At 66.6% G+C, this 56341-nt stretch carries 55 protein-coding genes (1 of these 55 cut by a window edge); 26 read left to right on the forward strand and 29 right to left on the reverse strand.

All coding sequences use genetic code 11. The features are described from left to right. Positions 1 to 1051, reverse strand: partial view of an MFS transporter gene (locus SLQ30_RS05035; protein WP_319447656.1) — the 5' portion only. Its footprint begins 206 nt before the window's first position; only the first 1051 of its 1257 coding nucleotides appear in the window; the start codon lies at positions 1049 to 1051; the stop codon falls past the left edge of the window. 279 nt (positions 1052 to 1330) lie between these two features. After that, the gene (locus tag SLQ30_RS05040; RefSeq protein WP_319447655.1) at positions 1331 to 3901 is read right to left on the reverse strand and encodes a DEAD/DEAH box helicase; all 2571 of its coding nucleotides are present in this window, start codon (positions 3899 to 3901) and stop codon (positions 1331 to 1333) included. Between the two features lie 81 nt (positions 3902 to 3982). Here SLQ30_RS05040 and SLQ30_RS05045 point away from each other — a divergent pair, with 81 nt between their 5' ends. Beyond that, complete coding sequence (locus SLQ30_RS05045) at positions 3983 to 4840, forward strand: cutinase family protein (protein ID WP_319447654.1); 858 nt, start codon at positions 3983 to 3985, stop codon at positions 4838 to 4840. Positions 4841 to 4843: 3 nt separating this feature from the next. On the opposite strand, the gene SLQ30_RS05050 is transcribed toward SLQ30_RS05045, so the two are convergent. Genes SLQ30_RS05050 through SLQ30_RS05065 form a run of 4 tightly spaced genes read right to left on the reverse strand, consistent with a single transcriptional unit; the run spans position 4844 to position 7415 of the window. Further along, complete coding sequence (locus tag SLQ30_RS05050) at positions 4844 to 5470, reverse strand: TetR family transcriptional regulator (RefSeq protein ID WP_319447653.1); 627 nt, start codon at positions 5468 to 5470, stop codon at positions 4844 to 4846. A gap of 33 nt (positions 5471 to 5503) precedes the next feature. Next, positions 5504 to 5839: a thiocyanate hydrolase gene (locus tag SLQ30_RS05055; RefSeq protein ID WP_319447652.1), complete on the reverse strand. Its 336-nt coding sequence runs from the start codon at positions 5837 to 5839 to the stop codon at positions 5504 to 5506. A gap of 1 nt (position 5840) precedes the next feature. Continuing rightward, positions 5841 to 6557 carry a thiocyanate hydrolase subunit gamma gene (gene scnC, locus SLQ30_RS05060; RefSeq protein ID WP_319447651.1) on the reverse strand — a complete coding sequence of 239 codons (717 nt, stop codon included), beginning with the start codon at positions 6555 to 6557 and terminating at the stop codon, positions 5841 to 5843. An 18-nt stretch (positions 6558 to 6575) separates the two neighbouring features. Further along, on the reverse strand, positions 6576 to 7415 hold the full coding sequence (locus SLQ30_RS05065; RefSeq protein WP_319447650.1) for an SH3-like domain-containing protein: 840 nt from the start codon (positions 7413 to 7415) through the stop codon (positions 6576 to 6578). A 240-nt stretch (positions 7416 to 7655) separates the two neighbouring features. Here SLQ30_RS05065 and SLQ30_RS05070 point away from each other — a divergent pair, with 240 nt between their 5' ends. Together SLQ30_RS05070 and SLQ30_RS05075 are read left to right on the forward strand one after the other, a co-directional pair. Further along, positions 7656 to 8066, forward strand: coding sequence for a hypothetical protein (locus tag SLQ30_RS05070; RefSeq protein WP_319447649.1), 411 nt, complete (start codon positions 7656 to 7658; stop codon positions 8064 to 8066). A gap of 61 nt (positions 8067 to 8127) precedes the next feature. Continuing rightward, on the forward strand, positions 8128 to 8844 hold the full coding sequence (locus SLQ30_RS05075) for a CoA pyrophosphatase (RefSeq protein ID WP_319447648.1): 717 nt from the start codon (positions 8128 to 8130) through the stop codon (positions 8842 to 8844). A gap of 8 nt (positions 8845 to 8852) precedes the next feature. Here SLQ30_RS05075 and SLQ30_RS05080 read toward each other — a convergent pair whose 3' ends face one another. The 6 genes from SLQ30_RS05080 to SLQ30_RS05105 all read right to left on the reverse strand — a co-directional run bounded on the left by SLQ30_RS05080 (position 8853) and on the right by SLQ30_RS05105 (position 15620). Further along, positions 8853 to 9101 carry a hypothetical protein gene (locus SLQ30_RS05080; protein WP_319447647.1) on the reverse strand — a complete coding sequence of 83 codons (249 nt, stop codon included), beginning with the start codon at positions 9099 to 9101 and terminating at the stop codon, positions 8853 to 8855. A 259-nt stretch (positions 9102 to 9360) separates the two neighbouring features. Then, positions 9361 to 12267: an MMPL family transporter gene (locus SLQ30_RS05085; RefSeq protein WP_319447646.1), complete on the reverse strand. Its 2907-nt coding sequence runs from the start codon at positions 12265 to 12267 to the stop codon at positions 9361 to 9363. Continuing rightward, positions 12264 to 12704, reverse strand: a complete 441-nt coding sequence (locus tag SLQ30_RS05090; protein WP_319447645.1) for an MmpS family transport accessory protein — start codon at positions 12702 to 12704, stop codon at positions 12264 to 12266. Before SLQ30_RS05090 ends, SLQ30_RS05085 begins: the two co-directional genes overlap by 4 nt. Beyond that, entirely contained in the window at positions 12701 to 13222 is a 522-nt protein-coding gene (locus tag SLQ30_RS05095) for a MarR family winged helix-turn-helix transcriptional regulator (protein ID WP_319447644.1), read from the reverse strand. The genes SLQ30_RS05090 and SLQ30_RS05095 overlap by 4 nt, the downstream gene beginning before the upstream one ends. Before the next feature lie 147 nt (positions 13223 to 13369). Beyond that, positions 13370 to 14749 carry an NAD(P)/FAD-dependent oxidoreductase gene (locus SLQ30_RS05100; RefSeq protein ID WP_319447643.1) on the reverse strand — a complete coding sequence of 460 codons (1380 nt, stop codon included), beginning with the start codon at positions 14747 to 14749 and terminating at the stop codon, positions 13370 to 13372. Positions 14750 to 14768: 19 nt separating this feature from the next. Continuing rightward, positions 14769 to 15620, reverse strand: coding sequence for a maleylpyruvate isomerase family mycothiol-dependent enzyme (locus SLQ30_RS05105; protein WP_319447642.1), 852 nt, complete (start codon positions 15618 to 15620; stop codon positions 14769 to 14771). Positions 15621 to 15728: 108 nt separating this feature from the next. Here SLQ30_RS05105 and SLQ30_RS05110 point away from each other — a divergent pair, with 108 nt between their 5' ends. After that, the gene (locus SLQ30_RS05110; protein ID WP_413467931.1) at positions 15729 to 16418 is read left to right on the forward strand and encodes a cutinase family protein; all 690 of its coding nucleotides are present in this window, start codon (positions 15729 to 15731) and stop codon (positions 16416 to 16418) included. A 10-nt stretch (positions 16419 to 16428) separates the two neighbouring features. Here SLQ30_RS05110 and SLQ30_RS05115 read toward each other — a convergent pair whose 3' ends face one another. Beyond that, positions 16429 to 17406 carry a hypothetical protein gene (locus SLQ30_RS05115; RefSeq protein ID WP_319447641.1) on the reverse strand — a complete coding sequence of 326 codons (978 nt, stop codon included), beginning with the start codon at positions 17404 to 17406 and terminating at the stop codon, positions 16429 to 16431. Between the two features lie 115 nt (positions 17407 to 17521). On the opposite strand from SLQ30_RS05115, the gene SLQ30_RS05120 reads away from it, so the two are divergent. Further along, on the forward strand, positions 17522 to 18286 hold the full coding sequence (locus SLQ30_RS05120) for a DUF2127 domain-containing protein (RefSeq protein ID WP_319447640.1): 765 nt from the start codon (positions 17522 to 17524) through the stop codon (positions 18284 to 18286). Between the two features lie 48 nt (positions 18287 to 18334). Then, positions 18335 to 19783: an alpha/beta hydrolase gene (locus SLQ30_RS05125; RefSeq protein ID WP_319447639.1), complete on the forward strand. Its 1449-nt coding sequence runs from the start codon at positions 18335 to 18337 to the stop codon at positions 19781 to 19783. Here SLQ30_RS05125 and SLQ30_RS05130 read toward each other — a convergent pair. From SLQ30_RS05130 to SLQ30_RS05140, 3 genes are all read right to left on the reverse strand, one after another. Next, on the reverse strand, positions 19780 to 20631 hold the full coding sequence (locus SLQ30_RS05130; protein ID WP_319447638.1) for an HNH endonuclease signature motif containing protein: 852 nt from the start codon (positions 20629 to 20631) through the stop codon (positions 19780 to 19782). The genes SLQ30_RS05125 and SLQ30_RS05130 overlap by 4 nt on opposite strands. Before the next feature lie 27 nt (positions 20632 to 20658). After that, positions 20659 to 21402, reverse strand: coding sequence for a DUF222 domain-containing protein (locus tag SLQ30_RS05135; protein WP_319447637.1), 744 nt, complete (start codon positions 21400 to 21402; stop codon positions 20659 to 20661). A 132-nt stretch (positions 21403 to 21534) separates the two neighbouring features. Further along, a complete protein-coding gene (locus SLQ30_RS05140; RefSeq protein ID WP_319447636.1) occupies positions 21535 to 22947 on the reverse strand; it encodes a glucose-6-phosphate dehydrogenase in 1413 nt (470 codons plus the stop codon). A gap of 328 nt (positions 22948 to 23275) precedes the next feature. Between SLQ30_RS05140 and SLQ30_RS05145 the strand changes: the two genes are divergently transcribed. Beyond that, a complete protein-coding gene (locus SLQ30_RS05145; RefSeq protein ID WP_319447635.1) occupies positions 23276 to 23737 on the forward strand; it encodes a lipoprotein LpqH in 462 nt (153 codons plus the stop codon). Positions 23738 to 23781: 44 nt separating this feature from the next. Further along, positions 23782 to 24780 (forward strand): MAP_0585 family protein, encoded by a 999-nt coding sequence (locus tag SLQ30_RS05150; protein ID WP_319447634.1) that lies wholly within the window; start codon positions 23782 to 23784, stop codon positions 24778 to 24780. 13 nt (positions 24781 to 24793) lie between these two features. On the opposite strand, the gene SLQ30_RS05155 is transcribed toward SLQ30_RS05150, so the two are convergent. After that, positions 24794 to 25720 (reverse strand): NAD(P)/FAD-dependent oxidoreductase, encoded by a 927-nt coding sequence (locus SLQ30_RS05155; protein WP_319447633.1) that lies wholly within the window; start codon positions 25718 to 25720, stop codon positions 24794 to 24796. Further along, entirely contained in the window at positions 25717 to 26469 is a 753-nt protein-coding gene (locus tag SLQ30_RS05160; protein ID WP_319447632.1) for an alpha/beta hydrolase, read from the reverse strand. Before SLQ30_RS05160 ends, SLQ30_RS05155 begins: the two co-directional genes overlap by 4 nt. A gap of 40 nt (positions 26470 to 26509) precedes the next feature. Between SLQ30_RS05160 and SLQ30_RS05165 the strand changes: the two genes are divergently transcribed. After that, positions 26510 to 27109, forward strand: a complete 600-nt coding sequence (locus tag SLQ30_RS05165; RefSeq protein ID WP_319447631.1) for an HD domain-containing protein — start codon at positions 26510 to 26512, stop codon at positions 27107 to 27109. A gap of 28 nt (positions 27110 to 27137) precedes the next feature. Here the strand turns inward: SLQ30_RS05165 and SLQ30_RS05170 are convergent, their stop codons facing one another. Next, positions 27138 to 27752, reverse strand: a complete 615-nt coding sequence (locus tag SLQ30_RS05170) for a TetR/AcrR family transcriptional regulator (protein ID WP_319447630.1) — start codon at positions 27750 to 27752, stop codon at positions 27138 to 27140. 88 nt (positions 27753 to 27840) lie between these two features. Here SLQ30_RS05170 and SLQ30_RS05175 point away from each other — a divergent pair, with 88 nt between their 5' ends. From SLQ30_RS05175 to SLQ30_RS05200, 6 genes are read left to right on the forward strand one after another with little or no spacing between them, the layout of a single operon-like run. Next, positions 27841 to 28371, forward strand: coding sequence for a DUF4242 domain-containing protein (locus tag SLQ30_RS05175; protein ID WP_319447683.1), 531 nt, complete (start codon positions 27841 to 27843; stop codon positions 28369 to 28371). Beyond that, positions 28368 to 29411, forward strand: a complete 1044-nt coding sequence (locus tag SLQ30_RS05180; protein ID WP_319447629.1) for an acyl-CoA dehydrogenase family protein — start codon at positions 28368 to 28370, stop codon at positions 29409 to 29411. The genes SLQ30_RS05175 and SLQ30_RS05180 overlap by 4 nt, the downstream gene beginning before the upstream one ends. An 11-nt stretch (positions 29412 to 29422) precedes the next feature. After that, the gene (locus SLQ30_RS05185) at positions 29423 to 30133 is read left to right on the forward strand and encodes an ABC transporter ATP-binding protein (RefSeq protein ID WP_319447682.1); all 711 of its coding nucleotides are present in this window, start codon (positions 29423 to 29425) and stop codon (positions 30131 to 30133) included. After that, a complete protein-coding gene (locus tag SLQ30_RS05190) occupies positions 30130 to 31284 on the forward strand; it encodes an ABC transporter substrate-binding protein (RefSeq protein WP_319447628.1) in 1155 nt (384 codons plus the stop codon). Before SLQ30_RS05185 ends, SLQ30_RS05190 begins: the two co-directional genes overlap by 4 nt. Then, on the forward strand, positions 31281 to 32108 hold the full coding sequence (locus SLQ30_RS05195; protein ID WP_319447627.1) for an ABC transporter permease: 828 nt from the start codon (positions 31281 to 31283) through the stop codon (positions 32106 to 32108). The genes SLQ30_RS05190 and SLQ30_RS05195 overlap by 4 nt, the downstream gene beginning before the upstream one ends. Before the next feature lie 38 nt (positions 32109 to 32146). Continuing rightward, a complete protein-coding gene (locus tag SLQ30_RS05200) occupies positions 32147 to 32437 on the forward strand; it encodes a hypothetical protein (protein WP_319447626.1) in 291 nt (96 codons plus the stop codon). Here SLQ30_RS05200 and SLQ30_RS05205 read toward each other — a convergent pair whose 3' ends face one another. Both SLQ30_RS05205 and SLQ30_RS05210 read right to left on the reverse strand, forming a co-directional pair. Further along, the gene (locus SLQ30_RS05205; RefSeq protein WP_319447625.1) at positions 32438 to 33979 is read right to left on the reverse strand and encodes an acyl-CoA carboxylase subunit beta; all 1542 of its coding nucleotides are present in this window, start codon (positions 33977 to 33979) and stop codon (positions 32438 to 32440) included. It abuts the gene before it with no gap. Between the two features lie 25 nt (positions 33980 to 34004). Then, positions 34005 to 34904: a class I SAM-dependent methyltransferase gene (locus tag SLQ30_RS05210; protein ID WP_319447624.1), complete on the reverse strand. Its 900-nt coding sequence runs from the start codon at positions 34902 to 34904 to the stop codon at positions 34005 to 34007. Between the two features lie 333 nt (positions 34905 to 35237). Between SLQ30_RS05210 and SLQ30_RS05215 the strand changes: the two genes are divergently transcribed. From SLQ30_RS05215 to SLQ30_RS05230, 4 genes are read left to right on the forward strand one after another with little or no spacing between them, the layout of a single operon-like run. Then, positions 35238 to 36443 (forward strand): DUF1214 domain-containing protein, encoded by a 1206-nt coding sequence (locus SLQ30_RS05215; protein WP_319447681.1) that lies wholly within the window; start codon positions 35238 to 35240, stop codon positions 36441 to 36443. After that, complete coding sequence (locus tag SLQ30_RS05220) at positions 36440 to 37585, forward strand: sulfotransferase (protein ID WP_319447623.1); 1146 nt, start codon at positions 36440 to 36442, stop codon at positions 37583 to 37585. Before SLQ30_RS05215 ends, SLQ30_RS05220 begins: the two co-directional genes overlap by 4 nt. 6 nt (positions 37586 to 37591) lie before the next feature. Further along, a complete protein-coding gene (locus SLQ30_RS05225) occupies positions 37592 to 38248 on the forward strand; it encodes a TetR/AcrR family transcriptional regulator (RefSeq protein WP_319447622.1) in 657 nt (218 codons plus the stop codon). A gap of 8 nt (positions 38249 to 38256) precedes the next feature. Further along, positions 38257 to 39060 (forward strand): SDR family NAD(P)-dependent oxidoreductase, encoded by an 804-nt coding sequence (locus SLQ30_RS05230; protein ID WP_319447621.1) that lies wholly within the window; start codon positions 38257 to 38259, stop codon positions 39058 to 39060. Positions 39061 to 39074: 14 nt separating this feature from the next. Here SLQ30_RS05230 and SLQ30_RS05235 read toward each other — a convergent pair whose 3' ends face one another. Continuing rightward, a complete protein-coding gene (locus SLQ30_RS05235) occupies positions 39075 to 39881 on the reverse strand; it encodes an SDR family NAD(P)-dependent oxidoreductase (protein WP_319447620.1) in 807 nt (268 codons plus the stop codon). Between the two features lie 88 nt (positions 39882 to 39969). Between SLQ30_RS05235 and SLQ30_RS05240 the strand changes: the two genes are divergently transcribed. Genes SLQ30_RS05240 through SLQ30_RS05250 form a run of 3 tightly spaced genes read left to right on the forward strand, consistent with a single transcriptional unit; the run spans position 39970 to position 42678 of the window. Further along, positions 39970 to 40962, forward strand: coding sequence for an NAD-dependent epimerase/dehydratase family protein (locus SLQ30_RS05240; protein WP_319447619.1), 993 nt, complete (start codon positions 39970 to 39972; stop codon positions 40960 to 40962). Between the two features lie 7 nt (positions 40963 to 40969). After that, positions 40970 to 41524: a TetR/AcrR family transcriptional regulator gene (locus tag SLQ30_RS05245; RefSeq protein ID WP_319447618.1), complete on the forward strand. Its 555-nt coding sequence runs from the start codon at positions 40970 to 40972 to the stop codon at positions 41522 to 41524. Next, a complete protein-coding gene (locus tag SLQ30_RS05250) occupies positions 41521 to 42678 on the forward strand; it encodes a cytochrome P450 (protein WP_319447617.1) in 1158 nt (385 codons plus the stop codon). Before SLQ30_RS05245 ends, SLQ30_RS05250 begins: the two co-directional genes overlap by 4 nt. Here the strand turns inward: SLQ30_RS05250 and SLQ30_RS05255 are convergent. From SLQ30_RS05255 to SLQ30_RS05270, 4 genes are all read right to left on the reverse strand, one after another. Then, complete coding sequence (locus SLQ30_RS05255; RefSeq protein ID WP_413467932.1) at positions 42675 to 44039, reverse strand: secreted hydrolase; 1365 nt, start codon at positions 44037 to 44039, stop codon at positions 42675 to 42677. The genes SLQ30_RS05250 and SLQ30_RS05255 overlap by 4 nt on opposite strands. A gap of 16 nt (positions 44040 to 44055) precedes the next feature. Continuing rightward, complete coding sequence (locus SLQ30_RS05260) at positions 44056 to 45147, reverse strand: Zn-dependent alcohol dehydrogenase (protein ID WP_319447615.1); 1092 nt, start codon at positions 45145 to 45147, stop codon at positions 44056 to 44058. A 35-nt stretch (positions 45148 to 45182) separates the two neighbouring features. Beyond that, the gene (locus tag SLQ30_RS05265) at positions 45183 to 46682 is read right to left on the reverse strand and encodes an aldehyde dehydrogenase family protein (protein WP_319447614.1); all 1500 of its coding nucleotides are present in this window, start codon (positions 46680 to 46682) and stop codon (positions 45183 to 45185) included. Between the two features lie 87 nt (positions 46683 to 46769). Beyond that, a complete protein-coding gene (locus SLQ30_RS05270) occupies positions 46770 to 47504 on the reverse strand; it encodes a TetR family transcriptional regulator (protein WP_319447613.1) in 735 nt (244 codons plus the stop codon). Positions 47505 to 47740: 236 nt separating this feature from the next. Here SLQ30_RS05270 and SLQ30_RS05275 point away from each other — a divergent pair, with 236 nt between their 5' ends. The 4 genes from SLQ30_RS05275 (at position 47741) to SLQ30_RS05290 (ending at position 53255) form a co-directional block, all read left to right on the forward strand. Next, entirely contained in the window at positions 47741 to 49366 is a 1626-nt protein-coding gene (locus SLQ30_RS05275; RefSeq protein ID WP_319458307.1) for an AMP-binding protein, read from the forward strand. A 12-nt stretch (positions 49367 to 49378) separates the two neighbouring features. Continuing rightward, a complete protein-coding gene (locus tag SLQ30_RS05280; protein ID WP_319447611.1) occupies positions 49379 to 50200 on the forward strand; it encodes an enoyl-CoA hydratase-related protein in 822 nt (273 codons plus the stop codon). Then, positions 50200 to 51633 (forward strand): thiolase C-terminal domain-containing protein, encoded by a 1434-nt coding sequence (locus SLQ30_RS05285; RefSeq protein ID WP_319447680.1) that lies wholly within the window; start codon positions 50200 to 50202, stop codon positions 51631 to 51633. The genes SLQ30_RS05280 and SLQ30_RS05285 overlap by 1 nt, the downstream gene beginning before the upstream one ends. 104 nt (positions 51634 to 51737) lie before the next feature. Beyond that, positions 51738 to 53255: an HNH endonuclease signature motif containing protein gene (locus SLQ30_RS05290; protein WP_319447610.1), complete on the forward strand. Its 1518-nt coding sequence runs from the start codon at positions 51738 to 51740 to the stop codon at positions 53253 to 53255. A 16-nt stretch (positions 53256 to 53271) separates the two neighbouring features. Here SLQ30_RS05290 and SLQ30_RS05295 read toward each other — a convergent pair whose 3' ends face one another. Genes SLQ30_RS05295 through SLQ30_RS05305 form a run of 3 tightly spaced genes read right to left on the reverse strand, consistent with a single transcriptional unit; the run spans position 53272 to position 56328 of the window. Then, complete coding sequence (locus tag SLQ30_RS05295; RefSeq protein WP_319447609.1) at positions 53272 to 54768, reverse strand: class I adenylate-forming enzyme family protein; 1497 nt, start codon at positions 54766 to 54768, stop codon at positions 53272 to 53274. Beyond that, positions 54761 to 55504, reverse strand: coding sequence for an SDR family oxidoreductase (locus tag SLQ30_RS05300; RefSeq protein WP_319447608.1), 744 nt, complete (start codon positions 55502 to 55504; stop codon positions 54761 to 54763). The genes SLQ30_RS05295 and SLQ30_RS05300 overlap by 8 nt, the downstream gene beginning before the upstream one ends. A gap of 14 nt (positions 55505 to 55518) precedes the next feature. Next, positions 55519 to 56328: a FadR/GntR family transcriptional regulator gene (locus SLQ30_RS05305; protein ID WP_319447607.1), complete on the reverse strand. Its 810-nt coding sequence runs from the start codon at positions 56326 to 56328 to the stop codon at positions 55519 to 55521. Between the last annotated feature and the right edge of the window lie 13 nt (positions 56329 to 56341).

Raw genomic sequence — 56341 nt, forward strand, 5'->3', positions numbered from 1 at the left:
CTGGATAGAAGCCGCGAATCGCGTCGGGCGACATCTCGGTCAGGTGCGCGGGGATGACGCCCCACGCGCCCTGCACCGCAACCTGCATCAGGAATGCGCCCAAACACAGCATCGCCGCCGTATGCGACAGCGCGAACAGCGGCACGATGGGCAGCCCCAGCACGGCGCAGAAGACGATCACGTAGCGCCTGCCGAAGCGCTGCGACAAGGTACCGAACGTCAGTCCGCCGATGATGGCGCCAACGTTGTAAATCACCGCGATGAGCTTGGCCGTCTCGGGCGACAGCCCGGCCCCGCCGCTGTGGGTGGCCTGCAGGAACGTCGGATAGACGTCCTGCGTGCCGTGGCTCATCCAATTGAAGGCGGTCATCAGGACCACCAGGTAGACGAACCGCCGCACGATGACCGGATTGACCATCACGTCGCGAATCCTGGTGCGGGTCAACCGCATCCGGTCCTGCGCGGCCTCCCACACCTCCGACTCCCGCACTCGGGACCGGATGATCAGGCTGATCAACGCCGGGATGATCGAGAGGCCGAACAGCCAGCGCCACGACAGGTCGAGCCAGTCGACGATCACCAGTGACGCGACCGTGGCGAGCAGGTAGCCCATCGAATAGCCCGCCTGCAGCAGACCCGAGAAGAACCCGCGCCGTTCGACGGGGATCTTCTCCATCGCCAGCGCCGCGCCGAGGCCCCACTCGCCACCCATGCCGATGCCGTACAGCAGGCGCAGGATGATCAGAACCGTGAAGTTGGGCGCGAAGGCGCAGAGGAAACCGACGATGGAGTAGAAGACGACGTCGACCATCAACGGGATCCGTCGGCCCACCCGGTCGGCCCACAGGCCGAACAACAGCGCCCCTACCGGCCGCATGAACAACGTGGCGGTGGTGAGGAACGCGACCTCGGTGGTGGAGATGCCGAACGTCTTGGCGATGTCCGCGTAGACCAGCACCACGATGAAGTAGTCGAACGCATCCATCGTCCAGCCCAGCTGGGCAGCCATGAACGAGTTGCGCTGGTCTGACGTCAACGCCGTAGTCGCCACGGATGGGGCATGCCCCGCGACGGTCGGTCAGTACCTGCCAGCTTCCTGTCAATTCAGCACCACCGCGGCGTCGGCGACGAATAGGGGTTGAAGTCCGCCGATTTCGTTTACCCGGCTGGCGGCACGGGTTGGAGGAGGACGGAAATGGCAAGGTCCAACGAATACACGGGTGAAACATGTGCCTGCGGGCACGAGAAGTACTTTCGCGTGGTCAAGATCGGCAGTCGCCCCGAGGCCCGACGGGGGCCGTCCTGCTGGTACGACGACTGCCCGCAGCACCTAGTCCAATCGTCCGGCGTCCACCAGCCGTAGCACCGCGGCGCCTTCCTCGTCGGACGCCTCCAGGTCGACTTCGACGACGAAGCCCCAGTCGTGGTCGCCCGCCGGATCGTCGAGGATCTGCCGCACCTGCCACTGGCCGGGCTGCCGGTCGATGATCAACAGCGCGGGGCCGCGGGCGTCGGCGCCGGTACCCACGTCGTCGTGTTCGGCGAAGTACGCGGCCCCAAGCTCGGCCCAGCGCTCCGACGTCCACCCCGACTCGGAGTCCAGCTCGCCCAGGTCATACCAGCGCCGCCGCGCAAACAACTCGACCCGCCGGAACAAGGCGTTGCGGACCATGGCGGTGAACGCCCGCTCGTTGCCGGTCAGCGGGCGCGGGCGGGCCGGTACTGCGGCCGGCGTGAGGGGAGAATCCTCGGGATTGGTGAGCTGCTCCCACTCGTCGAGTAGGCTCGAATCCACTTGGCGGACAAGCTCACCGAGCCACTCGACGACGTCGGTGACCTCCTCGGTGCGCGCGGCCGCCGGGACTCCGGACCGCAGTGCCTTGAAGGCGTCGGACAGGTAGCGCAACACGGCGCCCTCGGAGCGGGTCAGGCCGTAGACGCTGACGAACTCACGGAAGGTGAATGCGCGCTCCCACATCTCGCGCACGATGGACTTCGGCGAGAGCGCACCGTCGGCGGCCCACGGATTGCCCTGCAGGTACACGTCGAAGACGTGTCCGAGTAGCTCCTCCAGCGGCTTGGGATAGGTGACGTCGTCCAACAACTCCATGCGCTGGTCGTACTCGATGCCGTCGGCCTTCATGGCGGCGATCGCTTCGCCCCTGGCTTTCTTCAGCTGTGCGGCGAGGATCTGGCGGGGATCCTCAAGTGTGGCTTCGATGACCGAAACAACGTCCAGCGCATGGCTTTCCGAGTCGGGGTCGAGCACGTCGATCGCGGCGAGCGCGAACGTGGACAGTGGCTGGTTGAGCGCGAAGTCGGGCGGCAGGTCGACGGTCAGTCGGTAGCGGACGGGGCGAGCGGAGCGACGGGAAATGAACGTGCCGTCGGGCGTATGGGAATCTTCAAGCCGCTCCAGAACACCGGCCTGGAGCAGCGAGCGGGCGACGCCAACCGCCTCGCGGATGTGCTGAAGTTGCCGCTTGCGCGGCTCGTGGTTTTCGGTGAGCAGCCGGCGCATCGCCACGAACGGATCGCCAGGCCGGTCGACGACGTCGAGGATCATCGCCGTCGACACCCGCATGTTGCTCGTCAACGGCTCGGGGGCGGCCTCGATCAGCCGCGTCATGGTCGACTCACTCCACGGGACCATGCCCTCGGGGACCTTGCGGCGCACTAACTTTCGGCGCTTCTTCGGATCGTCGGCGACCTTGGCGAACTGTTTGAGGTTCTCCACCTCGTGGTCGGGCGCCTGTACGACGACGGTGCCCGCGGTGTCGTAGCCGGCCCGTCCGGCCCGGCCTGCGATCTGGTGGAACTCGCGGGCCTGCAACATCCGGGTGCGAACGCCGTCGTACTTCGACAACGCCGAGAAAACGACGGTCCGGATCGGCACGTTGATGCCGACGCCGAGGGTGTCGGTGCCGCAGATGACCTTGAGCAGGCCTGCCTGCGCCAGCTGTTCCACCAGCCGTCTGTACTTGGGCAGCATCCCGGCGTGGTGCACGCCGATCCCGTGTCGGACGAGTCGCGACAGCGTCGTTCCGAAGGCCGAAGTGAAGCGGAATCCTCCGATGGCGTCGGCGATCGCGGCCTTCTCCTCCTTGGTGCTGACGTTGACGCTCATCAGCGCCTGCGCCCGCTCCAGCGCGGAGGCCTGAGTGAAGTGGACGACGTAGATCGGCGCCTGCTTTGTGTCGAGCAGGTCGCCGATCGTCTCGTGCATCGGCGTCGTCGCGTAGTAGTAGTGCAGCGGAACCGGGCGTTCGGCATTGGCCACCAGGGCCGTCATGCGGCCGGTGCGTCGGGTGAGGTCCTCGCGCAGGAACGTGACGTCGCCCAGCGTCGCCGACATCAGCAGGAACTGTGCCTTCGGCAACTCGAGCAGCGGCACCTGCCAGGCCCAGCCGCGGTCGGGGTCGCCGTAGAAGTGGAATTCGTCCATCACCACGAAGCCGATATCAGCATCGGCACCCTCGCGCAGCGCGATGTTGGCCAGCACCTCCGCGGTGCAGGCGATGATGGGCGCCCCCGCGTTGACCGACGCGTCGCCGGTCAGCATTCCGACGTTGACCGCGCCGAACACGTCGCACAGCGCGAAGAACTTCTCACTGACCAGGGCCTTGATCGGCGCGGTGTAGTAACTGCGCCTGCCCGCGGCCAGCGCCGCGTACAACGCGCCCGTCGCCACCAGCGACTTCCCGGAGCCCGTCGGCGTCGCGAGGATGACGTTCGCGCCGCTGACCAACTCGATCAGCGCCTCCTCCTGCGCCGGGTACAGCACGGTGCCTGCGGCCTCGGCCCATGCGGCGAACGCGGCGAACAGCTCGTCGGGATCGGCGCCGCTGGTACGCAGGGCGGAGAGGTCGTTCGGGTCGTCGAGCAGGGCGAGGGCGGTCATGGTTAACAACAGCGTGCCTGATGGGCGCGGTAACGCCGACGGCGCACCGGGCGATCAACCTTCCGTCGGAGGGAACTCATCGTGATTCGTCGTATTGGACTGGCCGTGCTGACGGTAGGCATGACGCTGGCCGGATTCGCCAGCGGTACCGCCTCGGCCGCACCGGAGTGCGCCGACTTTCACTGGATCGGCGCTGCGGGATCGGGTCAGCGCGACGCAGCGGGCCTGACCGCCAACGGTGGCATGGGCGGCGTCGTCTACCAGTCCTATCTGCAGTTGCGCTCCGACCTGGCGGCCAGCGGGCGCACCATCGACGCCGAGGCGGTTCAATACCCCGCAGCGCCGGTACCCGTGGAGGGCGGGCTTGGCGGCTGGATGGGGTTCATGGACAGCGTCAAGGCAGGTACCGACGCCACCGCCCAGCAGTACGAGACGTTCACGCAGCGGTGCCCGAACACCAAGGTGGTGCTTGCCGGCTACTCGCAGGGCGCCATGGTGATCCACCGCAACCTTCACGACCTGGCCGACGACCCGCACGTGGCCGCTGCCCTGCTCATCGCCGACGGCGACCGACTGCCCGTCGACAACACGATCAACATGGGGTCGACGGCGTCGGGTTCGACGGTTTCAGGGCCCAGTGCACTACCCGGCAAGGGCGTCGCTCAAGAGCACTCGTTCCTGGCGTCGGCCCCCACCGCGAAGCTGCCGCCGGAGATCGGCGCGCGCACTTTGAGCGTCTGCGACGTGGGCGACCCGGTCTGTGACTACGACGCCAAGGCGGATTCGGGCACGCCGTCGCCTGCCGCCATCGCGATCCACACGTCGTATGCACCCGCGGCCAGCGGTGGACACGCGTGGGGCGCGCCGTTGTACTACCTCGTCACCTACGCGAGTTCGGCGCCGACGTCTGCGACGGAACTGAGCGCTTACGGCGCCTGACGGCTACTTCTGGATTTCGCGCAGGATGCCGTCGAGATATGTCCGCAGGAACGTCGCGAACAGTTCGTCGGAGCTGACGCCTTCGATCGTGTCCAGCGCCCGCCGCAGCGCGGGGTGATCATGGGGATCAGGGGTGGGGCCGTCGCCGCTGTTGGTGTAGTTCGCGGCGTTCTCACCGAGCATCGCTGCGCCGATGGTGAGCGCAGTCAGCCCGTCCACGATGCGTACGTGCAGTCGAGCGGGCACTCCGGAGGCCGAAAGGAACTGGCACATCTGTTCGTACTCGCCGAACATGTTGTCGCGCGGCATGAATCGCACCAGTAGTGGCGCACAGTGTGGGTGGGCGATGATCTTGCTGCGCAATGCCACGGACTGGGCGATCAAGTAGTCCGTCCAGTGCGCATCGGCAGGCATGGTGGTGGGCGCCGCGGGTGTTGCCACGGAGCGGGCCACCGCGGTGAGGAGGGCGTTCTTGTCGGCGAAGTAGTGGTACAGCGAAGGAGCCCGCACTGACAGGTTGGCCGCCAACTTCGGCATGCTGAATGCCTCGAGCCCGTGCTCGCCGATCAGCGTGATCGCGGCATCGATCACCTTCTCCGTGGTCAGAGAAGCGTTCTTGGGCCGAGCCATCGTGTCATCAGAATCAAAGGTGTGACGATGCCGTCAGAGCTCGAGGCGCGCCCGCACGGCGGAAAGACGTTGTTGCAGTTCGGCTTCAGTGATGACGCCGCGATCGAGCAACGAATGCGCCAACGACATCAGCTGACTCTCGGGATAGGGCAGGTCGGAATAGACGGTCGCCGTCAGCGCGTCTTCTTCGTCCCGCCGCTCCTTGAAATTCGGGACATCGGCATCGCACGCGGACTGATCGAGCGCGTCGCAGAGTCCGTCGAGGCTGGTCTTCCACGGCGGGACGGGATTCTCGACGCCATACTTCGCTGCCATCACCGGCCACACCTGGTTACGGGCGACGATCTCTTGTAGCGCATCACTTTTCATGTCATTCACCGCTTGGGTGCAGCGCAGGCCGGGTATCGACGATGACGTTGGTCGTGACGCCGGCCTTGGGCAGCGCGACACCGATGAGGCAGTCGCGGGTGATGATCTCGATCAGCTGCTCCTCGGTCCAGTCGTCGGTACCTTCCGGGCGCATCGGCATGACCATGAATCGGTGCTTCTGGTTCGAATCCTGCACCCGGACTTCGACATCGTCGCCGAGGTACAGCCCGAACTCGGAGAGCACCTGCCGCGGGAACCTGACCAGACGACTGCGGTAGTTGGGTGTTCGATACCACTCTGGCGAGTTGCCCAGAATGGGCCGCGGGTAGCACGAACACAACGCGCAGACGATCACGTTGTGCACGGTCGGGGTGTCGGCCAGGATCTGAAATGCGGTGAAGTCGCTGGGCGTACCGAAACCGGTGGGCTCAAGCCAGTCGACGCCGACCTCCTTGCTCGCCGTCATCGGTTCGCGCAGCGCGAGTTCGGAGAAATCGGGATCGAGCCACGCGCGCGCCACCAGGCGGGCGGCCGGTGTCGGTCCGATTTGTTCGGCGAACTCGGTGAACAGACGATGCTCCGAGGCGGTGAAGATGCCCTTCTCGATGCACAATTCACGCAAGGCGATCTCGAGGACCTCGTAGTCGGTGATCTCGTCGACCATCGGCTTGACCGTGCGGTCGTGGTCGTGGTCGTGGTCGTGGTCGTGCTCTGCCATGGTGCTCCGTTCGTGAGGTCAGTTGGCGGCTTGGAGCCAGTGCTCGGGGATTTCGGTGCGCAAAGTGTCTGTGGCGGTGCCGTTGTAGCCGTACCAGAGCTCCGCCTGTTTGAAGCTGACGACGTAGAACCACTCCGGCTTTGCGCCAGGGCGATCCCAGGTCTCGTCCTCGGCGGCCGGGCTCTCGTATGCGACCGCTGCGATCTCGCCGGTCGCGCCGCGCACGTATTCCGGTGTGCGGGTGTAGAACAGCACCGGCAGCTCGCGCACCGTGACCGCGTCACCGACCTTGAACTTCGCCTTGCCGGCTTGGCCCGCGTAGACCTGAGGGTCGCCCTTGCCCACGGCGCGGACGACGTGTTCGTTGCGCGTGACGCCGGCCCCGTCCCCCTCGGACTTGGGTTCGGCTTTCAAGGCCTTACCCGTCAGTCCGCCCGCGTACCGATCCTGGACCTCGGCCATCCGCTCGGTGAGTTCCGTCAGCCCGATGTGGTGCTTGGCGACGAGCACGCGCGCACAAGCCCACAACCAACGTCCGTAGTAAGGGGTGCCGTGATAGATCGCCCTGCCCACGTCGACGTTGCCGATGCGGCGCCGTTCCTCCGACAGCCAGATGCCACGCCAGGCCAGGACTTCGGACAGCACATATGTCATGTGCTCCCAGTACTCGTAGTCCTTGTTCTCGTACTTGATGGGCACGTCGGGCTCGCCACCGACGTCGTGCACCGGCTTCATGTAGGCGACGAAGCGGTCGTGATCGAGCATGTCCGGAGTGGGGGCGTCGGGGAGTTCGGGATACGCCGACTTCAGTCGGGCAACCAGATCCAGCTGACTGGCGCGATCGGACGCAGTGCTCATGGGGCCTCCAGTTGGCCGCGTTGGGAGATGCCGCACCTGACACAAGCGCTCGCGTCATCCGGTTGCGGGATGAGCTCACTAACGGTCGTAGATTAACACCGGCACGGATGGTCGGCAAGGTTTCGCGGACAACGGAATTCGTCATTGGCCATGTGCCACTCATACGCCTGCCGCCATCTGAAAATTGACGGCGATGCTCGATCGCCGCCGGTGGTGAACTTCGCGAACTACCATCCAGACATGATCCGAGCGCTCTCGATTGCCTGGGCGGTCGCGCTGGTCCTGGCCTTCACCGGCGGTGCGGTGGCGGGTGTCGCCGGTGCCGAGCCGCCACCGCCATGCGGTTTCACGCTGTCGCCGCCCCAGGTCGTACAGGTCAACGGGGCCAGCATGGTCACGGCCACCCTCGCCCCAGACGTATGCGTCGTCCCGCCCGCAGGCCCGTCGCTGAACGTTGCGTGCCTACAACTGCTCGGCGTCGACACGGGTGGCACATGCGCGCAATCCCGTGGCACCGATACGGCGCAGGTCTACGTGCCCTATCGCCCCGGTACCTATGCCGCAAGGGGAAGGGGCTGTCCGTCCTGGATCGGCCAGGCGAACGCCGCACCCATCTGCCAGTTGCTCGGCCCCGTCAACGCGTCCGTGTAGCTCAGCGCCGCGGCCGAAGGACCAGTCGGGGCCCGCCAACCGGGCGACATAAGGTCGAACGGTGACGATCACGTACGACGAGGCGCTGCGCGAACAGTTCCTGGCCCGGTTGGCGGCTCATCCCCGCCGGACGGTGACGGACCCGACGAAGCGGCACGCCGCCGTCGCGGTGGTGCTCGTCGACTCCGAGGTCGGTGAGGACAGGGTCGACCCGGCGCCGGTCGACGACTGGATTGCCGGGCGACCCATGCCGGACGACCTTGACGGCCGCATGGTCGGGGTGTCAGGCGGGGCGGCCTTCCTGTTGTGCCGGAGGGCATCCCGGCTCAGTTCCCACGCCGCGCAGTGGGCACTGCCCGGCGGCCGAGTCGACAAGGGCGAGACCGTCATCGATGCTGCGCTTCGGGAGTTGGACGAGGAACTCGGGATCAGCCTGCCCGCCTCGACGGTGCTGGGCCTGCTCGACGACTACCCGACTCGGTCGGGATATGTCATGACCCCCGTCGTGATCTGGGGCGGTGGCCGGCTCGAGCCCCGACCGGCGCCCGCTGAGGTGGTGGCGGCCTACCGGGTGGGCCTACACCAGTTGCAACGCGACGATTCACCGCGGTTCATCGCCATCCCGGAAAGCCCGCGCCCCGTCGTGCAGATCCCGTTGGGAAACGACCTCATCCACGCCCCGACGGGTGCCGTGCTGCTGCAACTGCGTTGGCTATGCATGGAAGGCCGCCACGACGCGGTCGAGGACCTCGAGCAACCAGTGTTTGCCTGGAAATAGCCGGCGAACTAGCCGCCCGACCCTCCGAATGGCGGCGCCTTGACGGTGGGGGCGGCCACCGACGTTGCCTCGGTCTCCGAGTAGGCGACCGTGACGGTCGCGCCAGTGCTCATGTCTCCCGCTGTAACGACTGGTGCGCGGTCGGCACTGTCGTGAGTGGCAAGGGCACCCCCGACGCACAGTGCAAACGCTGCCGCGCCACCGAGCACTGCCGCTAGCTTCTTGCGCCGTCCGGCGGGGTTGTGAACGTCAATCATTTGCGGACCACCTCTCGTCGAGCCATGAGAACGCCTTCCGCTCTCCGGCCCTTTGTAGCCCCCACTCAGGTAGTCCTGCGGGCATGCCGAAGGAGATTCTCAGGTACTGACGTCCTGGTTCACAGGAGCACGCCGCGCCCAACAGGCTTTATGTGCGAAGCCTGGACGTTTCGCATATCAGCGTCGCCGCCGCCGGGAGCGCGCTGTCATACGTTCGACAGCGGATCCTTAGTCGGGCTCCAGGTTTCGCGAGCGGGCGTTACGCCTGCACCGGTACTGGCGCGGTATCCGACTCCTCGCTCGGAGGACGTGGCGGCTCCGGCTTCCGGAAGTGGTGGTCACCGCGTGGGTAGACGACTTGTGGCCACCAGAACCACCGGCCGAGCAACGTCGCGATCGACGGCATCAGCAGCGAGCGCACGATCAACGTGTCGACCAAGAGGCCGATCGCGATCGTCGAACCCATCTGGGCGAGCACGATGAGCTTGCTGAACATCATCGCCGCCATGGTGGCCGCGAAGACCAGGCCGGCTGCAGTCACCACGCCACCCGTGCCTGCCATCGACCGGATGATGCCGGTCTTCAACCCCGCATGGATCTCATCCTTGAAGCGGGATACCAGCAGCAGGTTGTAGTCCGAGCCCACCGCCAACAGGATGATGACGGACATCAGCATGACGAGCCACTGCACCTGGATGCCGAAGAGGTCCTGCCACAGCAGCACGGAAATACCGAAGGACGCGGCGATCGAGCTGGCCGCCGTGCCGACGATCGTCAGTGCCGCCACCGCGCTTCTGGTCAGGATCAGCATGATCATGAAGATCAGCGTCAGGGCTGACACCACGGCGATCATCAGGTCGTACTTGGCGCCGTCGGCCATGTCCTTGTAGGTGGCCGCGACCCCGCCCAGATAGATCTTCGCGTCGGAGAGCGAGGACATCTTCAGCGCTTCCTGCGCGGCCTTGCGTTCGCTTTCGACCCGGTTGATGCCTGCCACCGTCGCGGGATCGGACTCGTGGGTGATGAACATGCGCGCGGACTTGCCGTCCGGCGACAGGAACATCTTGATCCCGCGCAGGAAGTCGGGGTTCGTGAACGCCTCCGGTGGCAGATAGAACATGTCGTCGTTCTTCGCCTGGTCGAAGGCGGTGCCCATCGCCAGCGCGGTGTCGTTGGTGGCTTCCATCTGGTCGTACAGGGCCTTCTGGCTGTTGTACGACGCCAACGTCAGATCCCTGCTTGCCTTCATCGACGCGATCGTCTGAGGAAGGAGCTCGGTCAACTTCGGAGCGATCGCCGCCAGCTGGTCGGTGTTGGTTTGCACGTCGCCGGTCAGGTTGGTGGTTTCGTCGATCCCGTCGAGCGAGTCGAACAGCGACCTCACCGCGAAGCACAGCGGGATGTCGTAGCAGTGCGGTTCCCAGTAGAAGTAGTTGCGCATCGGCCGGAAGGCGTCGTCGAAGTCCGCGATGTGGTCCCGGATGTTTCTGGTGGCCTCGAGCAGTTGTCGCGACTTCTCATCCGATGCCACCGTGAGCTTGGTCTGCTGGAGCGAGAGTTGGTACTGCTTCTCCAAGATGGCGATCGAGACGTCCTGCTGTTGGACCGACTTGAGCTGGTTGGCCTGCTGGTCCCGCTGGAACGGCAAGTTCATGTTGCTGGTCTGGCCCGAGATGCTCGTCTGGAACGGAATCGAGCTGTGCTGAATCGGGATGCCCAACGGGCGCGTGATGTTCTGGACCATCGCGATGCCCTCGGTGTGCATGACGTTGCGCGCCACCGCGTTCAGCACCAGCATGTCGGCGGGATTCCGCATGTCGTGATCGGCGTTGACCATCAGGATGTCAGGGTTCATCCTGGCCTGAGAGAAGTGCCGGTCGGCGGCCGCGAACCCGATGTTCGTCGGAGCGTCCTTTGGCAGGTAGTACTGATCGTTGTAGGCCGGTTTGTATCCGGGTATCGCGACGAGGCCGATCAGCACCACGAACAGGCTCGCCACGAAGATGGGCCCGGGCCAACGGACCACCGCGGTGCCGACCTTGCGCCAAAATCGACTCTGCGGAGGGCGTTTGGATTCGTAGAGCCCAACTCGGCTGCCGAGGAACAGGACGGCGGGCCCGAGCGTGACCGCGATCGCGACGACCACGACCATGCCGATCGCGACCGGGGCGCCCATGGTGGAGAAGTAGGGCAGGCGCGCGAAGGACAGGCAGTACGTCGCTCCGGCGATCGTCAGGCCCGAACCGATGATGACGGGTGAAACGGACTTGAAGGTGGCGTAGTAGGAGTCGTCCCTGTCCAGCCCCATGCCTCGGTCTTCGCGATAGCGGCCGAAGATGAAGATGCCGTAGTCGGTGGCCGCCGCTATCGCGAGCATCGTCAGGATGTTGCCCGCGAACGTCGTCAGCCCGAAGGCGCCGTTGGTGGCCAGCACCGAGACCACGCCACGCGCGGTCAGCAATCCGAGGAACGTCAGGAACAACTGGATCAGCGTCGTCCTGATCGAGCGGTAGACCACCAGCAGCATGCCTGCGATTGCGACGAGGGTTATCAGGGTGATCTGGGCGAGGCTGGCGTTGCCGATCACGTGCAAGTCGTTAGTGAGTGCGGCCGGACCCGCGACGTAGGCCTGCACGCCCGGCGGGGCCTTCGTATCTTCGATCGCCTTGCGGACGGCATCGACGCCTTCGTTGGCCAGGGTCTGGCCCTGCTCGCCAGCGAGGTTGATCATCACGTAGGACGCCTTGCCGTCGGCGCTCTGTGCGCCGGCGGCCGTCAGCGTGTCGCCCCAGAAGTCCTGGATGTGCTGGATGTGCTTGGGGTCCTGCTGCAGCTTGCGAATGATCTCGTCGTAGTACTTGTGCGCGTCGGGGCCGAGCGGCTGCTGGCCCTCGATCACGACCATCACCGTGCTGTTGGAGTCGAACTCCTTGAAGTTGCCGCCCATCAACTTCATCGCCTTCATCGACGGCGCGTCCTCGGGCGCCATCGGGGCGGAGTGAAGCTCGCCGACCACCTCGAGTTGCGGCGCGGCCACGTTGACGACAACGGCAACGAAGATCCAGAACAGGACGATCGGCAGCGCGAGGATGCGGAGCGTATGCGCGAAGACCGGGCGCTTCTGGTGGCCGGTGGTGGTGGTCTCGGCGGGTGCGGAATGAGTCATGCGGACTTCACCAGGCAGTAGGTCTGGGCGTTGATCCCATTGGCCGATTGCTCCTCGCGGACGGTTCCGTTCACGGTGACGCGGCATCCAATCTGATCGGTGTCAGCCTGCGCCATGAGACTGGCGCTGACCGTTGGCAACGTCGTGGACAACGTGATCGTCCACGGCAGCGACGTGGTGATCGAGTGCACATTGGCATCTGGGTCGAAGTAGCCGATCTTCGCGGTGGTCCCTGGCGGCCCGTACACGTCGTAAACCAAGACCTTCGGGTTGAACTGGACGATCTCGATGCCGGCGCCTGCGCCGGCGTTGAGGTCCTCGGACGCGAACATCTTGTGCAGCCGGGAAACGACGAGCGCCGAGATCGCGAGTACGACGATGAGTACCAACGGGATCCATATCTTCTTCAGCCCCCGACCAATCGGAATAGCCTTCACCCGAACACCTTCCGCTGATCGCTCGCGAGAACTTGTGGTACGTCTTCTGGTCCGATTTCCAAAGGGCAGTTCGCATTGGCAGCGAGTCGACGCAGCACCGGAAAGGCGACCCGCGCGGACAGCCACAACGTGCTCTCCTCCTCGGGCGTCAGGGTGGCCAACAGCAGCGTCAGGCGCTCCCGACGGATGCGCTTCCGGTCATCGAGCAGCGCCTGACCGTTCCTGGTGATGCCGATGAGGGCCGCGCGCCCGTCGTCCGGGTCGGCGAGCCTGGCAACCAGACCCTGGCGCTCGAGCCTTTGCACAAGCTGCGTCATCGACGGCTGGCTGATGCCTTCCTTGGCGGCCAGCACCGTCAGCCGAATTGGACCTTCGCGGCACACCCTGTTCAACACGAACGCAGCCGATGCGCTCAAGTCTGCGCGGTCGCTGAGGAATCGGGCCGTGAGGTCCATCGCCTGATCGAGCAGCTCGCCGATGCACTCGTTGGCGTCGTCGTCGGGCGACCGTTTTCCCACCGGGTATCTATATCACCCGCACTATGTAGTGGCCACTCGGCACACGCTTTTCGGGCAATCCACAGGTAGTTCGCAGCTACTCTTGCAGCCGCATTGGCACAGGTCGCAGCGCGGTGCGACGTGCTGCCCCGAACTAGATAGCTTCGACTATGTACCAATCCCGGGGGACGCGGTTGACGATCCCGGGGGGAGTGCCCGATGCACGGCGGGCCCGCACGCCGACCACGTGTAGGGCTGCTCGTGAGTGGTCGGACTGCCGAGCATGAAGGTGCGGTCAGTGCGCTGGGCCCTGGCGATGGTGGACAGCCAGGTCGCGACGGTGCTGATCCGGTTCTGCACACCGGTGAGGAACGCGATGTGGATGAATCCCCAGCCCAGCCAGCCAGCGAGTCCGGCCAGCTTGACGGGTCCGCCTTGCAGCAGGGCGTGCCCGCGGCTGATGTAGGCCGCCGACCCCAGGTCTCGGTACCGATAGTCCTTGCGGGCCTGGCCTTTTAGATCGCGACGGACGCACGCGGCCGCGTGCAGGCCGCCCTGCATCGCGTTCTCCGCGACGCCGGGCAGCTTGTCGCGGCCCACCAGATCGCCGATGACGAAGATGTTGGGATGCCCGGGGACGGTCAGGTCCGCCTCGACCGCGATGCGTCCGGCGTGATCCGAGCTGGCCCCGAGCACCTGGGCGACGTGCTTGGCGAACGAGACGGACTCCACGCCTGCCGTCCACAGCACCGTGCGCGCGGCGAACTCCGTGCTGGCGCCACCGGCCTTGGGAGTGACGGTGATGCCCTCCCGGCGGACGTCGGTGACGTGCACCCCCATGTGCAGTTCGACGCCAAGCCGTTCCAGGATCTTGGCGGCCTTCCCCGACAAGCCCGGCGCGAAGCTGGAGAGCACGCAGTCGCCGCCGTCGAAGAGCAGCACGCGGGCCTCTTCGGGTTCGATGCTGTGGAACTCGTTCGCCAGCGTCCTGGTGGCCATCTCGCGGATCTGGCCGGCAAGCTCCACTCCGGTCGGCCCGCCGCCAGCGATGGCGAACGTGAGCCAGCCGTCGCGCTCAGGCCCTGGGGACAGGGTCTCGGCGATCTCGAACGCGGCGAAGAGCCGGCGACGGATGCTCAGCGCGTCGTCGAGGGTCTTCATCCCCGGCGCCCACTTCGCGAATTCCTCGCGACCGAAGTACGACTGGCGCATCCCCGCGGCGATGACGAGCACGTCGTAATCGAGGGTGAACGTGGTCTCGTCGGGCCGACGCGCGGTGACGCGCCGTGCCTCGGCGTCGAGGTCGACCGCCTCGCCGAGCAGGGTGGTGACGTTGCGATGCCGCGCCAACTCCTCGCGCAGCGAACGGCTGATCTGCCCGATGCTGAGCGTCCCGGTGGCGCATTGGTACAGCAGCGGCTGGAAGACGTGACAGGCGGCGCGATCGAGCAGCGTGACGTCGACGTCGGCACCCCCGAGCCTGCGCGCGCAGAAGAGTCCGCCGAACCCGCCCCCGATGACCAGCACCTTCTTGCGACCGTTGCTCACCGCTTCGACACTAATCCCGTCACGGCATGCCCTGGGTCAGCACGGCGTCCATGGCGGCCAGCGAGGCGGGTTGCCCCGAGGTTTGCACCGCGCCGCCGCGGGTCCAGGCCCACAGCGCGAGGTCTTCGGCCGAGCCGCGCACGGTTGCCGTCGGTGCTCCCGCGGCCGCCCGCACCGCCCTCGGGCCTGCAGCGTCCTCGCCGGTGCCCGTCCAGGCGCCGACCTCGACGAGCCAGGTCTGGGGAGTGTCGGTCGCGACGAACTCCAGCACGGCCTGCGCGCGGTAACTCGCACCCTCCGGCATCCAGCCCCACATCACGTCGACGGCGTGGTCGAGGGCTCCCGCTGACACCTCCGCGGAAACCGGAGTGACGCTGGTCCCCGCGGTCAACTCGGCGTCCACTCGGTGCATCGTCGCCTCGTAGGTCTGCATCCGCCGGGTGAAGCCGACGGTCTGATCCGGAGGCCACCACGACCAGCAAGGTTCGGCGTCGTCCCGGTCCGCGAGCTCGCGCAGCAACGCGGCCGTCGCCTGCTCGCGCAATCGAAGCAACTCCGCAAGCGTGGCAGGGCGCTCGGGCTTGGCCCGTTCGACGGCGGGGAGGTCGCCGGGACTTTGAATGCGCCGCTCGAGGATTCCGGCCCAGAAGAAATGGACGTTCGTCAGATGCCACAGCAAGTCCGAGGCCGTCCAGTCCGGACAGGTCGGGCACTCGCTTGCGGGATCGACCGCGGACAGCGCTTCGGCGAAACGCTGCGATTCGGAATCGATGATCGCCAGCCTGTCCATCACCCCAGAATGCCAGCGCAAGGCGATCAGCTCCATTGCTGATGCGCCGCCACCACGCATCTGGTAAATCAGGTCTGGCAATGCGCTGTGATGAAGAGCACCAACAGAAGTTTGACGTACTAAGGAATTCTTGGTCGCCGACAGGGCTTACTAGCCATGACGTCGTCAAGCCCCATGAGGAGACCAATCTTGTCCAGGAACCGTGCATTGAATCCGATCCGTGGCTTTGGCGCGCGCAGTAGCCGCAAGCTGACGGTCGTCGCGACGTCCGTCGTGCTCGCGGGTGCCCCACTCGTGGCGCTGACCGCGGCACCCGCCGCGTCCGCGGCAGGCTGCTCGGCCGTCGAGGTCGTCTTCGCCCGCGGTACCGGCCAGCCTGCAGGCGTCGGCCGGGAGGGCCAAGCTTTCGTCAGCGCACTCAAGAACAAGGTCAGGGGCGTCAGCGTCTACCCGGTGAACTACCCCGCGTCGGATGACTTCATCGCGGGAGCGGCCGCGGGCGCCAACGACGCCAGCGCACACATCCAGGGCACCGTCGCGAACTGTCCCCAGACCAAGATCGTGCTCGGCGGCTACTCGCAGGGCGCGGCAGTGATCGATGCCATCACGACGGCCGCGAATCCGGCCTTGGGATTCGACAACATCCTGCCCCCCGAGGCGGCCGATCACGTGGCCGCCGCGGTGGTGTTCGGCAATCCGTCCAACAGGCTCGGGCGCCCGTTGACCGCGCTGAGCCCGCTCTACGGAGCCAAGGCCATCGACCTGTGCAACGGCGCCGATCCCGTCTGCTCCAACGGGGATGACGTGGCCGCCCATAGCAACTACGTGCAGGCCGGCCTCGTCAAGCAGGGGGCCGACTTCGCCGCAGGGCGGCTCTGAGGTCGGGAGCTCAGTCCCCGGTTCTGGCGAGCGTCAGCTTGAAGTCGGTGGTCATCGAGCACGAGCCCGTGCTCACCTGATGCTCTGTGCCCCTTACCTTCGCGATGGGGTTCTTGGGCCGCGTCGGCATCACGTACTCCCAGTGACCGCTCGCATCGCCCGTGGATCCGTCACTGCACTTCGCCACCTGGTGGAGGTCGGTCGACCACTTCCCGTCGGCGAAGTGAAGTGCCTGCACGGACCTGGTCCCGTCATTTCTGATGGTGGTCGTCAGCATCCTGCACTGGTCGGTGTTGCGAACGCACGCGGAGGCGATCTCCAGCGGGCGCGTCTGAGTGGCGCCCGTCGCGGGGTTGGTGACCTTGCTCGAATAGCGCCCGGACAGGTCGTTCGGGGTGGAGTGCTTCAGCGGGGGCTGCGCAGCAGGGTCGGCCACCGCGATCGCGGTATCGACGTCGCCGAGCCGAGTCACGGCGATCGGGATCTGCGTGTTGTAGGCGCAACCGGGCGTCACCGAGGATTCGATGCGGGTCCCTGTCAGCGTGTCGCCACCGCCGGGTTTCAGTGCCCAGGACACCAGCACGTCGGTGTCCTTGTTCCCGCAGGTCTCGGTCGCGGCGAACGTCGTCACCCATTCGCCGCCGACCCAATCGAGCACCATTGAGAACGCGGGATCGGCGGGCTGACGAGTGTCGTCGGCCTTCACGCGCGAACCGGTGGCGATGCACCCCGACGCCGAACACGTCGACCGAAATGCGAACCAACGGGCGAACGGGTCGTAGGGTGTCGGCTCCCCGCCCGCAAGCTGTTGCGCGGCGTCGAAGTCCAGGCGGTAGGTGCCATTGAGCGCAGCGCCGGATTTGATTGGCTCGCTTGGGCTTTCGGCGGCTTCGGCGCCAAGCGAACATGCCGCCGTCAGCCCCGCCACTGCGACGGCGACGGCGATGACGCGAAGCTTGGTCAGAATCCCTCCGGTTTCGTTGTGCATGACACACGGGAGTGTCGCATCAACTGTTCAGCTGGGCTACAGGAACGGTCAATCAGTCCTTCGTGTGCGCGCCGGTTCGCAATGATCAGAGCGTCGGAACGAGGAGACAACCACGATGCGCGAAAGTCACGGCCACAACCGATGGGAGTTGCGTACCTGCGCGCGTCGCGGTCACGTCACCTACGCGCCCGACGACGTCGCACTCGCTGACCGACTCAGCGGAACGACGGGGCTCGGTGAGGTGTGGCGTTGCCTGCGCTGCGGTGACTTCACTGTTGGCCCGCCGCACGGGCGGGGACCCGCGGAGGACGCGCCACTAGTGTTGCGCGGCAAGGCCTTGCGCCAGGCCATCATCCTGCGAGCGCTTGCGGTCGAGCGATGGATTCGCGCGGTGCTGATCGCGCTCGCGGCGTGGGCGGTGTGGAGGTTCCACGGCGCTCAGGGCTCGATTCAGGCCAGCGTCGACCGCGACCTGCCACTGCTGCGCTCAAGCGGTTTCAAGGTCGACCAGATGACCTTGATCCACGAGTTGGAGCGGGCGCTGGCGACCAAGCCGTCCACGCTGGTGCTGCTGACGTTCGCGTTGGCCGCGTACGCCCTGCTGGAGTTCGTCGAGGGCGTCGGGTTGTGGTTGCTCAAGCGGTGGGGCGAGTACTTCGCAGTGGTGGCTACGTCGATCTTCCTGCCGCTGGAGGTGCACGACCTGCTCAAGGGCGTCACCCTCACCCGCGTGCTGACCCTGGCCATCAACATCGCCGCGGTGATCTACCTGCTGTACTCGAAACGGTTGTTCGGACTCCGTGGCGGCCGCCGGGCCTACGACGACGAACGTCGCGGCGAGCAACTGCTCGACGTCGAACGCGCCGCCGCGCGGGCCTGAAGGAGCGGCTGACAGAGCATTCCGAGGAAGGCCGCCCACACTGACCGGGTGCCGCCGAACGCACCGACGCCGACCACGCCCGCCGTCCCCGATCCGATAATCATGCCGAGCTTGCCGGACCCCGACTTCAACCGATGGGGTCACGGCATCTCACTGCTCGGGGGCTGGCTCCCGGTCGGCATCGAAGTACTCGCAGTCGTCGTGTTGATACTCGCCACCGGATGGCGCGGGCGCAGGTGGCGAATGGTGTGGATTCCCGTGAGCACCGGTGTCGGCGTGCTGGCCGCACTGGCTGCCCGTACCTACATGGATTCCGCGGGACTGGCCTCGGACCCGGCGCCGTTCGCGCTGTGGGTGTGGACCGCGGTGAGCGCCACCGCGATTGCCCTGGCGGTGTTGGGCTTTCGGGGCGCTCGGTGGTGGAGGCGCGGGCTGTCGCTGCTGGCGATTCCGCTCACCCTGATTTGTGCGCTGGTGGTGCTCAACGAGTGGGTCGGCTATTACCCCACCGTGCAACGGGCATGGGGTGACCTGACGGTAGGGCCGCTGCCCGATCAGATCGACGCGGGAGCCCTTCCGGGCCTTCGCAATACCCGGCCCGCCACCGGCAAGGTCATTGCGGTCGACATCCCCGACGATGGAAGCGGGTTCGCGCATCGCCGCGAGTACGTCTATCTGCCGCCCGTCTGGTTCAGTGGCGCCACTCCGCCCAAGCTGCCGACGGTGATGATGATCGCGGGCGAATTCAGCAACCCAACCAACTGGATGCGCACCGGCAGTGCGATTCCCGTGATCGACGCCTACGCCAACCAGCATGGCGGCGCCGCGCCGGTGTTCGTGTTCGTCGACAACAGCGGAAGCTTCAACAACGACACCGAATGCGTGAACGGACCACGCGGAAACGCGGCCGACCACCTGACGAAAGACGTTCGACCCTATGTCATTTCGCACTTCGGTACCGCACAGGACGCCTCAAGCTGGGGTGTAGTGGGCTGGTCCGCCGGTGGGACGTGCGCGATCGACCTGGTGGTCATGCACCCCGACCTGTTCACCACCTTCGAAGACATCGGAGGCGATCGCGGCCCTAACTCAGGTACGAAGCAACAGACGATCGACCGCCTGTACGGCGGCCAACCCGCGGTGTGGGATTCGTACGACCCGCGCACGGTGATGGCCAAACACGGACCGTACGTGGGCGTCGCGGGATACTTCGACGACTCTCAGGAGCCCGCCGACGACAAGACCAAGAACCTGCCCAACCGTGTCCAGGAGCGGAAGGCGCCGGTGGGATTCGGTGGCCACGACGATGACGACCAGTTCCGGGAGAAGGGCGCATTGCCGGACCTGTGTGCGGCTGCGGTCGCCGTCGACATCGGGTGCACCCTGCACGTGTACACCGGCTATCACACCTGGCAGTTCGCGGCCCGGGCGTTCTCCGACGCCATGCCGTGGATCGCGCAGCGGCTGCACACGGCGCCCGAATCTGCCGGGACCTAGGCGGCGTTGCATTTTCGCTGGGCGTCGATGTGTCGTTGTCGGTCTTGTTTTCTGGTGGTTTTGCGTTTGGGCATGGTCAGTCCGGCGGTGTGCTTGGGCGGTGGGGTACCGGTGACCGTGAATGAGGCGGTGGGGCTACATAGTTCGGGGAAGAGCAGTCGGCTGCCCGGATGGGTGGTGGCGGAGTGGCCGTCGGGATCGGTCCAGATCACGGTGCCGTCGGGCAGTTGGCGCTCGGACCAGCCGGGCCAGAACGTCTTCAACAAATGATGTTCGCGGCAAAGACATTTCAGGTTCGACGCACACGTCGGCCCGTAGGGCCAGGGGATGGTGTGGTCGATGTCGGCGAGCGTGGCGGATTTGGTGCAGCCGGCGGCCCGACAGGTCAGGTCCCGGCTGCGGACGAAATCGGCGAGCTTCTTCGACGGTCGGTAGCCGGGTTCGGGTGGGGCCTGCCCGGGATGGATCAAGGCCGTGATGGTGGCGTGCATCGCCACCTGCGCGGTGATAGGGGCCGGGAGCACCGGCCCACCGAGGATGACCGCCGGAGGGGCGGCCGGGTATTCGCCGGTATGGAGCGCGGCGGTCAGTTCGGCGAGCGTGTAGGTCGACCACGGCCGCGGCAGCAGGGGCGGGGACGCGCCGGCTAGGGCGCGGCGCTGGGCGGCCAGGTCCCGCGGCGGGGCGGCGGGCTCGGCCGGGCAAGTATCGGTGTCTGGTTGCGGCTCGGCCTCGGCTGTGTCGGGCTCCACCTCGACGTCGGGCGCGGTCGGTGGCGGCGTGTGTGTGGGGCCATCGCCGGCGCGGGTGTCGATGGTGTCGGCGCGGGCGATGACGTGGATGATCACCCCGCCGCCAGCCGGCTTGGAGGCGGCCTAGCAGTCGGGCTGTTCGCACAGGCACGGTAGGCGGTCCCAGCCGAAGCCCAACGCCCCGACCGCCGCCGCGCGGCGCTGATCCAGCGTGCGGGGGTCACGGTCGCAGGTGGTGCGGGCCAGTGCGTGCAGGCGTTGGTCGAAGGCGGTGCCGTCGGTGGTCAGCACCGTCCCCGAGACATGGGCGATGCCGGTGGAATCATCGAGGAACACCTCCACGCTGCACGCTCGGCTCTTGGCCTCCGTGCGGTGCACGCCCTCGGGGTCGTGGGTGAGCACCAGGGTGTCGATGGCGCGTTCGGCCTCGCTCACCGACATCGCCCCACGCGCGCGCAGGTCGGCGACTAGGTCGCGGTCTAGGGCGGTCAGGGCGTCGGGGTCGCGGACCAGGGAGGTGCGGGTGCAGATGGCGTGCACCAGCCGATAGGAGATCAACCCCTGCGCGAACAGCGCCGCGACCTGGGGCAGGCGTTCGCGCAGCGTGACCGCATCCATCAACAACCCCGAGGCGACCCCGCTGGTGACTTGGTGGGCGGCCCCGATCTGAGCGCAGACCGCGGCCCAGTTGTCCAGGCGCCATTGGTCGCGTTCGGCGGATCCGTCGGCGGCATAGGCGGCGGCGAGCATGTCGGCCATCGCCGAGAGCCGGGCCGCGCAGGCGGCGTTCTCCGCACGGGCGTAGGCCCTGACCCGGTCACCGGGGGTGCGGGCCAGGCAGGCGGCCGTCGCGATCTGATCGAACATACTTTCGATTATCCGGGCAGTGACCGACCCGCCGCCACACCCAACCCTCGATCTGTGGATGAAACCCAGACTGTGGACAACTGCCGGACCAGCGCCGAAAGTGTCAGTACCCCATGGTATTTAGACCGCAATCTAGTCGTCGAGCCAGGGCCGTTGCCAGCGATGGCCGCCGGTGAGCAACGAGTCCGCCTGGCTGGGTCCCCACGAGCCGCGCTCGTACGGTTCGACGGGTGGGGGAGTGTCGAGCAGCGGCTGCACGATTCGCCAGGTTTCCTCGATGGCGTCCTCGCGGGCGAAATACTGCTGCTCGCCGGTCAATGCGGCGTGCAGCAACAGTTCGTACGGCGTGACGGGCTCGCCGAAGTCAGCTCCGAATAGTGTCTCCAAATGTACTGTCTGCCAATCTTTATCACCGTGTGCGGCGATCTGCAGACGCAATCCCGGATCGGGGTCGATGCGCAGCACGATTTGATTTCCCGCAACCCGGGGCGGAGTCGACAGGAACGCCAGCCGGGGCGTCTCGCGCAATGTCAGCCGTACCTCGGTGACACGCTTCTCAAGTGCCTTGCCTGCGCGCAGAAAGATCGGCACCCCGGACCATCGCCAGTTGTCGATCTCCAACTTCAGGGCGACGAACGTCTCCGTGGTCGAACCGCGGGCGACCCCTGGCACGTCGGCGTAGCCGTCGTATTGACCCCGAACGTATTTCGTCGGGTCCGCGGCCGGAATGGCTCGGAACACCTCGGCCTTCTTGTCACGCAGTTCGTCGCCCGCACCGCCGGTCAACGGTTCCATCGCCACCAGTGCGAGCACCTGCAGGAGGTGGTTCTGCACCACGTCGCGCAGCGCTCCGACCGCATCGTAGAACTTGCCTCGGTCCTCGACGCCGAAGTCCTCGGCCATCGTGATCTGGATGCAGGACACTGAGTTCCGGTCCCAGAGTTGTGCGAGCAGCAGATTGGCGAAGCGCAGGTACTGCAGTTCGATGACCGGTTCCTTGCCGAGGAAGTGATCGACCCGCAGGATCTGGTCCTCGCGCAGCACCTGATGCAACCGCGCATTCAATTCGCGGGCTGAGGCGAGGTCGTGTCCGAAGGGTTTCTCGATCGCGACCCGCGCGGTGGCAAGGAGCTTCGCCTCGCCGAGGTGCTCGACGATCGGACCGAAGAGCGACGGCGGCATCTCCAGGTAGTACACCGGCTGGTGGTACTTGGTGACCTGCTCGGCCAGCCTGCTGTACAACTCGGGATCGTTCACGTCGCCGTGCAGGTAGGAAAGGCGGGCGGCAAACCGCTTGAATACCTTGTCGTCGATGGTGTTTCCGGCATCGGTGATGGCGGTGCGGGCTCGACTCACCAGCTCGTCGAGCGTCAATTCTTCGGCGGCGACCCCGATGATCGGGCAATTCAGCAGACCGCGTTTTTCGAGCCGATACAGCGAGCCGAACGTCATCTTCTTCGCGAGATCTCCCGTGATTCCGAAGATCACGAACAGATCCGCTGTGGCCGTGGCTGATTCGGGTGCCGATGTCGGTGCCGATGTCATTGAAGAGTCTGCCGTCCTGCGTCGTTGGAGCACCGGCGTCCGGTGCCTGGGTCGCGATAGCCAGGGTATCGATGCGGCAGCCGTCAATGGGTGGGTTTGCCCGATGGTAGTTCGGGGTCACGCATGACGATCGCCAAAGCCTTCTGACAGGCAATTCAAGGCAAATGCGATGGTACGCAAAAGGAAAGCAAACTAGAGAGGTAAGCGACAGGTGGTCGGATGAATTCCGCAGGGAGGCAGTGACGAGCGGGAACCTCCCCGCGTCCCCGATCGCCAGCGAAGTCTTCGCTGCCGCGACGACGAAGTCAGAATGAGAAGGAGTGTAGTGATGAAGCGCGCAATAGCGGCTGGGGTGCTCGGCGCGGCCGTGGTGGTCGCAAGTGTGGCGGGCTGTTCCAGCAGCACGACGAAGACCGGTTCGTCCTCGTCGAGCGGCACCAGCGCCGCCCCCATCGTCACGAAGGTCGTCGTCGACGGTCAGGATCAGAACGTCGCAGGCACAGCCACCTGCACCGTCGCCGGTGACAACACCAACATCGGCATCGGCGACCCGACGAACGGAGTGGGCGCCGTGGTCAGCAACACCGATCCGCCTGCCGTTCACGCAGTAGGACTCGGGAGCCCCAACGGCTCGACACTGGGTTATTCGGATGCCGCCCAGGGTCAGGGCAGCGCGGAGGCGACCAAGGTCGGCAACTCCTACAAGATCACGGGCACCGCAGTAACCCTGGATGCGACTAATGCCCAGCCGGTCACCAGGCCATTCGAGTTGGACGTCGCGTGTCCCTGACGTACCGCCACCTGACCTCCAATCCGAAGGGAAACCAGTAACCGATGTACGTGAAACGCCTGGCCGGCGCAGCGGCAATCGTCGCCAGCGTCGGAGTGACGGGACCGCTGGCTGCGGCCGGCATCGCAGCAGCCGTCCCATTGGCACCACCGTGTAGTGGGCAAGGCCAATCGAGTTGCGAACCGGGCCCGGGGCCCGGCGGCGGGCAACAGAGCGGCGGGCAGCAGGGCGGCGGGCAGCAGGGGGGTGGCCAGCAGAGCGGCGGTCAGCAGGGCGGTGGCTCGTCGCACGAGCAGCAGGGCGGTAGTACCCCGCCTAGTTCGCAGAACAGTGCGCCTCCGAGTTCGCAGAACAGTGCGCCACCCAGTCAGCAGCAGGGCCACGATCAGCAACAGGGCCACGATCAGCAACAGGGCAGTGGGCACGATCAGCAGAGCAGCGCGCCACAGACCTCGCAGGACAACGCGCCGCCTAGTCAGCAGCAGGGCAACGGTCATGACCAACAGGGCAATGGTCAGCAGGGCAACGGTCATGACCAGCAGGGCAATGGTCAACAGGGCAATGGTCAGCAGGGCAATGGTCACGACCAGCAGCAGGGCAACGGTCAGGACAACAACGGCCCGCAAGGTCCACCCGACCAGCAGAACAACCACCCGCGCCCGCCGCCGTTCACACCGAGTGGGGCGTTTGACCGCGGCAACGACCAACAGGGCGGACCCAGGGACGCGCCCCGCGGCTTCGACGCACCGGGCCACGGTGCACCGCCACCGCCGCCGGAGCGGGGTCCCGGCTGGAACGACGGGCCTCCTCCGGGTGGCCCGCCGCCCAACTGGGACGGACCGCCACCGCAAGGCGGCTGGGACGGTCCGCCTCCTCCCGGGGGCTGGAATCAACACTGGGACGGCCCACCGCGTGACGTGAATCAGGGCCGAAATGACTTCGGGCGCTTCAATTACGGCGACTTCGCCGTGGTGCCCGTGTTCAACCCCGCGTTCGGTGGCTTCGGCTTCTGGTACTTCGGCCTGTGGATCCCGCTGTACTGACGCGGGCGCGCCGTTAACTGCCTAGCTGTTCGGCCAGCGCCGCACCCAGCCGGTGTCCCGACAACCAGGCCGACTCGATGCGCGGCGCGCCCGACGGGCACCAGGAGTCGCCGCACAGTCCGAGCGGACGGCCGCTGTGTGTCATGAGGCCGAAGGCGTTGTCGCCGTGGGTGTGCTCGGGTTTTGCGAACGTCCAGCGGTGGGCGTGCGTCCACTCCGGAGCGGCCGTGACGGCCATGACCCGTCGTAGCGCCTCGAGCACGGGAGCCACTGCCGTATCAGGGCTTTCGAGGTGGGTGCGGGCCCGCTGCGCGGTGGTATGGGCGACGAGCACGGCGGCACCGTCGCCGCGCCGCGATCCGTCATCGGCGACGAAGGCGAGGTCGGGATCGTCGTTGACGAACGCCGCATCGGCGATCGGCCAGCATCGCTGTGCCCAGCCCGCGGCGACGGCGACCACCGGCTCGTACCCCACCCAGTCGACGACGTCGGGTGCCAGTCGGGCGGCTTGCGGGTCGGGCATCGCCAGCACGACCGCATCGTGGTCCAATACGTCGAGGGCACCGATCGTTTCGCCGGAGCGGACGTCGTTCGGCAGTGCCGCGCGCACCAGCGACCGCAGGCCGCCAGGCGTGGCATATCGCGTCGGGCCTGCGGCGCGGTGGTGGCCGTCGGCGGAGTACACGTCGAAGGTGTCGGTCCACTCCCTGGCCAAACCGCGCGCCGTCCAACCGGCGACGATCGCGACGAAGTCGGCGTCCTTGGCCGTGAAGTACGCGGCCCCGACGTCGACCCTGCGCCCGTGCAACTCCGGTGAGGCCATCCGGCCGCCAGGCGCCCGGCCGCCGTCGATCAAATCGACTGAGATCCCGTGCGCGCGTAGTGCGTTGGCACACGCTGCTCCGGACAGCCCGGCACCTACGACGGCGACTCGAGTCACAGGTACGGGTCAGCCCAGGCGCTGATGATGCGCGCCGCGCGGGCGGCCTGATTCTTGCCGGTCAGCAGATGGTCGGCGCCCTCGAGCGAGACGAAGCTGCGGGGGTGGCGGGCGGTGCGGAAGATGTCGCTCGCGTTGGCGATGCCGACGGTGTTGTCGGTGGGTGAGTGCATCACCAGAAGTGCCCGGCGCAGCGTGCGGATGCGTTCGCGTAGGTCAGCATTGCGCACGTCTTCGATGAAGTGCCGCTTGAGCGTCAGGGCCTTGCCGCCGACGGGGAACGGCGCCTCTCCTTCGGACTCGATGCGCTGCACCAGGGCGTCGTAGTTGCGCTCGACGTGGGAGGGGTCGAATGGCGCGCCGATGCTCGCCACTGCCTCCACGGTCGGACACTCGTGGGCGGCCGCGATCGCCGCCGCGCCTCCGAAGGAATGCCCGACGAGTAGCCTCACTTCACGGCCGGAGGCGTTCATGAACTCGACCGCCCGCACGGTGTCGGCGACCTTGTGCGAGAAGGACCCGTCACCCCAGTCGCCCTCTGAATCGCCGAGGCCGAGGTTGTCGAATCGGAGCATGCCGATGCCGTCGCTGGCGAGCTGCTTGGAGATCCGGCTGGCCGCCGGGCAGTCCTTGCCGAGCGTGAACCCGTGGGCGAACACGCCCCAACCGCGCACCTCACCCACAGGAAGATCGATGACGCCCGCCAGTGCGGGACCGGTGGTGCTGGAGAAACGGACGGGCTCGGCCACTGCGTCATCTTGTCACCAACGCCGCCGTACCATCCATGCGATGACGACGCCAGAGGTCCTTCGCACGTTGCCGCTCGTCGAGGAGATCCTCGAGGCGCACCGCCATCGTGCTCGGGGTGACGACGCAGGCTTCGACGGGTACAAGGCGCACGTGTATCGCGTCGTGAACTTCGCCCGCGCCATGACTCCGGCCACCCCGGACCGCGACGAGAAGCTGTCCATCGCTGCGGCTTTCCACGACCTTGCCTCTTTCGACACACTTGACTACCTCGCGCCGTCGATCGAGGCGCAGGATGCGTGGTTGAGGCAGACGGGGCGGGAGGCCTGGGCCGACGAGCTGGCGCTCATCGTTGCCGAGCATCACCGGATGTCCAAGTACGGGCCGAACCGGCCGCACGCACCCTTGGTGGAGGCGGTCCGACGCGCCGATCTCGTCGACGTCAGCCAGGGCTTGATCCGGTTCGGCATGTCAAGCGCCTACGTCAAGGAGGTGCGCGGCGCGTTCGATGCCAGCGTCTTCTTCACGCGCGTCATACCGATGGGAACGCTGCGCGCGGTGCGCAAGCTTCAACAGCCCGGTTTCCTGCGCCCGCGCAACGCCCTTGTCCGTTCCGGCCATGGAGGGGCCGACGGGGGCTAGTCCAACCAGCTCGTCGGGTGAATCAGGGCTAGCGCGAAGCGCTTTGGGCGATGATGTCGACGACGAGCGCGCGGGCGCGTTGCAGGGCCGCGACGGAACGTTCGATCTTCGATCCCACTAGTGCACCGTCGTAGATCACCTGCACCTGATGGGCGAGGTCGGCGCTCGAACCGACAGTGGCTTTCGGGCTGGCCTCGGTCAGCTGCGCGGCAAGGGTGGCGTGCATCCACTGGCGATGCGCCCGCACCGGGGCCAACTCGGTGTCGGGGAACTCGGTGGCGGCGTTGGCGTAGAGGCACCCGCGAAAGCCGCGGGCGGGCGCGCCTGTGATCGCCAGGTCGAAGAACAGCAGCACCCGGGCAAGCGGATCGGCGACGTCGGCGGCCGCCAACAGCCAGCGGTTGCGATCACGCTGATCCAAATCGGTGAGGTAGGCGATCACCAACGCGTCCTTGGAGCCGTAGGTGCTGTAGAGGCTCGCCTTGGCCACCGCTGCCTCGCGCAGGATCTGGTCGATGCCGACCGCCCTAATACCTTGAGCGGCAAATAGTTTCGTTGCAGTGGCGAGTAGCCGCTCTGCGGGACCCACGGGGGCCGGAGCGTGGCCCGGCGCAGGGGCGACACGGTGTTCGGCGGTACTCACGCGCTCAGCTTATCGCTAGTTAGCCAATAGACAGAGCGGTCTGTCTGTGCCAGCGTCGTGGCACTACATCGAAGGACGGGAGTTGGACATGGCGCTGTATCTCTACGAGGTCGTCGCAGGCGGGACCGACCGCGCGAACACCACTCAGGTGCTCAAGGATCTCGACGCCCACGTCCACCGAGCCGGCGGCGAACTGATCGAGGCGCAGATCACCGCACAGTCCCATCGGATCTTCGCGGTGGCCGAATTCGAGGGTGCTCCAGCGGCTTTGGATGCCACCGAGCTCGAGGCCATCGACGTCAGCGGGCCCGACGAGGTGCGGTTGGTCGGGGCGGACCTCGAGTCGGTCAAGGCCGTCCGTCCCGCCGCGGGTTACCTGGTGGAGTGGGATCTGCCGCCCGAGTTGGACATGGAGTCCTACCTGGCCCGCAAGAAGGCCAACGCACCCCGATACGCCGACGTGCCCGAGGTCAGCTTCCTGCGCACGTACGTGCGCGAGGACATGATCAAGTGCTTGTGCTTCTACGACGCGCCCGACGAGGCGGCGGTGCGCCGCGCCCGCGACGCCGTCAGCACCCCGATCGATCGGTTGCACGGACTCGACGGCGAGCAAAGGTGAGCGCACCGGTCGGCGAGGCCGTCGCCGACCTCGGCGCGGCCGTGGATCGCGTGTCCGGGCGGGCCGCTGCGCTGGACGATTCGACGGCCGACATCCGAGACGACCTCACCGCACTCGGGGGCGCCGGCCTGCTACGGCTGGGACTGGACCGTGCGGCGTTGCCGGACCAGGTGGCCGTAATCGAGGAGATCTCGACGGCGAGCCTGGCGGCAGGGTTCTGCGTATGGGCGCACCGGATGGCGCTGCACTACGTGCATCTGGCCCCAGAATCGTTGCGCGAAAATCACTTCGACGCGTTGGCCCGCGGTGAGCGGGTGGGCGTCACCGCCATGGCCGCCGGACTGAAGCACGTCGCCGGGCTGGGCGAGCTACCGGTGATCGCCCGGCCCGACGGCGACGGGCTGCGCGTCAGCGGGCCGATCCGCTGGGCCTCGAACGTCTTCTCCGACGCGTTGATCGTGCTGCCCGCCCGGACGGAACGCGGCGAGACCTACGTGGTCGTCGTCGACGCCGACGCCGAAGGGGTCACCATCAACTCGGCCCCGCGCCTGATGGCGCTGAACGCCACCGGGTCGACCTCGCTGCACCTCGACGACGTCGCGGTGCCGAGCCATCGGATCGTCAGCACCGACCTGCGCGGGTTCGTGGCCCAGATCCGACCGACGTTCCTGCTGCTGCAAACCGCGTTCTGCGTCGGCGTCGGCGCCGCCGCACTGCGCGGGGCGCAACGTCTGCATCAGGGAGCGGGGGCGCAGTTCGAGGAGAGCCTGTCCGCCCTGACTCGGGCCGCGGCCCAGCACCGGGAGCGGTTGTACCGGTGGGCGGCCGAACCGGCGCACACACCGCTTTCGAACCTGATCGAGTTGCGGCTGCAGGCAGCGGGACTCGCGGTCGATGCCACCCGGCTCGAGGTCACGCTCACCGGCGGCGCCGGGTACGCACTGGGCAGCGCCGCCAACCGGCGCTTCCGGGAGTCCGCCTTCCTGCCCATCCAATCGCCTTCGGAAGGACAACTGCGGTGGGAACTCAGCCAGGGTTGAGCACGGTACGAATAAGCGCGGCCAGCAAGAGCTTTGGCGCCGTCACGGCGCTGCGCAACGTCGACCTGACGATCGGAGCCGGGGAGTTCCTCGCCGTGCTGGGTCGCAGCGGTAGCGGGAAGTCGACGCTGCTGAGGGTGTTGGCCGGGCTGGAGCCGTTGTCCTCGGGGACGGTCAGTTGGAATGGTGACGGCGGCAGGCCGCAGACCGGGGTGGTGTTCCAGCAGCCGCTGCTGATGCCGTGGCTGACCGTGGCCCAGAACGTCGCGTTCGCGGAGCGCTTCGGCGCCCACCGCAAGGCCTTCGACGCGGTTGACGCGGAAGCGCTGACGAGCCGGTTCGGGCTGGAGGCGTTGGCGCAGCGCTATCCCGATCAACTCTCCGGCGGCCAGGCGCAGCGGGTGGCGATCCTGCGGGCCGTCGCTACCCAGCCGAGGTTGCTGTTGCTCGACGAGCCGTTCAGCGCCCTGGATCCCGCCATCCGCACCGACCTCCAGGGCTGGCTGGCCGACCTTGCCGCCCAACTGGACGTCACTGTCGTGCTCGTCACCCACGATGTCGGCGAGGCGCTGGCGCTGGCCGGTCGGGTGGTGCTGCTGCGCGACGGCCGGCTGGCCGGTCAGTGGAAGCCGGAAGGCGGCGACCTGGAGGCATTGCGCGCCGAGATCGTCGAGCAGTACCAGCCCGAGCCCGCTGAATCCACAGTGCGGGCGGCGTCATGACCCGCACCGCGCTGTCGCGGCGCACCTTGCTGGGTGCCGGCGTCGGACTGGCCGCGGCGGGCGGTTTGTTCGGGGTGGCCGACCTGGCGCGCAGCGCCGTCACCGACCCGGCCACCAACGGGCCCCAGCTGCGCATCGGCTATCTACCGATCACCGATGCCGCCCCGCTGCTCATGGCACACGCCGCCGGGCTGTACCCGCCCGGCACCGTCAGTGCGGCCAAACCGGTGCTGTTCCGCAGCTGGGCCTCGTTGGCCGAAGCGTTCATCACCCGTCAGGTCGACGTGGCGCATCTGCTGATGCCAATGGCCGTCCAGTTGCGTTACACGCTCGGCGGCGGCGTGCGGGTGCTGGGATGGAACCACACCAATGGCTCGGCGTTGACCGTGGCGCCCGACCTCAAGGAATTGGGCGAGTTGGCCGGGACGCAGGTTGCGATCCCGTTCTGGTGGTCGATCCACAACATCGTGCTGCAGCAGCTGTTGCGCGCGCACGGGCTGCAGCCGGTCATTCGACGCAGTGCATCGCGGAGCCAAGGCACCGTCGAACTGGTCGTGATGAGCCCGTCAGACATGGTGCCCGCCTTGGCAAACCGGTCCATCGCTGGCTATGTCGTCGCCGACCCGTTCAATGCGATGGCACAAATCAAGGGCATCGGGCGCATCCACACGTTCCTCGGCGACGTGTGGCGCGATCATGCCTGCTGCGTGCTTGTCACTCGCGAAGACGTGATCGAGAGCAGGCCGAATGCAGTGCAGGCGGTCACCAACGCGGTGGTCGCTGCCCAGGCGCGCCTGGACGCCGACCGCAAGGGCGCGGCCGCGATACTGGGCGAAGGCCGCTACCTCCCCCAACCGGAGAAGGCCATCGCGTTGGCGCTGACCTACCCCACGGCGCCCTATTCGCTGCGCCATCCCGATTGGCAGCCACAGCATCTGGGCTTCAAGCCGTATCCGTATCCGAGCTTCACCGAGCGCCTTGTGGAGGCCATGAGCGACACGGTCGTCGACGGTGACCGGCGGTTCCTTGACCGGATCGATGCTGCAAGCGTGCACGGCGAATTGGTCGACGACGGGTTCGTGCGCGCCGCGCTGGCCGGCCAAGGCGGCCCAAACACCCTCACCAGAACCGAAGAGGTGGCACCGCTATGACGCTCATCGAAACCGACGACGTCCGATGCATCGATGAGCGCAGGCCGTCCACGCCCGCGGGCCCCGGGCGCCGTCGGGTGCTTCAACGCTTGTTGCCACCCTTGTTGGCCGTCGTCGTGGCGATCGGGGTGTGGTGGCTGGTGACCGCGGTGCTCAGTGCGCCGCACTCGCTGTTGCGCCAGACCGTGCCGTGGAAGGTAGTGGCCGCGATTGGCGACCTGTATAGCCGGGGGGTGCTGCTGCCCGACGCAGGAATCAGCCTGTGGCGCTTGCTGATCGGGCTACTCGTCGCCGCCGTGATCGGAATTCCCGCGGGCCTGCTCGTCGGGTTGAGTGTCACGGTGGAGCGGGCGTCGACGCCGGTGGTGCAGTTCCTGCGAATGATCTCGCCGCTGTCGTGGGCGCCGATCGCCGTCGCGGTGTTCGGCATCGGCAGCGAGCCGGTCATCTTCCTGATCGCCGCCGCGGCGGTCTGGCCGATCCTGCTCAACACAGCCGCGGGCGTCCACGCGATCGAGCCCGGTTACCTGGACGTCGCGCGCTCCTTTCACGCCACCCGCCTCGAACTACTGAGCGCCGTCGTACTGCCTGCGATACGCGGGCCGGTTCAGACCGGGCTGCGGCTGGCCCTGGGCATCGCGTGGATCGTGCTGGTGCCCGCCGAAATGCTCGGGGTCCGTTCGGGGCTGGGCTATCAGCTCCTCAACGCGCGCGACCAGCTGGCGTACGACCAGGTCGTCGCGGTGATCGTCGTCATCGGGATACTCGGCTACCTGCTCGACTGGGCCGCGCGCCGGCTGTTGAGCTCGCGGCGCTACCGCTGAGCCAGCGATCAACCCCATACCAAGGGATCATTGTCTCTATGGGGGCATTTGTATCGGTGTACGTCGACATGTCGGCGCATCCAGACGACGTACGGTCGGCCGTGAGTCGGCTGCCGACGCCGGAAGGCGTCGTGACGATCGACGTCGACGACTCGTTGTTGACCGACACGTTCGGGTGCCGGATCGCGGTCGATCTGACAGGCGCCTTCGACGAGCAGGTCGACGGTCCCGAGCTGGCTCGGGCATACGCGCGTGCCCTGTCCGCCGAGCTGGGCGTGCCCGCGTATGCGTTCTACGACCTGCTCAGGCGGGACTACCCGGCCAGCTGATTACCACGTGTCGATGAATCGGCGGTGTGGCCGAGCGCGCACGCGGGCCGATGCGGCCCCGAGGGTATTGATGATGAGCGTTCGCGTCTCGGCGGGATCGATGACGTCGTCGAGTTCGAAAAGTGTTGCCGCATTGAGGGCTTTGGCGTTGTCCTGCGCGGCGGCCGTGGCCTGACGCACCAGCGCCTCGCGCGCGTCGTCGTCGGCGATGGCCTCGAGTTCCTTGCGCATGCCCAGCCGCACCGCGCCTTCGAGGCCCATCGGTCCGAGGTGGGCGCCCGGCCACGCGACAGTGAGCAGCGGCTCATGAAGGCTGCCGCCTGCCATGGCTTGCGCACCGAGTCCGTATCCGCGGCGCAGCACGACCGCGATCAACGGCACCGTCAGCGCGGCGCCCGCCACCAGCAGGCGCGAGCCGCGCCGCACCAGCGCCTCGGCTTCGGCAGCCGGCCCCACCATGTATCCCGGGCAGTCGATGAGCGAGATGACGGGTAGCCCGAATGCGTCGCACAACTGGAGGAACCGCGCGGCCTTGTCTGCGGCCGCCGCCGTGATCGCACCGGCCATGACGCGGGTGTTGTTGGCGATCACGCCAACGGCACGGCCGTCGATGCGTGCAAGCGCCGTCACCATTTCCGGGGCGAAGCGCTCGCGCAGGAACGTGACCGTGCCAGTGTCGCAGAGCGTTTCGATGATCGGCTGGACGTGATAGGCGCGGCGGGCACGCTCGGGAATCAGCGTGCGCAAGCGGTTCTGGTCATCGCACGCGCCGGCGGGTGCAGCGCCTTGGAAGTACCCGAGTAGCCGCTTGGTGACGTCGACCGCTTCCGCCTCATCGCGGGTGACGACGTCGACGACGCCGTTGGGCGCTTGCACCGAGATGGGGCCGACGTCGTCGGGGTGGACGTCGCCGAGCCCACCGCCTGCGATCATTGCGGGACCACCCATTCCGATCGAGGCGTCCTCGGTGGCGACGATCAGATCCGAGCACCCCGCGATCACGGCGTTGCCCGCGAAGCAGCGGCCCTTGACGACGGCGATGCGCGGCACCAGTCCCGACAGACCCGCCCACAGCGCGAACGCACGCACGTCGAGCGACGACACGACCGGATAGTCGGTGTCACCGGGTCGGCCGCCGCCACCCTCGGCGAAGAAGACCGTAGGCAGTGCCATCCGCTCGATCAGTTCGAACAACCGGTCCTTCTTGAGGTGCCCGAGCGCGCCTTGCGTGCCTGCCAGCACCGTGTAGTCGTAGGACAGCACGGCGCACGCCCCGCCGTTGATGCGCGCAGTGCCTGCGATCAGTCCGTCGGCGGGGGTGCGGGCGATGAGGTCGGCCAGCTCGCGGCGATGGCGCTGGGCGGCGATCGCGAAGCGGCCGTACTCGACGAACGATCCGGGATCGACCAGGTCTTCCAGGTTTTCGCGCGCGGTGCGCCCGTCCGCGGCGTGCCGACGCGCGACGGCTTCGGGACGGGCCGCGTCCTCGGTCAACGCGCGCCGGTCCAACAATGCTTGGTGGTCGTCGCGAAGTGGCTCCATCGTTCGCACTTTAGGCGCCCGGTGGCTACGCCTTCGTGGCGGTGATGAAGTTGGCGAACACGGGATCGTCGCCTCGAAGCAATGAGCGCACCGGTCGGCCCAGCCGCTCCGATTCCCGACGGCTGTCCAGCACCTCGGAATGCCACCCGTGCGCGCCGAACCACGCTGCGCAGTCGGTCTCCGCGTCCTCGGACCAGACGTCGTCCAGTGCGAAGCCGGAGTCCGCGGTAGGAGTCCCGGCGTCGCGTTGCTTGGCGATGGCCTGCTTCAAACCGACCCCGCTGTAGTCCTCTGCGCCGACCCGACTGCCTTGCGCACTGAGTGCGTCGAGTTGGCCGAAGAGCGAGTGTTGCGCCTGCGGATCCAAGAACGGCAGCAGACCTTCCATCAACCACGCCGACGGGCGGGCCGCGTCGAAGCCCTGCCCCCGCAGCGCCGAGGGCCAGTCCGTGCGCAGGTCGACGCCGATTGCGCAGCGCTTCACCTTGGGGGCGACGCGGTGAAGCGCGAGCGTGTCGGTCTTGTAGTCGAGCACCTCCGGCATGTCGATCTCGTAGACGCTGGTACGGGGCGTCCACCCCAATCGGTATGCACGGGAGTCCAATCCGGCCGCCAGGATGACGACCTGCTCGATACCTGCGGCTGAACTCTCGCTGCAGAACCGATCGAAGAAATGGGTGCGGACCGCGTGATAGCTCACCAGCCGCAGGTAATCTTCCCGCTGCTCAGGCGAACTCGCCCAGCCCGACGAAATGGATTCGCGCAATTCGCTCAGTTGGGGCGTGGAGATGAGTAGCTCGGCGAACTCGTCACGGGCCAGCGGAGCTGCGCTCTTGGCCTCCTCGGCCCGGAACGCCGCCACGATGACGGCGGTGCTGCCGACTCCGGTGACGATGTCCCACGAATCGTCGGCTGATCGTGTCACGCGTCCTCCGCTCGCAGGCGCTACACAGCGCATTGTTGGGTGATTAAGTCAACAATCATTCCTTCATAGCCCGCTTCGGTGCGGCCCGTCAAGGTTGGTGTTTCTCCAGCATTCCACGCACTGCGATGCTGTCACGAAAGTGCCTGCACCTTCGGTAGTTTCAGAGGCACTGCCGACGAGGCGGGCGCCGGCCACGCCGAGCGTGCGCCCCGATTCATTGACAACGGCCCCACCCGGTGTGATAGTCAACGGACCGCAAGTGAAAACAGCGTTTTCAGTCATCGACGCGCAGCAGCAGGAGGCACCGTGGCGGACCCCGCCTGGAAGAATCCCATGGCGTGGCTGCCGTTCTCCATCGCGGAGTTCGCGCTGTCGGGCGGCGAGGATGAGGATCCCGAACTCGTCGCGGCCTGGGCTCACCTGCAAGAACGCTTGACCGCCGCCCAGCAGTTGGTGGTGTGCACCCCGGTGAACAAGAACCGGCTGGACTTCGGCGCAGGCATGCGCCACCTGATGGTGCTGCTCGCGGTGGGCATCGACATCGCGCTGCGCGTGGATCCCGATCCGGTGCTGGCGGTCACTCGCGCCAAGATGGACGACATCGTCACGTGGGGCCTGGAGTGCCCGGACTGTGTGTACATGAACGCGAGTCTCCGGCCGGGCGAGACCTATCGCCTGTTCGGCAATCGGGGCACGGCACGTTACGTCGGACTGCAGACGATGGACGGCATGGCAGCGACCTCCAACGTCCTGGTCGACGAACTCGAGGTCGACGCCGACGGCAACTTCGAGGCGATCCTCTCGGCAGACTCCCACGATGGCAACTGGCTGAAGGTGGCGGGCGATCATCCGACGCTGACGGTGCGAAACTTCCTGTACGACTGGGACACCGAGGTGCCAGCAGATCTGAAGATCGAGCGCGTCGGCGCCGAGGTCCAACCGGAGGACCGCCCGGTCGCGCTCGACGTCTCGGTGGCGCGTCAGCTGTACGCGGTCGGGGAGTTCGTCTACGACAATCTGAAGTTCTTCCTCGACTTCGGCGCCATGCCGCAGGCCAACGGCTTCGTGCCGCCGATGGATATGTCGTCCATGGGGGCGGCCGCCGAGAACCGGCCCGTCATAGGACGATTCGAGCTCGAACCCGACGAGGCACTGGTACTCGAGTTCGAACCGCCCAAGGGCGTCTACTGGAGCATCTCGCTCGGCAACCCGTGGCTCGAGACCATCCACTACGGGCGCCACCAGTCCAGCCTCAACGGGTATCAGGCGGTGGTGGATCCCGACGGGATGGTGCGCTTCGTGCTGTCCGCTCGCGATCCGGGCGTGGCGAACTGGCTCGACACCACCGGGCACAGCAACGGGGCGATGCTGTTGCGGTGTGTGCGAACCGAATCCGCTCCGGTGCCGAGTACCCGAATCGTCAAGATCGACGAAGTCCAATCGGCATTGCCTGCCAATACCACGATGACCAGTCCGGACGAACGCGCCAAGGTCATTGCCGCGCGTCGCCGTGCCGTACAGGAGAGGTTCTACCGATGAGTTTCTCTGCCGACGAACTGGAAGCCGGCGCGCGCGCCGCGACGGGCTTGGACGACTTCGGATCGTCTTACTACCGCGAGGGACTCGAACGCACCGTAGAGGGGCTGAACAACGAGGCTGACCTGAATGACATGGGCAACGTCATCCAGCACGCCACCATCAGCAACGCCCTCATCCAGCGGCTCAAGATCATCGACACCTACAAACAGCATCCCGAGATCGCCGATGAGGTAGTGGACGGTCCGGTCGTCATCCTCGGGCTACCACGCACCGGGACAACGGCTTTGGGCCAGTTGATCGCCAACGACCCGCAGTTCCGATCGCTGCGTACATGGGAGTCGCAAGCCCCAACCCCTCCGCCAGAAGCCGCGACGCAGTACACGGACCCGCGGATCGCGCAAGCTGCCGAGGGCATCGCGATGATCGACAGCATGTTCCCCGACTTCCAGGCGATGAACTCGTCGGAACCCGAGGCCGCGACCGAATGCCAGGACCTGATGGGCATGAGCTTCCGGACCTACCACTTCGACGGCGTGGTCCGGGTGCCCAGCTACATCGAATGGCTGCTGGAAGCCGACATGCGCGAGACGTACGAGTATCACGAGCAGGTGCTCAAACTGCTGCAGTGGCACTGCAAGCCTAATCTGTGGCACCTGCGCACCCCGGTGCACATGTTCGCCCTCGACGCCTTCGTCGAGGTGTACCCCAATGCCAAATTCCTATGGAGCCACCGGGATCCGGCGAAGGTGTTGGGATCGGTGTGCAGCTTGATCTCCTACATCCGTAGCTGGAGCAGCGACCGCAAGGATCCGCACGAACTGGGCGCCGAGCAGCTGGCATGGTGGGCCAAGGGCATCGGACGGGCCATGGAGTTCCGCAAGAAGTTCGGCGACGACCGTTTCGTGGACGTGTCGTTCGCAGACCTGCAGACCGACTCCGTGAAGACGGTGGCCGACAGCTACCAGAAGCTGGGCCTTGAGTTCAACGCAGCTGCGCGGGCGAAGGTGCAGCAGTGGGCGGACGGGCACAAGCCGGGCGCACGTGGCACGCACACCTACGAGTTGGCCGATTTCGGGCTCACCGAAGGGCAGGTGCGCGAGGCGTTCAGCGACTACCTGGCCACCTACGACGCCTCGGCCTGACGGCGTATGGAAGCCAACACCGGCGGGCGCAGGAAGCTCGAACCCGATCCGCAAGTACGCGTGGCCATTCTCGCGGCAGCCTCGAAGATCGTCCGCGAGGAGGGTGTTCGCGGGTTCAGCATCGCGCAGGTGCTGGACCGGGCGCAGCTGAGCACGCGGGCGTTCTACCGACACTTCGGCTCCAAGGACGAGCTGGTAGCCGCAGTATTCCTGGGGATGGCCAGCGTCGAGATGTTGCGGCTTCGGCGTCGGATGGCCGATGCGTCGGATCCCGTTGGCGCCGTGGCCGCTTGGATCGACGGCCGGCTGGAACTCGCCTTCAACGACGAGCTCCGATCGGATCTCCGCCAGATGTCGGTGGAGGCGCAGTCGCAGATGTTCGCATCGCCGGAGCTGATCGGACCCGCCTACGGCGAGATTCTGCGTCCGCTCGTCGAACAGCTGGCGCGCGGGCGGGAACTGGGGCAGTTCACCGAGATCGACCCCGACAGCGAAGCACTGTCGATACAGGGTGTCGTCTGGTCAAACGTCGAAAGACAGTGGGCGACGGGCAGTTGCGACCAGAACGAACTCCGGGAGCGCGTCCAACGGTTCTGTCTGCGCGGGCTCGGAGTCGCGCCAGAGACCGTCCGCACGATCGTTGACGGACACCAAGCGAAGTAAGGGAGCTCATGGATCTCGGATTGGCAGGCGCCGCCGCCGTCGTGACCGGTGGAAGCAAGGGCATGGGGTTGGCGATCGCACAGACGTTGGCGGCTGACGGGGCACGCGTCGCGGTGATGGCGAGGGGCCGGGAAGCCCTCGATGCCGCCACGGAGTCCCTACTCGCGGCGGGCGCTCCCGACGCCGTCGGCATCAGCGTGGACATGACCTCCGCTCATTCGATCGCGGCGGGATTCGAGGAAGTGCGCGAGCGGTGGGGCGCGCTCAACAGCCTCGTCCACACCATCGGACCGGGCGACGGCTACTTCGAGGAGATGTCGGACGAGGACTGGGACGCAGCGTTCGCGCTCGGCACCATGTCGGGGGTGCGGTCGATCCGCGCTGCGCTCCCGATGCTGCGGGCCGCGGACTGGGCGCGCATCGTCACCCTGTCGGCGCATTCCATTCAGCGGCAGAACCCACGAATCGTCGCGTACACTGCGTCGAAGGCGGCGCTGAGCAGCGTCACCAAGAATCTGTCGAAAAGCCTTGCCAAGGACGGCATTCTGGTCAATTGCGTCTGCCCCGGCACCATCGTCACCGCCAGTTTCACGGAGAATCTCAAGGACATCCTTGCTGCCGACGGCCTCGACGCGACCAACCCGGTCGACGTGATGACGTGGATCGACGACAACTTCCACCAACCGTGCGACCTCGGCCGCGCCGGCCTACCGGAGGAGATCGCGTCCATCACGACGTACCTGGCGTCGCGGCGGAACGGGTACGTCACTGGTGCCACCGTCAACGTCGACGGCGGCTCGGACTTCGTCTGACTGAAACCGCAGGGTTAGCTCGGTCCCAACGCGTAGGCGCCTGTCTCCGGGTGGTGGTACCAGCCACTGGAGGCTTGGGTTCCACCGTCGACGTGGATGGTCTGACCGGTGATGTAGCTGGACAGTTCAGACGCGAGAAACACTGCTGCGCCGGCCATCTCGTCGACGTGGCCCGCGCGGCCCATCGGCACGGTGAACCCGAAGCGCTCCTCGGACCCCGGCGGCGCGACTTGCCGCATCCCTTCTGTCAGGGTGATGTCGGGGGCTAGCGCGTTGACCCTGATGCCGTGCGGGGCGAGTTCGAGCGCGGCCGTCTTGGTGTAGTTGATGACGCCTGCCTTGGCCGCGGCGTATGCCGCGTAACCCGGTGCGGCGCGCACACCCTCGATCGACGTGACGCTGATGATGCTGCCGGGCAACTTCTGCTCGACGAGACCGCGGGCCACCCGCTGGGTGCAGAGGTAGACGTGCCGCAAGTTGGATTTGTACAGCGCGTCCCAACCGTTCTCGGTGGTGTCGAGGATCCCCGACCAGAAGACTCCGCCCGCATTGTTGACCAGGATGGTGACGGGGCCGAGTTCGGCGACGGTCTGCGCAAGGGCGGCGTCCACCGAGCCGCTGTCGCGCACGTCGGTCGTGATGCCGAGCGCGCCGATTTCCTCGGCGGCGGATGCGCAGGGCTCGGCGTTGCGTTCCCAAATCGCCACCCTCGCGCCGAAGGCCTTCAGCCCCGCCGCGATGCCGCGGCCGATGCCGGCGCCACCGCCGGTGACCACCGCGACGCGGTCGGTGAGAAGGATCTTGGACGGATCGATGCTCATGTCCGCGACTATAGAACAAGGCCTGGTCGAGTGTTACATTCTTTACTTAATATGTTGTAGTTGTAACAGTCGTAAGGACGGAGAGTCCATGACCAGCACGATCTTTGTCACCGGTGCCACCGGGCAGACTGGGAGCAACGTCTGCGAGCAGCTGATCGAACGCGGCGACCACGTCCGCGCGCTGGTGCGAAATCCGGACGAGGCCACCGCGCTGGCAGACATCGGCGTCGAGCTGGTCAAGGGCGACATCAGCGATGCCGACGACGTACTGCGCGCGGCCAAAGGAGCCGAGGCCGCGATCCATTGTGCGGCGCTGCTCGGCGGCGCCAGTCAGGACATTGACGACTTCAAGGCCGTCAACATGGTCGGCACCACGAACGTCCTCGACGCAGGACTGGCGCTCGGCATGCGGCGAGTTGTCGCGCTCAGCACGGCCACCTTCATCAACCTGACCACCGACCGCGACTTCGAGGATGCGCCGGTGCTCGAGGATCCGCCCGACGACCCGTACACGGTCACGAAGCTGGCGGCGTTCATCGAGGCACACGACCGGGCGGCCGCCGGTGAGGACGTGCTGACGTGTCATCCCGGCGCTATCTTCGGCCCGGGTATCGTCGTCGAGCGCGCCCTGCACCGGACCAGCTTCAACCGGGTCCTGCTGGCGGGTATGCGCGGAAGGATCAAGCGCTACTTGGCTTTTCCCGTGACGTGGGTGTCGGGGGCGGACGTCGCGAAGGGCTCGATCGCCGCCCTGGATCACGGCGTTGCGGGTGAGCGCTACCTGTTGATCGGTCAGCCCGAGGACACCATCAGCACCGCAGCCGGTATCAACCGCGCGTGCGAGCTCGCCGGAATCGACCACCGTGTCGAGGATCTCGACTATCGCGCGGATCCCGAGGCATTGACCGCCGAGTTCGGCCCCACTCTGATGGCTATCGCCGAGGCCGCGGCAAAGGACGTGCGCAACCCGAGGACGAAGGACAACCTGACCACACGAAGGCTCGACTACCACCCGATGTCCTTCGACGACGGACTGCGCCAACTGATCCCGTGGTTGCGCGGACTCGGCCGGCTGAACTGAGCACGCCGTGACAGCGCCAGATTTGTCCGATCGGATCCTTGACGCCGCCCAACGCCTGGTGTTCCGGACAGGCGCAAGGAAGCTGTCGCTGTCGGACGTCGCAACACTGGCAGGGGTATCCCGGCCCACCATCTATCGCTACTTCGTGTCCAAGGAGGAGCTGATCGATGCGTTGGGCAAGCGCGAGTACCGGCGCTTCAACGCGGCGATGGACGACGCGATGGTCGGCGTCGAGGGGGCCGCACGGCTGGAAGCCGCGGTTGACGTCGTCGCGACCTTCGTCGAGGACCAACCGCCAGGGCGGCTCCTCGACCTCGAACCGGGCTTCGCGTACGAGCAGATGGCACAGGCGTTGCCGATGATGACCGACGGCTTGATGGTCGTCGTGCAACGGTGCGCACGCGAACACGGTGTCGCCGCCGGAGTGGATCCTGCAGACCTGGCGGGCGCGATCGCTCGAATCGCGTTGAGCCACTACACGTTTCCTGACGCCAAAGGCGGTGGGGTGCGCAGCCAGCTACGTGCCGCCGCCGGATTGCCTGCAAGGAGGCCAATCGCATGAAGATACCGAACGTCCAAGATCCAGAGTTTTGGCAGCGGGGGCCCGACGACGAGCTCGCCGCGCTGCGCCGTGGCTGCCCCGTCGCCAAGCAGGAGGCGGGCTTCTGGACGATCGCGGCGCATGACGACATTGTGCGGATCAGCAAGGATCCCGCGAGCTTCAGTTCGTCGAAGGGCGTCTTGATCGGTGACCTGAAGCGGACCGTGACCGGCACGGAATCCATCCTCTACGTCGACCCACCGCGTCACGTCGCGATGCGGCGCATCGTCAACCGGGGGTTCACCGTGCGCAGGGTCGCGGAGCTCACGCCGATTCTTGAGAGCATCGTCGCCGACGTGCTCGACGCCATCGACCCGGCCGCGCCGGTCGACGCCGTGGACGCGATCAGCGCGCCAGTGCCGATCCTGATGATCGCGCACATGCTCGGAGTGCCTGCCGAAGATCTGCCGACCTTCCGCACGTGGTCCGACGCGATTGCCATCGCCGCGACCGATCCGACAGACCCGCGCGCCATGGCCGCCATCGACTTCTTCGTGTACTTCAACGCCAAACTTGATGCGCGGGCTAGCGAATCGGACCCGCCAGAGGATCTGCTCACCGCGATCACCGCGGATGCCGAGCTGACACGAGCGGAAGAACTCGGCTTCTGCATGAGCCTCTTGGTGGCAGGCAACGAGACCACCCGACACCTCATCAGCGGCGGCCTGGTCGCCCTTGCCGAGCATCCGGAACAGCGCGCGAGGCTCGCCGCGGACGAAGCGCTGATTCCCGTCGCGGTCGAGGAGATGCTGCGCTGGATCACACCGATCGTCGCGATGGCGCGCACCACCACCTGCCCGGTAACACTCGGTGGAACGGATGTCGACGCGGACCAGTACCTGGTCATGCTGTATGCGGCCGCAAACCGGGACGAGGCGGTGTTCGGTTCGGATGCAGGCGAATTCGATACGAGCCGGTCTCCGAATCCTCATCTGGCCTTCGGCATCGGTGAACACTTCTGCCTCGGCGCCCAGTTGGCCCGGTTGGAGGCGAAAGTCGTCTTCACCGAGGTGTTGCGACGGTGGCCGAACTATTCCGTGCTCGACGGGGTCGAGATGGGCGCATCGACACTGCTGCGGGAAACGGTCAAACTACCGATCCTTTTGCAGCCCTAGCGAAGACCGTTACGCACCGCGTCCGTCAGGTCGCCGAGCAATTCGAGCAGCCCGTCCGCCTGGAGTGATATGAGCAACGGCCGCACTTCGTCGCGCAAGAAGTCCAGGGTCACCGCGTCGTTGCGGCGGCCGACGAGTGCGCGGGCTTCGTCGAGCGCGGTACGAAGTTCGTCGGAATCAGCATGCGCGGCGGCAACCTGCGTGACGAGCACATCGATGAGCTCCCAGTCCCGGTACATCGCATTGGTGGCCTCGTAGAGCGCCACGCCCGTCACCGGCTCACCGCGCATGGTGCCGTGGTAGCGGTACGGACCCTCCAGGTACTCGATGGGCAACTCGTGTGCGGGCGCGAATACCAGTGGCTCACCAGTCAATTCCAGCTCGAGTGCGGCGGAGCGCAGGGTGTGCCGCTCGGGCAGATACCTGGGCTTGGACGGCGGCCGCATCAGGCTGCGAACCGCATCGGGCCAACGCACGTAGCTGGTCGTGGTCACTTCAAGATCCTCGAAGCATTCCGGTGGAGTGCCGTCGGCATGGCTGGTGGTGATCCCGGTGAACGGCACAAGGGCATTGCCGATCCTGCGGTCGAACTGCCGCCACACGCCGAGGTCGACACCGTTGTCGAGGCTGATCGTGTGCCACTCGTGCGCCTGTCCACGCGCGTCGCCGCCCGTCGCCCCGCCACCGGCGTACTGCGGGAACCACTGGCGATCGATGTGGCCGGAGTCGCCGAAGACCTGTTCCTCCAAGTCGCCCCAGCGCAACGTTCCAGTCATTTGCACACCGGTCTGGAAGTACGAGTAGGTGTTGTCCTGGAGGCACGCCACGATCTTGCCGTGGTGGACGGGCCCACCGACGGGCACCGGCGGCCGCGTCGGGGTCAGGTGTAGCCGCAATTCCATTGCAGCGCCGTCCTTATCGCGTCCGAAGGCGGCGTAGTCGTAGGTGTAGGGGATCAACTGGCCACTGCTGTCGCGGCACGCCGTCCAGGTGGTGGTGCCCGCGCTGCTCTCGTACCGCAGGTCCAGGTGCCCTTCGGCGGTGGTCAGTTTGGGCCGGGCGCCCGGCTCCATGTTCTTCGGCGGCATGTCGTAGTCGGTGAAGGTGCCGTAGGTGCCCCGCTCGACGTCGAACAGCGCGAACGTGTGGAAGTCGGCGATCACTTCACCGCCGGGCCGGTTCCGGTTGAAGATCGTGATGAACGCGAACTTGCGCCCGGAGTTCGGTGCCGTCAGAAATCCTGCGAGATACCAGGTGTCGGATTCGTAGTCCGGATGGGTGCCCTCGGCCGCCGGAAAGTCGAGCTGCGCGTCACCGGGCACCAATCGATACGGATAGCGACGCCAGTCGGTCATGTCCATGTGCACCTGCCTCGATTCACTCGTTGACGATCACGGACCGGATTCCGGCACCCCGGACCAGATCCTCGAACGCGGCGTTCACGTCGTCGAGCGCGATCCGCCCAGTGATCAGCTGCTCCAACGGAAGTCGTCCGGTGCGCCAGAGGTTGAGCAGCAGCGGGAAGTCCCGACCGGGGACCACCGAACCGTACTGGCATCCGACCAGGGTCTTACCGTGCATGTACAGGTCGTAGGCCGACAACGAAATGCGTTCGTCGGGAGGCGAAGCGCCGACGATGCACGTGGTGCCACCGCGGCGAGTGGCTTCGACCGCGGTCTCGATGGTGGCCTGGCGGCCAACGGCTTCGAAGATGTAGTCCGCGCCGCGGCGGCCCGTGATCGCACGGATCTGTTTGGCGACGTCACCGTCGGCCGGGTCGACGGCGTGAGTGGCGCCCAACGAGATCGCTGCGTCGCGGCGCGACGCCACAGGGTCGACGGCGATGAGCTCCGCTGCACCGCGGACCTTCGCAGCCATCAGCGAGGCCAGCCCGACGCCGCCGAGTCCGATGATCGCCACAGAGCTGCCGTGTTCCACCGGTGCGGTGTTGAGCGCGGCCCCGGCCCCGGTGGCGACGCCGCAGCCGATCAGCGACGCAATCTCCAGGGGGATGTCGGCGTCGATCGGGATGACAGCGCGCGCCAGACAGTTCGTGGCAGTCGAGAAGCTCGAGACGCCCATCGAGGTGAACAGCGCCGCGCCCTCGGCGTCGGTGGCGTACGGCATCGAGTAGCTGTCGCGGATCGCGTTGCGGCACAGGTGCACTTCGCCGCGTTGGCAGAACCAACATTGCCCACAGGCCGCAACCCAGGCAATCACGACGTGGTCGCCTGGCGCGACGTGGTGGACCTCGGATCCCACGGCCTCGATGACGCCCGCGCCCTCGTGCCCGAGCACGCACGGGGTGCCTGCGGGCAAGACCCCGGTGGCTTGGGACAGGTCGGAGTGGCAGACGCCACTGGCGGCGATGCGAACCCGGACCTGGTCGGGCGCAAGCGGTGCGAGCGTGATGTCCTCGACTTGCAGTGGCGCTCCGATGGCACGGAGAATGGCTGCGCGTTCGCTCATCGTCAGTTTCTACCTCTCGGTCCGTTGATCACGACTCAGCGGTAGCCGATGGTCTTGGTTTCCAGGTACTGCTCGAAGCCTTCGACGCCGTTCTGTCGGCCGATGCCGCTTGCCTTGTAACCGCCGTAGGGTGCGTCGGCGCCGTAGAAGAGCCCACCGTTGACGTTGAAGGATCCGGCCCGTACGGCGGCGGCGAAGGCCATGCCCCGTTCTTGCGACGACGAGAACACCGATCCGGATAGCCCGTACTCACTGTCGTTGGTGATCGCCAGCGCCTCGGCCTCGTCGTGGTAGGGCAGGATCACCATCACGGGACCGAAGACCTCGCTGCGTGCGATTTCCGCGGAGTTGTCAACGCCTGCAACCAGTGTTGGCAGGACGTAGTTGCCGCCTGCGAGCTCGGGATCGAGGTTGGCGGGCGCCGCTCCGCCGGTGACGATGTCGGCGCCAGCGGCTTTGGCGCGGTCCACGAAACCGATGATGCGGTCACGTTGTCGCGGACTGATCACCGGGCCGAGCAGCGTGTCCGGACTGGCTGGGTCGCCCGGTGCGAAGAATCCGAAGAGTTCGACGACCTTCTCGAGCACTGTGTCGAACAGCTTGGCGGGCACCAACAGCCTGGTGTTGACTGCGCAGCCCTGACCCGCGTGAAAACAGACCTGGGCGGTGTTGGGCAGCACGGCGTCGAGGTCGGCGTCGTCGAGCACGACCATTGCCGACTTGCCACCGAGTTCGAGGAACACCCGCTTGAGCGTTTCGGCGCCCTTGCGTGCGATGAGTCGACCCACGTCGGTCGAACCAGTGAACGACACCTGGTCGACTCTTGGATCGGTGACGAGTAGTTCGGCGACGGCGTTGTCGGGTGTCGTGACGACGTTGACCACGCCGGCTGGTATGTCGGTGTGCTCGGCGATCAACCGGCCGATTCGAGTGGAGCTCCACGGAGTGTGCGGATCCGGTTTGAGCACAACGGTATTGCCGGTCGCCAGGGCCTGGCCCAACTTGTTCGAGACGATCTCGAACGGGTAGTTCCACGGCGCGATGGCAGCGACCACGCCCATCGGCTCCTTGACCACACGACGTTGGTTGTCTCCGCCCGCCGTACCCGCACCGAGTTCGCGTTCCCAGCCGAACGAAGCGATCAATCCGGCGGGGTAGGTGAGCGCGTCGGCCATCGGCCAGTCGACCTGGGCCATGGTGGTGGTCATCGCTGGGCAACCAACTTCGGCGATGAGCTCGTCGCGAAGTTCTTCACGTTCCCGTTCGAGGGCCGCCTGGAGTTGGAGCAGGCAGCGCTTGCGCAGCTCGCGGTTCGACTTCCAGTCGGTGTCGTCGAACGCACGGCGTGCCGCGCCGATCGCGTCGTCCATGTCGGACGCCGCCGCTGCTGCGGTGCTGCCGAGCACCTTGCCGGTAGCAGGGCTGAGGTTGTCGAACCTGGCTCCGGACTGCGCCTCCCGGAGCTCGCCGTCGATCAACATGCGCGACTCAGCCCTTGCCGCGGCGCGAGCGTTGACCGCTGTGCTGGTGGTCATGTCGGCTCCTAGGCGCGCTGACTCGATGATTCCGTGGCAACGGTATGTCTTACGGTAACGACGTGTCAACGAGCCGTGAAGCAACCCCTACTTCTTGCGGGTGGGCTTCCTCTTGTCGGACTGGGCGAGGACGTGCTCCGCGCGGGCGATGATCGCCTCGAGCGTGAACTCGAACTCGATGCCGTCGATGGAGTGCCCGTTGTACTCGAGTTCGCGGAGCAGCGGGTGGTCGGCATTCACTCCCGTTGCGCGCCTACCGCCGTCCTGCCGTTGGCTGGCGTCCAGATGCTCGATCATCGACGTGCCTCGGCTGTGCCCTGACAGCGCAAGATAGATGCTCAGGGCGTCGTCCGCGGAGAAGCCCGCGTCGACCATCGTCTTGATCACGCTCTCCAGGTTGTTCACCGAGGTCTGGGTGGCCTCCGTGCTGAGTTCCCCGGTCCGCATCAGGATGAGTTCGCACAGCACTGGATTCTCTCCGAAGACGAGGTGCATCTTGCGGAAGTGGTTGCGCAACGCCTCTTGCCAGGTGCCGCCGTCGATGAACGGATTTGTGAAGTGATACTGCCTGGTGGCCCGTTCGGTCATGGCGTCGAGCAGCTGCTCCTTCTTGCGAAAGTGCCAGTAGATGCTCGTGACCGGAACGTCGAGGTGCTTGGCGAGCACTGGCATGCTCAGCCCGGCGATCGACACCTCGTCCGCCAACTCGAATGCGCCAGTGATGATTTCCTCGATGTCGAGTGATCCGCGTGGGCGGCGCTTGGGCTTTGCACCACGCGCCGTCGGCGAAGCGGCCTTGGCCGCTGCGCTGGATTCCGCCATCGTCCCTCCCAGCTTGCACCACGTCGAACTCCCAATGGTACATGGCACACGTCGTCAATACGGTATGACGTACCGTAAATCGCGAGGATGGAATCCGTCGTCGGGCACGTTTCGCCAGGGCCGCGCGCAACGCTATTTTTGCTAAATTGCTATTATCGCTAAGATACATAGCCGCTGACTCGAGAAGCGACGAATCCCAGGAGTCCTTAAGTGCGTACGGGTCGGGCCGCATCCGCATGACGGCACCTTCAGTCGCTGCCATGGTGCGAGCGCGCGCAGAGGACGACAACGTCGGGCTGATCTTCGAGGGTCGGACGTGGACCTGGAGCGAGGTGGTCGCCGAAGCCGCTGCGCGGGCAGCGTGGATGCACGCGACGCTGGATCCCGAGCGACCCCCGCACGTGGGAGTGCTGCTGCCCACGGTGCCGGAGTACGTTTTTCAGATCTTCGGTGCGGCGCTCGCGGGCGCCTGCATCGTCGGGGTGAACTCGACCCGCCGCGGCGCGGAACTGGCGCGCGACATCGACCACACGTCGTGTCAGTTCGTGGTCTCCGATTCCAACTATGGCGAACTGGTCGCAGCGCACGTGGGGGTAGCCGATGCGCCGTGGGCGCAGTTCACGGGAGCCGCACTGCCGGAGTCGGATCCGTCGCCGGAGACGCTGCTGTTCCTGCTCCTGACGTCTGGCTCGACCTCGGCGCCCAAGGCTGCGAAGTGCAGCCAGGCCAGGCTGGCCCGGGGCGCAGGCGCGATGGGGTTCGGGCCAGCGGCAGTGCTCTACTGCCCGCTGACGCTGGCTCACGGGAACGCGCTGAATTCTTGCCTGTTACCGGCATTGGCCAACGGTTGCCGGCTGGTGCTGCGCGACCGGTTCTCTGCGGGTGCTTGGCTCGACGACGTTCGATCCAACGGCGTGACCTTCACGACCACCGTCGGGCGGGCGCTCGGCTACCTCCTGGCTACTCCGCCCACCAACCACGATCGCGACCACCAACTCCGAGCCGTGCTCGCCCCGGAGGCCTCTCCGCGCGACACCGCCGAGTTCAAGGAGCGCTTCGGGGTGACGGTGCTGAGCGGATACGGCTCGAGCGAAGGCGGCATAGCGCTGCTGCCTGCGGGCAGGCCAGGCTCACTCGGACTCGCACCAGAGGGCGCCGACGTCGCCGTCGTCAGCGCGTCCGGGGTGGAATGCGAACCGGCGCAATTCGATTCCGACGGCAAGATGCGCAATGCCACCGCCGCGATCGGCGAGTTGGTGCGTCGCGATGCCGCTGGGGGGTTCGAAGGCTACTGGAACAACCCCGAAGCGGAGTCGGACCGACTGCGGGGCGGCTGGTTCTGGTCAGGCGATCTGGCGTACCGCGACGTCGACGGGGTGTTCTGGTTCGCAGGACGCGTTGGCGACTGGCTTCGGGTCGATTCGGAGAACTTCGCGGTCAGCCCGGTAGAGCGCATTCTCGGCCGCTTCGCGGACGCCGCGGCGGTCGCCGTGGTTGGGGTGCCGGACCCGCTGGCAGGCGATCAGCTCCTGGTGGCCGTCGAACTGCTGCCCGGCCTGACATTCGATCCAGCCGCGTTCGCCGCCTTCCTCGACGCACAATCCGACCTCGGGACCAAGTGGGCGCCTCGCTTCGTCCGCGTTATGCCCGAGCTTCCCGTGATCAGTCAGGGCAAGATCCACAAGAAGCCGCTGCGCGGTGATGCCTGGTTGTGCGACGACCCGGTGTGGTGGCGACCGGCCAGAACCCCGCACTACGTACTTATGACAGACGCCGATCGTGACCTGCTGCGTGACGAGTTCGTTGCGCACGGCCGGGTCGACGCACACCCGAAAGCCGCAGAACACCAACAGGTTCGATAGGAGACGAAACTCGTGCCGGTCCACTACGAGCTCGGGGTGCGCCCTGACGCGGAGCACGTCGTGCTCATCACTCTGGATCGCCCGGAGGCGAAGAACGCCTGCGATCTCGAGCATTTCCACCAGCTTGCGCAGGCATGGAAGCGGTTCGAGAGCGATGACGGTGCCTGGGTGGCGATATTCACCGGAGTCGGCCGTGCCTTCATGTCTGGCGCCGATCTGAAGACCTACGTCCCGGAGATCACCGCGCTCGCCAAGGAACTCCAAGCGGGTACGGCGACATCGGTGAAGGGCTACTCCCTCACCGACGGTACCGACGCGGTGTTGCGCGGCACCAAGATCTACAAGCCGATCATCGCCGCGATCAACGGACCGTGCGTGGCAGGCGGCATGGAGATGCTCGGCGGCGTGGACATCCGAATCGCCGCGGAGCACGCCACCTTCGGAGTGCTCGAACCAGCACGTGGCCTGTTCGCGGGCGGCGGCACCACCGTGCGCTTGCCTCGCCAGATCCCGTTCGCACAAGCCATGGAGTTCCTGCTGTGCGCCGATCAGATCGACGCCAAGCGTGCCCTCGAGATGGGTCTGCTCAACGCGGTCGTGGCCGAGGAAGCATTGCTGGACAAGGCCTTCGAGTATGCCGCTCGGATCACGAAGAACGCGCCGCTGGCGGTGCAGGCGACCAAGCGCAGTGCGCTGGAGGGGCTCAAGCTCGACATGCGCGAGGCCTACCGCAACGAGGCCCGCATTTCCAAGGACGTCTTCGCCACTGAAGACGCGAAGGAGGGCCCGCGGGCCTTCGCCGAAAAGCGCCCGCCCCGTTGGTCCGGCACGTGATGAAACAGCTTTGCGTCATCGGCGCGGCACAGCACACCGTGCGCGACGGCGCCGCCCCGGAGCCACTCGTCAGCTGGGAGCAGCGCGCTCGCGAGGCCGCCGCAGGCGTGGAACACGTTTTGCCCGAACTTGATTCGCTGCAGGTGGTGTACTGCCAGACCTGGCCGTACGATGACCCCGCGGGTCGGCTGGCGACGGTGCTGGGAGCGTCGCCCCGCCACCGGCAATACTCGGGCATCGGAGGTACGACCCCGCAGGAGCTGGTGAACCAGACCGCGGTAGCGATGCAGCGCGGGGAACTGGACCTCGCGCTGATATGCAGTGCCGAAGCGCTCGCCACGATGCGCGTGGCCAAGAAGCGTGGCGAGCAACTTCCGTGGAGTCACCGCAAGTCGTCACCGTTCCCGTGGGAACCCCCACATGCCTCGGAGCTGGCGCACGACGTGCTGCAGGCCTGGGAGACGTTTCCACTGTTCGACACCGCGCGTCGGGCCAAACTCGGCGCAACGCTTGGCGACGACGCCGCCGAGGCCGCCACGATGATGGCCGCCATGAGCGTGGTCGCCGCAGCCAATCCGCACGCGTGGCGACCGACGGCACTGGATGCCGCCACCGTGGGGACGGCCACCGCTGAGAACCGTTACGTCGGTTGGCCGTACACAAAGCACGAGGTCGCGGTGATGGACGTCGACATGTCCGCGGCGCTGCTGCTGGCGACCCGGGAGAAGGCCGATGCCCTCGGCGTCGCCGAGGACCGCAGGCTCTATCTCAACGGATGGGCGTATGCCGAGGATCCAGCCAGCATCGCGGAGCGCGCGGACATGTCCCGTTCGACGGCGATGGCCGTCGCGGGACGGCACGCATTGTCGATGGCCGGCGTCGAGCCGGCCGACATCGAGGCGTTCGACCTGTACTCCTGCTTCCCGTCCTCGCTGCGACTGGGCTGTGACGCACTGGGACTCGCCGTCGACGATCCACGCGGGCTCACCGTCACGGGTGGGCTGCCGTATGCCGGCGGTCCGGCCAGCGGCTACATGATGCACGCCATCGCGAGTGCGTTCGAGTCACGCGGCCGCACCATGGTGACCGGCGTCGGTATGCACATGGCCAAACACGTTGCGGCCGTGTGGTCCCCGATTCCGGGCGGCGCGTCGGAGGCGTCAGCCTCGATCCAGGCCGAGGTGGAGGCCGCTCAGCCGCGTCGCCACCTGCTCACTACGTACGCGGGACCTGCGACCGTCTGCGCGTACACCGTCGCCCACGGCCGGGACGGCGCGCCCGAGCAGGGGTTGTTGGTGCTCGACACCGAGCACGGTCGGGCGCTCGCCCGTGTCCACGAAGCAGACCTGTTGGCCGATGCAGAGTCTCGCGAGCTAGTTGGTCAGCCGGTGACGGTGACCACCGACGGCAAACGCAACGAAGCGCGTTGGTGAGGCCGAGCTAGCGCCTCCCCTTTCGCACACTCGCAAATCACTCAAAACTCTTCTGCCACTTCAGTTTCACACGTCACATCGCGAAAAAACTTGTCGGTAGTCGAATGTATGTTCGAAGTATGTCCGGGACGGCCGTACGGGAAGCGATCAGCGCGCTGCGCGACGCGCTCGCCGCCTGCGACCACGACGCCATGGCACTGACCGAACAGCTCGCGCACCTCGACGACCTGCAGACGCTGACCTGCCAACTACCCACCCAATTCCACCACCTGCTGGCCGGCCTGCAAGCCGAACACACCCCTAGGGAGTTGGGCGCCAAGTCCTGGAACGAAGTGCTGCGCACCCGCTGGCGCATCTCGAGTGCCGAGGCCGGGCGCCGGCTGGCCGACGCCGCCGCACTGGGACCACGGCGCACCCTGATCGGGCAACCCCTGCCCCCGCTGCTACCGGCCACCGCGGCCGCTCAAGCCCAGGGCTCGATCAACGGTGAACACGTCGAAGTGATCCGCAAGGCCATCAGCCGGCTGCCCGACGCCACCGACCCCACCACCGCGGCCCAGTTCGAAACCGACCTGGCCCGCACCGCCCAAGGCGTCGGCCCCAAGGAACTCAAGGACGTCGCCGAGCTCACCCTGTTCCTGCTCGATCAGGACGGCCCCGAACCCGACGACACCGAACGCGCCCGCAAACGCGGACTGACCAAGGGCAAACAAGGTCGCGACGGGATGATCCCAGTGACCGGCGAGCTCACCCCCGAAGCGTGGGCCACCTGGGAAGTGATCTTCGCCAAATACGCCGCACCCGGCATGTGCAACCCCGACGACGAGCAACCGTGCACCTCGGGCACCCCTTCCCAAGCCCAGATCGACGCCGACCACCGCAGCCTGGCCCAACGCCAACACGACGCACTCATCGCGGTCGGGCGCATCGCCCTGATGAGCGGCGAACTCGGCCAACTCAACGGACTGCCCGTCTCCATCATCATCCGCACCACCCTGCAAGACCTCGAATCCCGCGCTGGGGTGGGTGTCACCGGCGGCGGCACCGTCATGCCCATCCGCGACGTCATCCGCCTGGCCGCCCACGCGAACCACTATTTGGCGGTGTTCGACCGGGCCACCGGATCGGCCATGAACCTCTACCGCGCTCGCCGGGTCGCGTCCCCGGCTCAACGGATCATGCTCATCGCCCGCGAGGGCGGGTGCACCAAACCCGGCTGCACCGTGGGCGCCTACGGCGCCCAGGTCCACCACGCCCGCCAAGACTGGATCGAGGGCGGCCACACCAACGTCGACGACATGACGCTGGCCTGCGGCGTCGACAACCGCATGGTCGGCCCCGACGGCTGGACCACCATCGTCAACGACCAGCACGACGTCGAATGGATCCGCCCACCCCATCTGGACACCGGCCAAGCCCGCACCAACTTCTACCACCAACCCGAAAAACTGCTCCAACCACCCGACGACCCGCAACCCCCACCAACGGACCCAACACCCAAGCCCCACAACACCACCCGCAAAACCACACCACTAGAAGACCCCTGGGCACCCGACAACCCCGGACACCCCGCAACACCCGGCGGACCCGCACCACCACCACTAGAAGACCCATGGGGCTAGCGCCCCGACCTCATACCTACCCGCCGCGCGCCTCGACCATCGCCGAACGGTTGACCTTGGTGGCCGCGCTCCTGGGAATCTCGTCGATGAACTCCACCGTCTTGGGCACCTTGTAGGCCGCCAGTCGGTCCTTGGCGTAGCGGATCACGGCCTGCTCGGTCGGTGGGTGTGCGGCGTCGATCGGTTGGACCACGGCGTGAACGCGTCGTCCCCACCGTTCGTCGGCGAGTCCGATGACCACGACGTCGGCCAGCTCGGGATGATCGATGAGCGCTGACTCGATCTCTGCGGGAAAGACATTGGCGCCACCCGTGATGATCATGTCGGTGCGCCGATCGGCGATGTACAGGTAGCCGTCTTCGTCGAGCCGACCGATGTCGCCTGCAGACGTGAAGCCATCCGATGTCGTCGGCAGTGGCGCGGCGCCGCCGATGTAGCGGTACTGGTCGTTCATCGGCGCGCGCAGATAGACCTCGCCGAGCTCGCCGGCAGCGACCTCTTCGCCCCGGTCGTCGACCACCCTGATGTCGGTCTCGCGAAATCCTCGACCCACGCTGCCGGGATGCGCCAGCCACTCGTCCCCGCGCAGTGCGGTGAGACCGAGGTTCTCCGTCATGCCGTAGGCCATGACGATGCGCTCGGGACTGAGCAATTCGAACCAGCGGCGCAACAGGTTCGGTGGCATCACCGCGGCGCCCTGCATGATCCACTCGACGCTGGAGAGGTCGCGGTGCTCGACTCCGGGGATGTCCGCGATGCGGGCCAGCATCGTCGGAGTCGCGGTGAAGTGCGTGATCTGATGGCGCTCGATCACGTCGAGCACCATTGCGGCGTCGAACTTGTCGAGCACCACCAACTCGTCGCCGCCGATGAGGTAGGACACGGCGTTGAATCCGTTGGTGTGATACATGGGCGCGGGCACCAGGATCTTCTGCGGCAGGCTCACGGGCGCCCACTGCGCGATGAACGGCACGCCGTGTCTGGCGGTCCACACCGCAGGCGCGGTGTTGAGGATGATCTTGGGCAACCCGGTGGACCCCGAACTGCAGATGCCGTTCACCGCGGGAGAGACGAGTTCGGGTAGCGCGCTGTCGCTTTCGCCTCGCGCGGCCTCGGCCAACGATTCTACGTTGGCTTCGCTCAGCACCAGGGCCGGCTCGATGACGTCCAACAGTCGCTGCTGTTCCCAGTCCGGGAGGTCCCACCGCATCGGAATGGGCACGGCGCCCAGCTTCCATGCGGCCAGTGCGGCGAGCACGAGTTCGGTCGAGTTGGGGATCGACAGGGCGACCATCGCACCTTGGCTCACCCCGGACGACTGCAGTGCGCGGCCCCACTGGTTGGCCGAGCTTTCGAGGTCGGACCAGGTCAAGGCTTGCTCGCTGCCTGCCTTGGACACGACGGTCATGGCCGTCCCGTTCGGGTTCTGCTGCGCTCGCATGGTGAGCAGCCGGCTGAAGGGGACACCCTCTTCGGCTACCGGGGGGAGGGGTGACGGCTTGGTTTCAGGCATGGATGGCGCGACTTTTCGCCTTGAGCGGCACGATCGGTGGGCGCGCCGAAGGTCCCCGGGTGATTGCGTTGAGCCGGACCTCTGGCAGATCGACTGACGACGGCACGGTGTCGAGCCAGGCAACCGCCTCGGCCACGTCGTGCGCGGTGACTGCGTGCATCTCGAACGGAACATCTTGCAGCATATCGGTTTCCACCGGTCCTGGCGTAACGATGTTGACGTTGATGCCGTCGCGGTCGACCTCGAGAGCGAGCGCCCGTGCGAACGCGTTCATCCCCGCCTTCGAGGCCGAGTACGCCGTGCGGCCGGGCATCGGCTCGTGTGCGGCCGAGGAGGAGACGAACACGAACCGGGACCCCGGGTGCATCAGCGGCAGCGCGGCCTGGGCCACCACGAAGCAAGAGTCGAGGTTGGCAGACATGGTGGTGCGCCAATCCTCGAAGGTCTGTTTGCGCGCGTACGTGCCCCCGAGCACGCCTGCGGCGTGGACCAGCAGGTCCACCCGGGGCAGGCCGGACAGCACCGTGGCGAACCCGGTCGGATCCGATGCATCGCCAACCACCCAGCGCGCGCCGATGTCCTCTGCGGCCGCGCGAAGCGGAACTTCGCGGCGCGCCGTCAGGACGACGTCGTAGCCGCGTTCGACCAGCGCACGGCCGCAAGCCTTTCCGATACCGCCGCTACCGCCGGTGACGACGGCTATGCGTACTTCTGAAGGCATCAACTCTGAAGTCATCTGCCCCTCCGTTACTAGGGACGCCAACCGCGATTTCGCGCCATGGCGTGCGACGACGTGGCGACGATGCGTTGAGAGGCGCCTTCGGACAACACATAGGTCTGAGCATCGGCGAGGTGACGCGTGGCGACTCGCCGCGCCCGATCGGAATCACCGAGTTCGATTGCGTCGGTCAAGGCGGTATGGGTTTTCAGCACGGCCTTGCGGTCGGCGACCGACGGGTACTCGCCACTGGCTGCGCTGCGCTGCGCCCACCGTTGTTCGTGACTGCTCCACAAGGCCTCGAGGCTTCCGACGACGGCCATCATGGTCGCGTTGCCGCATCCGCGTACGAGCGCATCGTGGAAACTGCGCCCGAGATCGGTGAAAAGCGGTCCGTCGTCGAGACTTTCTGACATCTCCGCGTTGACCCGCCGGAGTTCGGGCACGATGGTGTCGTTGCGGTCGGGGCGTTGTGCGGCCAGTACCGCGCAGGTGGGCTCCAGATCTCGAAGCGCCGTGCCGAGGTCGCTCAGGAGCGCATGCTCACTCTGCAGCACCAGTCCGAGCATGTAGGCGGCGCTGTCCTTCGTCGGGGCGTGTACCACCGCGCCACCTTGGTTGCCGCGACGCACCGACACCAAGCCCTCGGTCTCGAGTATCCGCAGCGCTTCCCGCAGCGAAACCAGGCTGACGTTGAAGCGTTCGACGAGCACGGCCTGCGGGGGAAGCAGGTCGCCGTCGGACAGCTCGCCGTCCACGATCTGACGACGAAGTTCGTCCGCGACGGTCTCGGCGATACGCGGCGACGTGAGTCTCCGCCGACCCACACCAGCAGTTGTCATGCGATGTCCATTC

Source organism: Mycobacterium sp. RTGN4, from assembly GCF_033804635.1.
In the GTDB taxonomy this organism is placed as follows: Bacteria; Actinomycetota; Actinomycetes; order Mycobacteriales; family Mycobacteriaceae; genus Mycobacterium.

Bases quoted from the DNA above. Each gene is read 5' to 3' on its own strand.
- SLQ30_RS05040 (WP_319447655.1), bottom strand. From the start codon at position 3,901: ATGACCGCCCTCGCCCTGCTCGACGACCCGAACGACCTCTCCGCCCTG.
- SLQ30_RS05050 (WP_319447653.1), bottom strand. From the start codon at position 5,470: ATGGCTCGGCCCAAGAACGCTTCTCTGACCACGGAGAAGGTGATCGAT.
- SLQ30_RS05055 (WP_319447652.1), bottom strand. From the start codon at position 5,839: ATGAAAAGTGATGCGCTACAAGAGATCGTCGCCCGTAACCAGGTGTGG.
- scnC (WP_319447651.1), bottom strand. From the start codon at position 6,557: ATGGCAGAGCACGACCACGACCACGACCACGACCACGACCGCACGGTC.
- SLQ30_RS05065 (WP_319447650.1), bottom strand. From the start codon at position 7,415: ATGAGCACTGCGTCCGATCGCGCCAGTCAGCTGGATCTGGTTGCCCGA.
- SLQ30_RS05070 (WP_319447649.1), top strand. From the start codon at position 7,656: ATGATCCGAGCGCTCTCGATTGCCTGGGCGGTCGCGCTGGTCCTGGCC.
- SLQ30_RS05080 (WP_319447647.1), bottom strand. From the start codon at position 9,101: ATGATTGACGTTCACAACCCCGCCGGACGGCGCAAGAAGCTAGCGGCA.
- SLQ30_RS05085 (WP_319447646.1), bottom strand. From the start codon at position 12,267: ATGACTCATTCCGCACCCGCCGAGACCACCACCACCGGCCACCAGAAG.
- SLQ30_RS05115 (WP_319447641.1), bottom strand. From the start codon at position 17,406: ATGCACAACGAAACCGGAGGGATTCTGACCAAGCTTCGCGTCATCGCC.
- SLQ30_RS05120 (WP_319447640.1), top strand. From the start codon at position 17,522: ATGCGCGAAAGTCACGGCCACAACCGATGGGAGTTGCGTACCTGCGCG.
- SLQ30_RS05135 (WP_319447637.1), bottom strand. From the start codon at position 21,402: ATGTTCGATCAGATCGCGACGGCCGCCTGCCTGGCCCGCACCCCCGGT.
- SLQ30_RS05140 (WP_319447636.1), bottom strand. From the start codon at position 22,947: ATGACATCGGCACCGACATCGGCACCCGAATCAGCCACGGCCACAGCG.
- SLQ30_RS05145 (WP_319447635.1), top strand. From the start codon at position 23,276: ATGAAGCGCGCAATAGCGGCTGGGGTGCTCGGCGCGGCCGTGGTGGTC.
- SLQ30_RS05150 (WP_319447634.1), top strand. From the start codon at position 23,782: ATGTACGTGAAACGCCTGGCCGGCGCAGCGGCAATCGTCGCCAGCGTC.
- SLQ30_RS05165 (WP_319447631.1), top strand. From the start codon at position 26,510: ATGACGACGCCAGAGGTCCTTCGCACGTTGCCGCTCGTCGAGGAGATC.
- SLQ30_RS05175 (WP_319447683.1), top strand. From the start codon at position 27,841: ATGGCGCTGTATCTCTACGAGGTCGTCGCAGGCGGGACCGACCGCGCG.
- SLQ30_RS05190 (WP_319447628.1), top strand. From the start codon at position 30,130: ATGACCCGCACCGCGCTGTCGCGGCGCACCTTGCTGGGTGCCGGCGTC.
- SLQ30_RS05195 (WP_319447627.1), top strand. From the start codon at position 31,281: ATGACGCTCATCGAAACCGACGACGTCCGATGCATCGATGAGCGCAGG.
- SLQ30_RS05200 (WP_319447626.1), top strand. From the start codon at position 32,147: ATGGGGGCATTTGTATCGGTGTACGTCGACATGTCGGCGCATCCAGAC.
- SLQ30_RS05205 (WP_319447625.1), bottom strand. From the start codon at position 33,979: ATGGAGCCACTTCGCGACGACCACCAAGCATTGTTGGACCGGCGCGCG.
- SLQ30_RS05215 (WP_319447681.1), top strand. From the start codon at position 35,238: ATGGCGTGGCTGCCGTTCTCCATCGCGGAGTTCGCGCTGTCGGGCGGC.
- SLQ30_RS05220 (WP_319447623.1), top strand. From the start codon at position 36,440: ATGAGTTTCTCTGCCGACGAACTGGAAGCCGGCGCGCGCGCCGCGACG.
- SLQ30_RS05225 (WP_319447622.1), top strand. From the start codon at position 37,592: ATGGAAGCCAACACCGGCGGGCGCAGGAAGCTCGAACCCGATCCGCAA.
- SLQ30_RS05230 (WP_319447621.1), top strand. From the start codon at position 38,257: ATGGATCTCGGATTGGCAGGCGCCGCCGCCGTCGTGACCGGTGGAAGC.
- SLQ30_RS05235 (WP_319447620.1), bottom strand. From the start codon at position 39,881: ATGAGCATCGATCCGTCCAAGATCCTTCTCACCGACCGCGTCGCGGTG.
- SLQ30_RS05240 (WP_319447619.1), top strand. From the start codon at position 39,970: ATGACCAGCACGATCTTTGTCACCGGTGCCACCGGGCAGACTGGGAGC.
- SLQ30_RS05250 (WP_319447617.1), top strand. From the start codon at position 41,521: ATGAAGATACCGAACGTCCAAGATCCAGAGTTTTGGCAGCGGGGGCCC.
- SLQ30_RS05255 (WP_413467932.1), bottom strand. From the start codon at position 44,039: ATGGACATGACCGACTGGCGTCGCTATCCGTATCGATTGGTGCCCGGT.
- SLQ30_RS05260 (WP_319447615.1), bottom strand. From the start codon at position 45,147: ATGAGCGAACGCGCAGCCATTCTCCGTGCCATCGGAGCGCCACTGCAA.
- SLQ30_RS05265 (WP_319447614.1), bottom strand. From the start codon at position 46,682: ATGACCACCAGCACAGCGGTCAACGCTCGCGCCGCGGCAAGGGCTGAG.
- SLQ30_RS05270 (WP_319447613.1), bottom strand. From the start codon at position 47,504: ATGGCGGAATCCAGCGCAGCGGCCAAGGCCGCTTCGCCGACGGCGCGT.
- SLQ30_RS05275 (WP_319458307.1), top strand. From the start codon at position 47,741: ATGACGGCACCTTCAGTCGCTGCCATGGTGCGAGCGCGCGCAGAGGAC.
- SLQ30_RS05285 (WP_319447680.1), top strand. From the start codon at position 50,200: ATGAAACAGCTTTGCGTCATCGGCGCGGCACAGCACACCGTGCGCGAC.
- SLQ30_RS05290 (WP_319447610.1), top strand. From the start codon at position 51,738: ATGTATGTTCGAAGTATGTCCGGGACGGCCGTACGGGAAGCGATCAGC.
- SLQ30_RS05295 (WP_319447609.1), bottom strand. From the start codon at position 54,768: ATGCCTGAAACCAAGCCGTCACCCCTCCCCCCGGTAGCCGAAGAGGGT.
- SLQ30_RS05300 (WP_319447608.1), bottom strand. From the start codon at position 55,504: ATGACTTCAGAGTTGATGCCTTCAGAAGTACGCATAGCCGTCGTCACC.
- SLQ30_RS05305 (WP_319447607.1), bottom strand. From the start codon at position 56,328: ATGACAACTGCTGGTGTGGGTCGGCGGAGACTCACGTCGCCGCGTATC.